General features: G+C 57.0%; 46 protein-coding genes, 1 other RNA gene and 1 pseudogene (1 of these 48 running past the window's edge). 28 read left to right on the top strand and 20 right to left on the bottom strand.

Going from position 1 to position 57,671, the window contains the following annotated elements:
• Positions 1 to 179: 179 nt before the first annotated feature.
• Positions 180 to 479 carry an HU family DNA-binding protein gene (locus VCA57_RS18630; protein WP_411186745.1) on the bottom strand — a complete coding sequence of 100 codons (300 nt, stop codon included), beginning with the start codon at positions 477 to 479 and terminating at the stop codon, positions 180 to 182.
• A gap of 113 nt (positions 480 to 592) precedes the next feature.
• On the opposite strand from VCA57_RS18630, the pseudogene VCA57_RS18635 reads away from it, so the two are divergent.
• The 3 genes and pseudogenes from VCA57_RS18635 to ffs form a co-directional block, all read left to right on the top strand.
• Positions 593 to 1,369: pseudogene (locus VCA57_RS18635) on the top strand (MCP four helix bundle domain-containing protein); the annotation flags it as partial.
• Between the two features lie 78 nt (positions 1,370 to 1,447).
• Positions 1,448 to 2,227 (top strand): methyl-accepting chemotaxis protein, encoded by a 780-nt coding sequence (locus VCA57_RS18640; protein WP_411186747.1) that lies wholly within the window; start codon positions 1,448 to 1,450, stop codon positions 2,225 to 2,227.
• A gap of 88 nt (positions 2,228 to 2,315) precedes the next feature.
• An RNA gene (gene ffs, locus VCA57_RS18645) (signal recognition particle sRNA small type) lies at positions 2,316 to 2,412 on the top strand.
• Positions 2,413 to 2,565: 153 nt separating this feature from the next.
• Here ffs and VCA57_RS18650 read toward each other — a convergent pair.
• The 12 genes from VCA57_RS18650 to VCA57_RS18705 all read right to left on the bottom strand — a co-directional run bounded on the left by VCA57_RS18650 (position 2,566) and on the right by VCA57_RS18705 (position 15,523).
• Positions 2,566 to 3,927, bottom strand: coding sequence for an amidase (locus VCA57_RS18650; protein ID WP_411186565.1), 1,362 nt, complete (start codon positions 3,925 to 3,927; stop codon positions 2,566 to 2,568).
• A 20-nt stretch (positions 3,928 to 3,947) separates the two neighbouring features.
• Complete coding sequence (locus tag VCA57_RS18655) at positions 3,948 to 4,631, bottom strand: DUF2848 domain-containing protein (RefSeq protein WP_411186566.1); 684 nt, start codon at positions 4,629 to 4,631, stop codon at positions 3,948 to 3,950.
• A gap of 58 nt (positions 4,632 to 4,689) precedes the next feature.
• On the bottom strand, positions 4,690 to 5,976 hold the full coding sequence (locus VCA57_RS18660) for a TRAP transporter large permease (RefSeq protein WP_411186567.1): 1,287 nt from the start codon (positions 5,974 to 5,976) through the stop codon (positions 4,690 to 4,692).
• Positions 5,973 to 6,590 (bottom strand): TRAP transporter small permease subunit, encoded by a 618-nt coding sequence (locus VCA57_RS18665; RefSeq protein ID WP_411186568.1) that lies wholly within the window; start codon positions 6,588 to 6,590, stop codon positions 5,973 to 5,975. Before VCA57_RS18665 ends, VCA57_RS18660 begins: the two co-directional genes overlap by 4 nt.
• 85 nt (positions 6,591 to 6,675) lie before the next feature.
• Complete coding sequence (locus VCA57_RS18670) at positions 6,676 to 7,728, bottom strand: TRAP transporter substrate-binding protein (protein ID WP_411186569.1); 1,053 nt, start codon at positions 7,726 to 7,728, stop codon at positions 6,676 to 6,678.
• 40 nt (positions 7,729 to 7,768) lie between these two features.
• Positions 7,769 to 8,560, bottom strand: a complete 792-nt coding sequence (locus VCA57_RS18675) for a putative hydro-lyase (RefSeq protein WP_411186570.1) — start codon at positions 8,558 to 8,560, stop codon at positions 7,769 to 7,771.
• An 81-nt stretch (positions 8,561 to 8,641) separates the two neighbouring features.
• Complete coding sequence (locus tag VCA57_RS18680; RefSeq protein ID WP_411186571.1) at positions 8,642 to 9,556, bottom strand: LysR family transcriptional regulator; 915 nt, start codon at positions 9,554 to 9,556, stop codon at positions 8,642 to 8,644.
• Positions 9,557 to 9,622: 66 nt separating this feature from the next.
• A complete protein-coding gene (locus tag VCA57_RS18685) occupies positions 9,623 to 10,567 on the bottom strand; it encodes a biotin-dependent carboxyltransferase family protein (RefSeq protein ID WP_411186572.1) in 945 nt (314 codons plus the stop codon).
• Positions 10,564 to 11,277: a 5-oxoprolinase subunit PxpB gene (gene pxpB / locus VCA57_RS18690; protein ID WP_411186573.1), complete on the bottom strand. Its 714-nt coding sequence runs from the start codon at positions 11,275 to 11,277 to the stop codon at positions 10,564 to 10,566. Before pxpB ends, VCA57_RS18685 begins: the two co-directional genes overlap by 4 nt.
• Entirely contained in the window at positions 11,274 to 12,026 is a 753-nt protein-coding gene (locus VCA57_RS18695) for a 5-oxoprolinase subunit PxpA (protein WP_411186574.1), read from the bottom strand. Before VCA57_RS18695 ends, pxpB begins: the two co-directional genes overlap by 4 nt.
• Positions 12,027 to 12,277: 251 nt before the next feature.
• Positions 12,278 to 14,161 carry a methyl-accepting chemotaxis protein gene (locus VCA57_RS18700; RefSeq protein ID WP_411186575.1) on the bottom strand — a complete coding sequence of 628 codons (1,884 nt, stop codon included), beginning with the start codon at positions 14,159 to 14,161 and terminating at the stop codon, positions 12,278 to 12,280.
• Between the two features lie 138 nt (positions 14,162 to 14,299).
• Positions 14,300 to 15,523, bottom strand: a complete 1,224-nt coding sequence (locus VCA57_RS18705; protein WP_411186576.1) for an OprD family porin — start codon at positions 15,521 to 15,523, stop codon at positions 14,300 to 14,302.
• A 277-nt stretch (positions 15,524 to 15,800) separates the two neighbouring features.
• Between VCA57_RS18705 and VCA57_RS18710 the strand changes: the two genes are divergently transcribed.
• The 5 genes from VCA57_RS18710 (at position 15,801) to VCA57_RS18730 (ending at position 25,100) form a co-directional block, all read left to right on the top strand.
• Positions 15,801 to 16,745 (top strand): LysR family transcriptional regulator, encoded by a 945-nt coding sequence (locus tag VCA57_RS18710; RefSeq protein WP_411186577.1) that lies wholly within the window; start codon positions 15,801 to 15,803, stop codon positions 16,743 to 16,745.
• A gap of 270 nt (positions 16,746 to 17,015) precedes the next feature.
• Positions 17,016 to 18,002: a TRAP transporter substrate-binding protein gene (locus VCA57_RS18715; protein WP_411186578.1), complete on the top strand. Its 987-nt coding sequence runs from the start codon at positions 17,016 to 17,018 to the stop codon at positions 18,000 to 18,002.
• A 68-nt stretch (positions 18,003 to 18,070) separates the two neighbouring features.
• Positions 18,071 to 18,577: a TRAP transporter small permease gene (locus VCA57_RS18720; protein ID WP_411186579.1), complete on the top strand. Its 507-nt coding sequence runs from the start codon at positions 18,071 to 18,073 to the stop codon at positions 18,575 to 18,577.
• A 58-nt stretch (positions 18,578 to 18,635) separates the two neighbouring features.
• Entirely contained in the window at positions 18,636 to 19,940 is a 1,305-nt protein-coding gene (locus VCA57_RS18725; RefSeq protein ID WP_411186580.1) for a TRAP transporter large permease, read from the top strand.
• Between the two features lie 303 nt (positions 19,941 to 20,243).
• Entirely contained in the window at positions 20,244 to 25,100 is a 4,857-nt protein-coding gene (locus VCA57_RS18730) for an NAD-glutamate dehydrogenase (RefSeq protein WP_411186581.1), read from the top strand.
• Between the two features lie 433 nt (positions 25,101 to 25,533).
• On the opposite strand, the gene oprI is transcribed toward VCA57_RS18730, so the two are convergent.
• Positions 25,534 to 25,785, bottom strand: a complete 252-nt coding sequence (oprI, locus tag VCA57_RS18735; RefSeq protein WP_090242095.1) for an outer membrane lipoprotei OprI — start codon at positions 25,783 to 25,785, stop codon at positions 25,534 to 25,536.
• Positions 25,786 to 26,300: 515 nt separating this feature from the next.
• Between oprI and VCA57_RS18740 the strand changes: the two genes are divergently transcribed.
• Complete coding sequence (locus VCA57_RS18740) at positions 26,301 to 26,582, top strand: GNAT family N-acetyltransferase (protein ID WP_411186582.1); 282 nt, start codon at positions 26,301 to 26,303, stop codon at positions 26,580 to 26,582.
• A gap of 66 nt (positions 26,583 to 26,648) precedes the next feature.
• Here the strand turns inward: VCA57_RS18740 and VCA57_RS18745 are convergent, their stop codons facing one another.
• On the bottom strand, positions 26,649 to 27,383 hold the full coding sequence (locus VCA57_RS18745) for a phosphoadenylyl-sulfate reductase (protein ID WP_411186583.1): 735 nt from the start codon (positions 27,381 to 27,383) through the stop codon (positions 26,649 to 26,651).
• 188 nt (positions 27,384 to 27,571) lie between these two features.
• On the opposite strand from VCA57_RS18745, the gene thrH reads away from it, so the two are divergent.
• Entirely contained in the window at positions 27,572 to 28,189 is a 618-nt protein-coding gene (thrH, locus tag VCA57_RS18750; protein ID WP_411186584.1) for a bifunctional phosphoserine phosphatase/homoserine phosphotransferase ThrH, read from the top strand.
• Positions 28,190 to 28,268: 79 nt separating this feature from the next.
• Here thrH and pabB read toward each other — a convergent pair whose 3' ends face one another.
• Positions 28,269 to 29,618 (bottom strand): aminodeoxychorismate synthase component I, encoded by a 1,350-nt coding sequence (gene pabB / locus VCA57_RS18755; RefSeq protein ID WP_411186585.1) that lies wholly within the window; start codon positions 29,616 to 29,618, stop codon positions 28,269 to 28,271.
• Positions 29,619 to 29,787: 169 nt separating this feature from the next.
• Between pabB and VCA57_RS18760 the strand changes: the two genes are divergently transcribed.
• The 7 genes from VCA57_RS18760 to VCA57_RS18790 all read left to right on the top strand — a co-directional run bounded on the left by VCA57_RS18760 (position 29,788) and on the right by VCA57_RS18790 (position 40,580).
• On the top strand, positions 29,788 to 32,502 hold the full coding sequence (locus VCA57_RS18760) for a LuxR C-terminal-related transcriptional regulator (protein ID WP_411186586.1): 2,715 nt from the start codon (positions 29,788 to 29,790) through the stop codon (positions 32,500 to 32,502).
• Positions 32,499 to 35,222 (top strand): LuxR C-terminal-related transcriptional regulator, encoded by a 2,724-nt coding sequence (locus VCA57_RS18765; RefSeq protein WP_411186587.1) that lies wholly within the window; start codon positions 32,499 to 32,501, stop codon positions 35,220 to 35,222. Before VCA57_RS18760 ends, VCA57_RS18765 begins: the two co-directional genes overlap by 4 nt.
• Positions 35,223 to 35,469: 247 nt before the next feature.
• The gene (locus tag VCA57_RS18770; RefSeq protein ID WP_411186588.1) at positions 35,470 to 35,919 is read left to right on the top strand and encodes a DUF6160 family protein; all 450 of its coding nucleotides are present in this window, start codon (positions 35,470 to 35,472) and stop codon (positions 35,917 to 35,919) included.
• A gap of 88 nt (positions 35,920 to 36,007) precedes the next feature.
• Positions 36,008 to 36,769, top strand: coding sequence for a C39 family peptidase (locus VCA57_RS18775; RefSeq protein WP_411186589.1), 762 nt, complete (start codon positions 36,008 to 36,010; stop codon positions 36,767 to 36,769).
• 38 nt (positions 36,770 to 36,807) lie between these two features.
• Positions 36,808 to 37,812 (top strand): transporter, encoded by a 1,005-nt coding sequence (locus VCA57_RS18780; protein ID WP_411186590.1) that lies wholly within the window; start codon positions 36,808 to 36,810, stop codon positions 37,810 to 37,812.
• Positions 37,813 to 37,829: 17 nt separating this feature from the next.
• Positions 37,830 to 39,422, top strand: coding sequence for an outer membrane protein transport protein (locus VCA57_RS18785; RefSeq protein ID WP_411186591.1), 1,593 nt, complete (start codon positions 37,830 to 37,832; stop codon positions 39,420 to 39,422).
• A gap of 9 nt (positions 39,423 to 39,431) precedes the next feature.
• Positions 39,432 to 40,580 carry a MalM family protein gene (locus VCA57_RS18790; protein ID WP_411186592.1) on the top strand — a complete coding sequence of 383 codons (1,149 nt, stop codon included), beginning with the start codon at positions 39,432 to 39,434 and terminating at the stop codon, positions 40,578 to 40,580.
• Between the two features lie 64 nt (positions 40,581 to 40,644).
• On the opposite strand, the gene VCA57_RS18795 is transcribed toward VCA57_RS18790, so the two are convergent.
• Genes VCA57_RS18795 through VCA57_RS18805 form a run of 3 tightly spaced genes read right to left on the bottom strand, consistent with a single transcriptional unit; the run spans position 40,645 to position 43,704 of the window.
• A complete protein-coding gene (locus VCA57_RS18795) occupies positions 40,645 to 41,631 on the bottom strand; it encodes an alpha-L-glutamate ligase-like protein (protein WP_411186593.1) in 987 nt (328 codons plus the stop codon).
• Between the two features lie 4 nt (positions 41,632 to 41,635).
• Entirely contained in the window at positions 41,636 to 43,162 is a 1,527-nt protein-coding gene (locus VCA57_RS18800) for an inactive transglutaminase family protein (protein WP_411186594.1), read from the bottom strand.
• Positions 43,163 to 43,167: 5 nt separating this feature from the next.
• The gene (locus VCA57_RS18805) at positions 43,168 to 43,704 is read right to left on the bottom strand and encodes an ATP-dependent zinc protease (protein WP_411186595.1); all 537 of its coding nucleotides are present in this window, start codon (positions 43,702 to 43,704) and stop codon (positions 43,168 to 43,170) included.
• A 303-nt stretch (positions 43,705 to 44,007) separates the two neighbouring features.
• On the opposite strand from VCA57_RS18805, the gene VCA57_RS18810 reads away from it, so the two are divergent.
• The 5 genes from VCA57_RS18810 to prpF all read left to right on the top strand — a co-directional run bounded on the left by VCA57_RS18810 (position 44,008) and on the right by prpF (position 50,771).
• Entirely contained in the window at positions 44,008 to 44,745 is a 738-nt protein-coding gene (locus tag VCA57_RS18810) for a GntR family transcriptional regulator (protein WP_411186596.1), read from the top strand.
• On the top strand, positions 44,742 to 45,638 hold the full coding sequence (prpB, locus tag VCA57_RS18815) for a methylisocitrate lyase (protein WP_411186597.1): 897 nt from the start codon (positions 44,742 to 44,744) through the stop codon (positions 45,636 to 45,638). The genes VCA57_RS18810 and prpB overlap by 4 nt, the downstream gene beginning before the upstream one ends.
• 45 nt (positions 45,639 to 45,683) lie before the next feature.
• The gene (gene prpC, locus VCA57_RS18820) at positions 45,684 to 46,844 is read left to right on the top strand and encodes a 2-methylcitrate synthase (RefSeq protein WP_411186598.1); all 1,161 of its coding nucleotides are present in this window, start codon (positions 45,684 to 45,686) and stop codon (positions 46,842 to 46,844) included.
• A 2-nt stretch (positions 46,845 to 46,846) separates the two neighbouring features.
• Entirely contained in the window at positions 46,847 to 49,471 is a 2,625-nt protein-coding gene (gene acnD, locus VCA57_RS18825) for a Fe/S-dependent 2-methylisocitrate dehydratase AcnD (RefSeq protein ID WP_411186599.1), read from the top strand.
• A 112-nt stretch (positions 49,472 to 49,583) separates the two neighbouring features.
• Positions 49,584 to 50,771 (top strand): 2-methylaconitate cis-trans isomerase PrpF, encoded by a 1,188-nt coding sequence (gene prpF, locus VCA57_RS18830; protein ID WP_411186600.1) that lies wholly within the window; start codon positions 49,584 to 49,586, stop codon positions 50,769 to 50,771.
• Between the two features lie 58 nt (positions 50,772 to 50,829).
• On the opposite strand, the gene VCA57_RS18835 is transcribed toward prpF, so the two are convergent.
• Positions 50,830 to 51,648, bottom strand: a complete 819-nt coding sequence (locus VCA57_RS18835; RefSeq protein ID WP_411186601.1) for a pyruvate, water dikinase regulatory protein — start codon at positions 51,646 to 51,648, stop codon at positions 50,830 to 50,832.
• A 179-nt stretch (positions 51,649 to 51,827) separates the two neighbouring features.
• Here VCA57_RS18835 and ppsA point away from each other — a divergent pair, with 179 nt between their 5' ends.
• The 6 genes from ppsA to VCA57_RS18865 all read left to right on the top strand — a co-directional run.
• Complete coding sequence (gene ppsA / locus VCA57_RS18840) at positions 51,828 to 54,203, top strand: phosphoenolpyruvate synthase (protein ID WP_411186602.1); 2,376 nt, start codon at positions 51,828 to 51,830, stop codon at positions 54,201 to 54,203.
• 140 nt (positions 54,204 to 54,343) lie between these two features.
• The gene (locus VCA57_RS18845; RefSeq protein WP_411186603.1) at positions 54,344 to 55,351 is read left to right on the top strand and encodes an alpha/beta fold hydrolase; all 1,008 of its coding nucleotides are present in this window, start codon (positions 54,344 to 54,346) and stop codon (positions 55,349 to 55,351) included.
• A gap of 147 nt (positions 55,352 to 55,498) precedes the next feature.
• Positions 55,499 to 55,987: a ribonuclease E activity regulator RraA gene (gene rraA, locus VCA57_RS18850; protein WP_411186604.1), complete on the top strand. Its 489-nt coding sequence runs from the start codon at positions 55,499 to 55,501 to the stop codon at positions 55,985 to 55,987.
• Positions 55,988 to 56,008: 21 nt separating this feature from the next.
• Entirely contained in the window at positions 56,009 to 57,004 is a 996-nt protein-coding gene (locus tag VCA57_RS18855) for a zinc transporter ZntB (RefSeq protein WP_411186605.1), read from the top strand.
• A 53-nt stretch (positions 57,005 to 57,057) separates the two neighbouring features.
• Positions 57,058 to 57,303 (top strand): CrfX protein, encoded by a 246-nt coding sequence (locus tag VCA57_RS18860; protein WP_411186606.1) that lies wholly within the window; start codon positions 57,058 to 57,060, stop codon positions 57,301 to 57,303.
• Between the two features lie 2 nt (positions 57,304 to 57,305).
• Positions 57,306 to 57,671, top strand: the 5' end (the start) of a protein-coding gene (locus VCA57_RS18865; RefSeq protein WP_411186607.1) for a mechanosensitive ion channel family protein. Its footprint extends 450 nt past the window's final position; the window shows 366 of its 816 coding nt (coding positions 1-366); it begins with the start codon at positions 57,306 to 57,308; its stop codon lies beyond the right edge, outside the window.

Raw genomic sequence — 57,671 nt, forward strand, 5'->3', positions numbered from 1 at the left:
CCCATGTGAGAGTAGGTCATCGTCAAGCACCTATACCAAAACCCCCGATCGTGAAAACGGTCGGGGGTTTTACTTTGTGCAGTAAAAATCCACAGTTCGCGCGCTGGCCTTGATAGGCAACTAAACGGCACGTGGCTATGAGGCGGGTACGCGTCTTGGGCGCGCACCCTACCTGTTATTTAGTTGAGTGCATCACTCAGTGCTTTTGCTGGCACGTACTTAACGACTTTCTTCGCTGCTATTTGCAGCGTTTCACCTGTCTGTGGGTTGCGCCCGGTGCGAGCTGGACGCTCAGTAACTTTGAGTTTTCCGATGCCGGGTAGGGTGATTTCATCACCATTTTCGAGGGCGTCCGAAACGATTTCACTTAATTGTTCAAGAGCGGCGCGTACTGTGCTCTTGGGGGTGTCGATAGCTTCCGCAATATCGTTGATCAACTGGTCTTTGGTCATTGCCACGGTGTTGCTCCTTTGGGTGATGATGCGTCTGTCTGGATGCTTGGTCGCAGTTATTAGTCGTAGTGACAAAAGTTTTTAGGTTGTGTCGGTGTGGTCTAGGCTCATGCTACTTGGCCATGAATAGGAGAGCCAGCATGCCTCGCGCCTTCGCTGATTTAGGGTTTCGTTGGAAAATTGCGTTACCTATTTTGTTGTTGGCTGTGCTCCTGGTCACGATGGGGGGATTGGGAATGCGTGGTATCGCCCAGGTGGCCGACTCCAGTACGAAATTAACTAACCGCTATTTGCCGGGTATTAGCCTTCTGCTGAATGCTGATCGTGATCTCTACCAAGCTTTTGTGGCCGAGCGTAGCCTGCTAGACGAGGCTGTAGGTGAGCGTGTGGAGGCGCTGACCTCTACACATGCGGAGAATATGCAACAGGCTTACGACCGGGTGCATAAATTTGCTGCAATGCAGCCGGGAAGTGAAGCGATGCAGCTGGTTGCTCAATTTGATGCTGGTTTTGAACGCTGGAAAAGTACTTCGCTGAGGGTGTTAGAGCTGTCGAAAAGTGATCCGCAGGCTGCCAGTTTACTTAGTTTTACTACTAGCGAAGAACAGTTTGATGCGATGCGTACAGCCATCGACAAGCTAGGTGAAATGGATGATCAGTCGGCTAATGCCGAAGGCCAGGCGGCGATCCAGTTGGGTAAAACGTTAAGTTGGCAGCAGGGGGTGATCGTTGCGGTTGGCTTAGGTGTTTGTCTTGTATTGGTAGTTGGTTTTCCCATCCTGGTTACTGGCCCGCTGCATCGTCTGCTTAATCGCATTGAAGCGATTGCGGATGGGGACGGCGATCTACGTGTGCGCTTGGATGTGCTATCTAATGATGAGCTAGGCAAGCTAAGCCATGCGTTTAACCGCTTTTTGGATAAGTTACAGCCGCTTATAAAGGAGGTGGGCCGCGTAACCGGAGAAGTCGAAAGTTCTGCACAGCGTCTGGCAGGTATGGCTGCGGCCAATGATCGACTGATTAGTAGTGAGCATGCTGCAGTAGATCAGGTCAGCACAGCTGCTACCGAAATGAGTTCTGCTGTGCATGAGGTGGCGCGTAATGCGCAGAATGCAGCTGATGCTGCGCGTAATGCTGAAGCCCAGTCCCGGGAAGGTGCTCAGGTAGTTGGGGCAACAATTAACTCGATTCGTCAGTTGGCGTTGGAGGTTGAGAGTGCCTCTACATCTATTCAGGCGCTTGAGCAGGAGGCAGCCAGTATTGGCGCAGTGCTTGCCGTGATCAGGGGTATAGCCGAGCAAACTAACTTGTTGGCACTGAATGCCGCTATTGAGGCTGCGCGAGCTGGGGAGCAGGGGCGAGGTTTCGCAGTCGTCGCAGATGAAGTTCGTGCCTTGGCGGCACGCACTCAGGAGTCGACCAAAGATATCCAGGTCATGATCGAACGGTTGCAGGCGGGGGTGCAGAATGCCGTTAAGGCAACCCACTCAGGTAGCAACAAGGCGCGGCAGAGTGTTGAGCAGGCAGCTGGAGTGGACCAGGCGCTTACTGATACCAGTGACTCGGTACAGCGCATTAACGATATGACTGCGCAGATAGCCACTGCTTGCGAGCAGCAGAGCAGCGTGACTGAAGAGATTGCGCGCAATATCAGTGATATTCGTGATCTTTCTAATGAAGCTGCGCAGACTTCTGAGCAAAGTGCGCAAGCCAGTCAACATCTCTCAGAGTTGTCGCAAGGTCTGACTCGGCTCGTGGGTCGGTTTCGCGTTTAATTAGCTAAGTGTTTGAAACAGTTGTAACTTCAATTCAAGCCGGTACAATGGCGCGGCTTGCTTATGGCAAGCTGCGTTATGGTGGCCCTGCCGGTCCCCTCGCAACGATTACCCGTGAACCTGGTCAGATCCGGAAGGAAGCAGCCACAGCGGGAACATTGTGTGCCGAGGTGTGGCTGGTGGGGTTGCCTCCAATATATAAATCCTTGATTTTAAAGGATTTATCAGTCAAAAATCTGAAGTATGACAGCGTTTAAGTACACCTAAGTGGTGCACTTTGCTGACAATCCTACCTTGTTAATTTTACTCATATCATCGTAGCCACTCAGCTGGCAGTGTCATCTGTGAGTCGCCACCAACTCTCTTGTTTCTTCGATAGCCATTCCAAGGGCCAGGATTTTTCGGTCTGCTCCACCTGCTGCTGCAAGCATCAGCCCCACTGGTGCATCACCAGGCGCGTGGCAGGGAAGTGACAAGGCGCAGCCGTCGAGGAAGTTAATAAAGGTCGGGTTACGCAATATCAAGCCATTGGCGCGGAAATAGGCTTGTTCGTCCTGTTGTAAGTCCTCAATCTTCGGTGCTATCAGCGGAACGGTCGGCATCAGCAGGGCGCTAAATTCGACGATGCGCTGTTCGACACTAGCAATCCAGTGGCGGCGCGCCTCGATTAAGTCGATGTAGTCGGCTGCGCTGATCTTCTCGCCTAATGCGATGCGTGAGACTACGCGTGGGTCGTAGGCTGCTGCGTTGCGCTGAATGTGCTTATGGTGCCAGGCCCAGGCCTCTGCGGCGCTAAATGTGCCGCGAGCGTTGATGTCAGTAAGTGCGTTGAATTCAGGAATGGCGATGCGGCGAATACGTGCGCCTGCGGCGCTTAGGCGTGCGCAAGCAGCGTCGAATGCTTCGGCCACCTTGTCGTCGAGGTCATCTAGCACCACGTCAGTGGGGATGGCAAAGACACTGTCGGCTAGGTTCGCGGGCCTTGGCAGTTCGGGCGGCTGGCCGGCGAGGACTGCGTCGAGAATGGCGCAGCAGCGTACAGAGGCTGCCAGTGGACCGATAGAGTCGAGTGAGGTCGACAGAGGCAGCGCTCCGTCCATGGGGACCCGCCGTGCCGTGGGTTTGAAACCGGTTAGGCCACACAGTGCTGAGGGAATGCGCACCGATCCGCCCGTGTCCGAGCCAATGGCGGCAATGGCCATGCCATCACTGACGGAAACTGCTGCGCCAGACGAGGAGCCTCCAGGAATGCGCCCGATAGCGCGGTCCCAGGGGTTGCGTGGAGTGCCATAGTGCGGATTGAGACCCAGGCCCGAGTAGGCGAACTCAGTCATGTTGGTGCGGCCGACAATGACCGCGCCAGCGGCCTGTAGGCGTGCCACGACGATGGCGTCGCTGTTGGCTGGAGCGGCATCGCGTAACAGCGTTGAGCCTGCAGTTGTGGCTTGTCCGGCAAGATCGAACAGGTCTTTGACTGAAATCGGCAGGCCGTCGAGCGGCGAGCGGCTGAGGCCCGCAGCGCGCAGTTGGTCACTCGCGTGGGCGCTGGCCAGGGCGCGTTCTGCGGTGAGCCGCGTGAACACCCGTGAGCCTTCGCCGGCAGGGTCGGTGGCACGCGCCAGCGCGGCTTGGACTAGCTCGACGGAGCTGGTTTTACCGCTGGCCAAGGCACTGGCTAGTTGTTCGATGGTCGGTAGCATAGTGGGTTCCTTGCTCGAGTTCAGGCCACTTCAGGGAGGATCGATAGGCTGTAACGATGGCGGATGCTGCGCTGGCGACGTGGGTCGTACAGTTCCATCTCAAACACCGGCGCTGGGCGGATGCCGCCGATCACCGCGACGGTGCCGCAGGTCATGGCGTAACCATCGTCGAGTGCTGGGCTTCCGCTATAGCCGTTAATCAAATCTGTGGCGCTGCGCAGGGTGGCCAGGCTGCCGTCTTGATAGAGCACCTCATGGCCGTTTTCAATGATACGTGAACGAACCTGCAGCTCGTCCCAATAGTCTGCGACCTCGTCCAGGCGCCAGGCGCTGCGCGCTACAGGCTTGACGCATAGCTGTTTGGACAAGGCTACGCTGTAGGCCTCCAGTTTGCGGTCGGTGTGATCGGATGCGATGCTCAGGTACTGCACGCCTGCCACCGAGAAGACAAATGCTTCAACCTCACCGGAAGACTCACTGCCGATCACTTGCAGGTTTTCGCTTTGGCTTAACTGGTTGCTGGCTACGCGGTAGTAGAGCGGCACTGCGCTAGGGCGGGGTACGCCGATGGCAGCCAACTCTTCGATATGGTGCTCGATGGCGTGGATGTCGCGGCCTGCCCAGCCTGCGACGATCAACTGTTTGATGTCGGCCTGCAGCGTCTCTGTGCCCGTCGGGGTTTCCAGGGAGAAATCGAGTTTCATGGTTATGCTTCCGTTAAGTGGGGGAGTGTGCCGCGAGATATTTCTCGCGGCGCGGGAGTCAATTGGCGAAGAGCGTGGGCAGCCACAGCGCCAGACCAGGGAACGCGGCGAGCAGCGCAACCATTAGGAACAGCGCGGCAACGAAGGGCAGGCTGCCGAGGATTACTGCCTGCATCGAGCCGCTCTTGCGCAGGCTCTGTACCACGAAGAGGTTGAGGCCTACTGGTGGGGTGATAAGCGCGGTTTCCACCAGTACGATAATCACGATGCCCAGCCAGATTGGGTCGAAGCCTAGGGCGATCATGATTGGCGCGACGATCGGAATGGTGGTGATCATCATGGACAGGGTCTCCATGAAGCAGCCCAGCACCACATAGAAAATCACCACAGCCAACAGCATCCACATCGGTGAAACACCCAGTCCGCTGATGGTCGTGGTGATTGCGCTGGTGAGGCCCGTGGCTGACATGATGAAGTTGAGGAACCCGGCAGCAATCACGATCAACATGATCATGGCGCTGGCGCGCATGCTGTTCTCCACGACTTCGGCGAGCATCTGCCGGTTGAGTTTGCCGAAGCACGCCGCCAGCAGCAGTGCACCTACTACGCCCAGTGCCGCGGCCTCGGTGGGCGTGGCTAGGCCGGCGTAGATTGAACCGACCACCAACAGGAATATGCCCAGTGGTGGCAGCAGATGGACCAGACTGGCGAAGCGGGCACTCCAGGTCGCGTGTACCCGTTGCCCGCCCCATTGGGGTTTGACCAGGCAGGCGATGCTAATCATCAGCATGAACATGGCGGCCATAAGCAGGCCGGGGATGATGCCGGCCAGATACAGCGATGGTACTGAGGAGTTGGTTAGTACGCCGTAGATCACTAGGTTGATTGAGGGCGGGATAAGAATACCCAGGGTGCCGCCGGCGGCGATGGAACCGAGGAACAAGGGCTCGTTGTAACCGAAGCGCTTGATCTGCGGCAGGGCTACGGTGCCTACGGTGGCGGCAGTGGCCACGCTGGAGCCGGAGGTCGCCGAGAACAGCGTTGAGGCACCGATGTTGGCGTGCATCAGGCCGCCGGGTAGCCACGACAGCCATAGGCTCATGGCGCCGTACATGCGCTCGGCAAAGCCGGCGCGCAGGAGAATTTCACCCAGCATGATGAACAGCGGTACTGCCACCAGCAAAAATTCGTTGCTTGAACTCCAGGCCAGTTCGCCCATGGCGCGCGTGAGCGGCAGCATGGAGTAGAGCGGGTCGAGAATCAGGCCGAGGACACCCAGTGCCGCGGCTACCGGAATGCTCAGGCCGATCAGCGTGAGCAGTATGATCAGGGCTACGGCGATCATGCGCTGGCCTCCCGAACAAGACGCTCGCCAGTGGCGGCTTCCTCTTGGGCTTCTTCCTGTGCTGACCTGACGCCACAGAGCTGCTTCAGGGTGGCGATATCACCGGTCACCAGGGCGACGCTGGCGCGAATCAGCATCAATGCCAGGACCATTGAGAACCAGGCCAGGCCGAGTACCCAAAGACTTTGTGGCACCCACAGCGGTGTTGCCAGCGGAGTATTGGCAGCCGAGTTGTTGAGCCAGGAGGTCATGGCCACGTCGTAGGCGTAGTAGGTGAGGTACACCGAAAAGACGCCCAGGCTGACCAGGGCAATCCAGTCGAGCAGGGCGCTCAGGCGTACTGGCAGATATTGATAGATCACGTCGACCCGCACGTTGGCACGTTCCAGGGCGGTGAATGCCAAGGCCCAGCTGATGCTGATAGCAAATGCATAGCTGGACAGTTCGTCAGCGCCGCCGACGGTGATGCTGAACAGCCTGCGCATGATCACGTCGTAGGTGATCAGCAGTACGCTGGCCAGAGTTAGCGCGCCGCCGCACCAGACGGCGGTGCGTGACAAGCGTCCCGCAGCCGCTAGCAAACGAGCTAGCGGAATCAGAGAGGAGGAGGTCATCAGGGTACTCCAAGAGGCGTTCGCCTCCGTTTATATGGATGCGCGTCTGCCTGGGCTGGCGCGCATGCAGCGGTACGTGTACGACTTACTTGCTGGCAGTCAGCCCGAGGGTTTGCCCAACGGTTTTGTTGAAGTCGCTGACGCAGGCAGCGGAACAGCGCTCGGCCCACTTGTTAAGCACCTGCTGGCGAATTTCCACGAGTTTTGCGCGGTCGGCATCGCTCGGCTGTACCAAAACCATCTTGCCTTTTACCGGATAGGGGCAAGTGTCGGCGCCACTGTTGCAGTCGTAGCCCTCTTGCGTCTGTCGTGCGGCCGCGTTCCAGATATCGTCAATCAAGGTATCTACGTTGCCCTGCAGGAATGTCTGTACCTTTGGGTCAAGCTTGTTCCAGGTTTTTTGATTGACTGCATGGATTTGCTGGTTCCAGTTGATCGGCAAGGCGTAGAGGTGGGTGGAAACCTCATACCACTTGGCCGAGTAGCCGGACAGCGAGCCCGTGATGGCGCAGTCCACCAGCTTGTTTTGCATAGCTGGCACCACTTCGCCAAAGGCCAGGGTGACGCTGACGCCGCCCAGGGCTTCGACGAAGTCGGCTTGAGTGCGGCTGCTGGTGCGAACCTTTTTACCCTTGATGTCTGCCAGGCTCTGCACTGGCGCGTTGCAGAACAACACCTGGCCAGGGTAGGTGGAAATGCCCAGCAGTTTGATATTGGCGTTGCCACTGTAATAGTCGCTATAGACGGGTTCAAACGCCTCGGTCACGCGACGTGCAGTCGTTACATCGGGGGCCAGGCCGGCAATGTCGATGGCTTCGTTAATCGGGTTGTCGCTGGCGAAGTAAGACAGTGTCGCGGTGCCGAACTCAACCACGCCCTGAGACATCAGGCGCAACAGCTCAGGCCCTTTCAGGCCCATCTCATTGAAGCCCTTGATCTCGGCGCTGACCTGGCCGTTGGAGCGTTCGGGAATGGCGGTGGTCCAGAACGGTTTTTCGTAATCGTTATAAGCAGTCAGGTTGCTCAGGCCGCCGACTATTCGGAGCTGAGTTTTCGGTAATTCTTCAGCAATGGCATTAACGCTGCTGAGCAGAATGGCGGTGGCTACGCTGGCCAATACGGCGGTTGTTGTTTTCATGGAGCAGTCCTCTGGAGTGGCTGGGATGGCTGTGTCGTAACTAGAAAACTGACTGGTGGGCGCTGAGAATGTCGGTCACCAGCATGTGCCCTGGGGCATGAGTGATGCAGAACGCCGGGCGGCTGGCCGCGATAACGGCTTGAGGCGTCACGCCGCAGGCCCAGAACACCGGGATCTCCCCGGTACGCAGTTCAACGGGGTCGCCATAATCTGGGCTGTCGAGGTTGTTAATGCCGATTTGCCGGGCGTCGCCCAGGTGTACGGGGGCACCGTGTACGCCAGGAAAGCGCGAGGTGATCTGGATGGCACGAATTGCATCGGCGGCTTTCATTGGGCGCATCGACACCACCATTGGCCCGCTGAAAGGGCCTGCCGGACTGGTTTGAATGTTGCTGCGGTACATCGGCACGTTGCAGCCGCTGCTGATGTGGCGAATGTCGATGCCATCGGCCAATAGCGCTTCTTCAAAAGAGAACGAACAACCAATGGCAAAGCTCACCAGGTCATCGCGCCAGAGGTGATGGATATCGCTCGGTTCTTCGTGCAACTCGCCGTCGCGCCAGACTCGATAGCGCGGTAGGTCGCTGCGCAGATCAAGGTCTTGCCCAAGGGTTTTGATATACGGGCTGCCGACATCGGCGACGCCGATCAGTGGGCATGCCCGAGGGTTGCGCAGGCAGAACAGCAGGAAGTCGGCGGCCAGTGTTTCAGGTAGGATCGCCAGGTTGGCCTGTACATATCCAGGTGCCAGGTTGGCGGTGGGTGCAAGGTGTTCGCCGCGACGAACTTGCAAGCGAACCTGCTGGCTGACAGGGGGGGCGATAGCAAACATCTGCACTCCGAAGCTGAAAGATGACGCTTTCATTTCATGGCACGGGGCGATGGCTGTCTAATCGGTAGTTCGCATTAGTGCTCATAAGCAATATGGATCAGCTGCGCCTTGGGCAGCATGGGCAATCTGTGCGGCCAGGCGCGCGATAGCCGCGGCGACATGGCTGTCAGTGCCGGCTAGCCAACTGGCGGTAAAACTCAGCTCGGGCAACTCGTCCGCGTCCACCTCAAGCAGGCGCAGCCGGCCTTCGGCCAACTCCTTGCCGAGAAATATCGGTGCGATAACGCTGGTGCCGATGCCATCCAGAGCCATGCGCACAGCCATGCTCAGTGAGGCTGAGCCGTACATGCGCGGTTTGCGCACGCCATGTTGGATAAGCATGTCGCGTACGACCTGATAAGGCTTGCTGCTGGATGGGTAGGTGATGATGGGCAGTGCCCCGACCTGTTCCAGGGACAAGGGCTCCTCGCCCAATTGCAGTTGGGTACTGGCAACCCAGGCCAGGGGATAGCGGCACAGCGCAAGGTTTTCCATGTTGGGTTCGGCCAGCGGCCCCATAAGAAACGCCAGGTCGATTTGGCGCGCCAACAGGTGCGAGCGCAGGACGGGCGTTGTTTCTACCTCAATCTCCAGAACCAGATCAGGGAAGGTGGTATGAATCCGCTCCAGCAAGGTCGGTAGCCACGTCTGCACGATGGTTTCGGCAACGCCGATGCACAGGCGCCCACTGATCACGTTTTGCTCGCGCGCCACCAGCAGCATGTCGTGCTTCATCTCCAGCATGCGCTCGGCGTGAGCCAAGAGCGCCTGGCCCTTGGTCGTCAGGCGCAGGCCGCGCTTGTCACGGTCGAACAGGCACGTGTCTAGCCCGCGCTCAAGCTGGGCAATGCGCTGTGATATTGCCGGTTGGCTGGTATGCAGCTTTTCGGCCGCGGCGCGAAAGCTGCCCAGGGTGGCGATCCAGTAGAACGTTTCGATACCACGCAGCTCAATCATGTCTGCCTCCTTTGGCGATTCAGGCCAGGTGTCATGGCGGCGGTCGCGGCAGCAGATGCGCTGTACTCAGTTGCCGATGTCGCGCCAGGTGGCAAGCAGCTGCTGATGCTGTACCTGAGCCAATTCCTGTACCTCGGGTCTTAGCCGTAGTGTTTCACCGGGAAGGCACTGCGCCAGCCGTGCGACGGCCAACGGTGTCAGAGCACCTAGGCGCGGGTAGCCGCCGATGGTCTGGCGATCATTGAGCAGAATGATCGGTTGGCCATCGGGCGGAACTTGCACTGCGCCTAGCGGGATGCCTTCGGAGACCATGGTGCTACGTCGGCATTGCAGGACTGGTCCGAGCAGACGAATGCCCATGCGGTCGGCACGGGTGTCCAGGGTCCAGTCGTTATTAAACGCATCAAACAGGCTCTGCCCACTGAAGTCGGCAATCTGCGCGCCCATCACCAGATCGAGCTGAGGTTTGGGCTCGTAGCGCGGGATCTGTATGGCGGGCACTTCGCGCAGGCTGGATACGCTGCCCGACCACGTCAATTGATCACCCTTGTTGATCGCGCCGCCAGTGCCCTGCAGTCCGCCGAGGCCTTCACGCAGGTTGCTTGCGCAACTACCCAGCACCTGCGCTGCGATAAATCCGCCGGGAGCGCTGAGGTAGGCGCGCGCACCGTTGCGCGGCTGAGCGAAACTCAGGCGCTGGCCGCTGCGCACCTGGAAACTGCGCCAGGGCTGCAGTGGCTCGTCATTCAGGCGAGCGCCCAGGTCGGCGCCGCTCAGGGCAAGAGTAGTGTCCTGTTCGCACTGCAGTTCGAGGTTACCCAGGGTGATTTCCAGCACGGCGGCGCCAGGTGCATTGCCCAATAGCCAGTTAGCCCAGCGCAGGGCGACCCAGTCCAGCGCGCCGCTTTGGGTGACGCCCAGGTGGCGTACGCCATAGCGGCCGGCGTCCTGTAGCTGGATAAATGGAGTGCTGCTCAGGACGTGTAGCCCTGCTGCAGTTGGCAGCGTCATGGGGTGATCTCCAGCGGGCTGTCATCACCGCCGAGGCGGATGAATTCGGCATGGTCGATGGGCTCGAAGCGCACCCGATCACCTGGTTGCAACAAGCTATAGCCCTCAATGGCGTGGTCAAACAGGCGTGTTGGGGTGCGCCCCAGCAGGTTCCAGCCGCCCGGCGAGACCGCGGGGTAGACCGCAGTTTGACGCTCGGCGATGCCGACGCTGCCCGCTGCGATGCGTTTGCGTGGGGTGCTCAGGCGCGGTGCGGCCAGTGCCGGTTCGACCAGCCCCATAAAGGCGAAACCAGGCGCAAAACCCAGGGCGAAAACCTGATATTGGTGAGCGCTGTGGCGACGAATGACCTCTGCTTCGCTGAGTTGGCTGCGCTGCGCGAGCAGTGTCAGTTCTGGGCCAACGCTGCGGTCATACCAGGTTGGCAGGCTGTGTAGGCGACCGCTGCGGGTGTCGGCAGGCTGCAGGCCGTCGAAGGCTTGATCAATGTACTGACGGACCTGGGCTGCGCTTACGCACGTCAGGTCGTAGTGCAGCAGCAAGGTGGTGTAGGAGGGAACCAGGTCGATCAGCGCAGCACCGAAGACGTCGCGTAGGCGGCTACTGGCGGCGAGCATCCAGGGCATATTGCTTTCGTCGATCTGCTCGAACAGGCGCAGGATCAAACTATCGATGCCGGCCACTTCCAGCCGGGGGCGTGGGGCATTCATGTTCGGGCCAAGGCATTGAAGGCTTCACGGATGCGCTTGACCGCTGCCACGGAGCTGGCGTTGTCGCCATGCACGCAGAGGGTGTGCGCGCGTAGGGGCAGGGCGCTGCCGTCGCTGGCGATAAGGGCTTCACCCTTGGCCAGGGTGATTGCCTGGTTAACGATGATCTCACTGTCGTGGTGCACGGCATCCGGCACGCTGCGGCTGACCAGGAATCCGGCAGCATCGTAAGCGCGGTCGGCAAAGGCCTCGAACCACAGCGTAATGCCGCATTCGTCGCCCATGGCTTGGGCTTGGCTGTTGTCGCGGGTGCTCATCAGCATCACCGGCAAGCTGGCGTCATAGCGGGCGACCGCACGCATGACCGCACGCAGAATGGCGGGCTTGCGCATCATGTCTTGATACAGGGCCCCGTGGGGTTTGACGTAGCTGACGCGGCTGCCTTCGGCGCGGCAGAACGCTTCCAGCGCGCCGATCTGATAAAGCAGCAGGTCTTCAACTTCCTGCGCCGAGCAGTCCATTGAGCGGCGGCCGAAGCCGACCAGATCCGGGTAGGCGGGGTGCGCGCCGATGCGCACACCATGCTTAATGGCCAGGGCTACAGTCTTGCGCATGGTGCTGGGGTCCGAAGCATGGAAGCCGCAGGCAATGTTGGCGCAATCGATGAAGGGCATGACCTCAGCATCTAGGCCCATGGTCCAGGCGCCAAAGCTTTCGCCAATGTCGCAGTTCAGTAGCAGGCTGTTCATGGGCTGGGTCCTCTGACTAACGCGCCGGTGAGCCGGCGGGATAACGAAGTGCTTGGTACGGGCAAGGCCGTGCGCTGAGCTGTGGCGTCATTTTTCAACGCCACTGCAGGGGCGTCCAACTAATTAAAATGCGCGCAGGGGATAGGAAAATTCGATGGTGCTCGGCGCCGTGCAGGCGCGGGGCTAGGGTCTGTTGCCGTTTCATCGCGAGCCGCGTAGCAGCGCTGAAATAGCAACAGCCCTAAGGGACTTCAGCCAAGTTGAAAACGCTGGGCGCTGCGGCTTAGCGCGTCGACCTGGGCCGACAGACCGTCGGTGTGTTGCCCCAGGGTGTGACGCAGGTCTTTGCTCTGGCCGGTGTGCAGGTTGATGGTGTCCATCTTGCCGGCGATCTCATCGGTGGTGGTTGAGACTTCCTCGATTGCCACCACCACCTGATTCATTTCTCCGGTTAGTCGCTGCATTGCCTGGGTGATGGCGTTAATAGCTGTGGCGACCTGCGCGGCGTGCTGTTCGCTGTCGGCGGCCAAGCTCATGCCATTGCCCATCAACTGACGCATGTGCTGGGTCTGTTGCTGGAACTGCTCGACAATGGCCGCGATATCGGTCGTAGCCGCTACGGTTTTTTGTGCCAGCGAGCGGACTTCGTCGGCTACTACCGAGAAGCCGCGTCCGGCGTCACCGGCCCGGGCTGCTTCGATGGCCGCGTTGAGCGCTAGTAGGTTGGTCTGGTCGGCCAGGCTATTGATCACATCGATGATGCCGCTGACGCGGGTGCTGGTCTGACCCAGTTGATCGACTTGGGCGTGGCTCGCCTGGATCAATTGTGCCAGTTTGCCCATGCGGTCCACGCTGGCCTGGATTACGGCACCACCATCTTGCGCGGCGGTATAGGCGCTTTGGGTGGCGGTACCCACCTCGGCGGTGCGCTGGGCCATGTCGTTGAGGGTCAGGCTGATCTGTTGCGATGCGGAGGCGGCCTGTTCCGTTTGTTCTTCCACCTGGGTGCTGTTGTCGCCCAGCGCGAGCATTGCATCGCCGAGGTGATGGTGTAGGTGGTTGAGCGCTTGGTTGGCCTGCACCACTTGGGCAACGATACCGCCAATGCCCTGGATCATACGGTTGGTCGCGGTGGCCAGCTGGTTGAATTCGTCGTTGGGGTTGGCTCCAACCTGCAGGGTGCCAGTGAGGTTGCCCGAGGCCACCTGGCTGAGTAACTGAGTCGCTTGTTGCAGACGGGCAACCAAGGTGCGGGATGCATTGAGCAAGGTCAGAGTGAGCAGGCCGGCGACGGTGCAAAAGCTCAATCCCATAATCCACAACGCAGAACGCTGAGCGTGCTGGGCAGCCTGATTGGCACGCATCAGTAAACCGCTTTCGAGGTCACTTGCTTGGTCGTCGACACTGGCCTGCAGCTGCTGGCCCAATTGCGCGAGTGCGCGGTTTGTTTCTTCGATGTGCCCAATGCTTTGCTGCGTTTCGGCAAAGGTTTGGGCGAAGGCGTTGACGTTCTGCCCGATGGGGGTTTCCTGCCAATCTAGGTCCGTGACCTTGACCTGTAGCTCGGCGATTGCTGCCAGGACGCTTTGGGCGAAGGTTGGGTCATAGGTCGAGAGGTAGTCGCGTTGGCTGCTCAGGGCACTGCTGATGGCTGGCTGGATGAGACCGATGGTGATGCTCTCGAGGTTTTTAGCAGTCTCGCCTAGCGCTTTGCGCTGACCGTCGAAGGGCGTCATGCCAAGGGTCTGGTTAAGACTCAGCCAGGCCCGTTGTTGGGCCACGTCTTGCGCCATAATCGCCTGAATTTTCTGCGCATGCTCGATCACTACGGGATCTTTTAGGTCTTTGGCTTGAGTAATAAGTTGTGCAGTAAGCTCTTCAAGCTTACTTAGGTTTTGCATGAAATCCGCTTGGTTGTTGGGGGTCAGTTGCTGGCGCTGTGCATGGGTGCGCCACCACTGATTCATCAGTACGGTACTGCTGCTGGCATAGTTGCCGGCGTTTTCTCGGGCTTGCAGTGATGCGCTCAAACGCTGGTTAGCCCAATATGACGCAGCGGCCATTAAGCTCAGGCTGACTAGCGTCAGGGCGATAAGAACACGGAATTTTTGTTGCCAGGACAGGAAAAAGCTCACGATAACGCCTCGCCATCTTCTTTGAGGATGATTCTCAGGAATCGGCAAGTTGTCATACAACTTGATTGCGTGTCCATGCTTTGTTTGCCGATCTTAGAATGCTGACGAGGCCTTTGCGGCCTCGTCGTGCGTGCGCCTTTACCAGAGCGCCAGGGTGTAGCTGAGAATTAGCCGGTTCTCATCGATGTCATTGCCGAAGTTGGACCTGACTGTGGCATTGCGCCATTTCAGCCCGAGGTTCTTCAGCGGGCCGCCTTGCACCACGTAGGCGATGTCCATGTTGCGCTCCCACTCCTTACCTTCGGAGCTGCGTGCGGCAACATCGACGTTGTCGCCGGAAATGTAGCGGGTCATGAAGGTCAAACCGGGGATGCCGATGCTGGCGAAGTTATAGTCATAGCGTGCTTGCCAAGAGCGCTCTTCGGTATTGGCGAAGTCATTGATCTGCACGAAGTTGACCAGGAACGGGTCGCTGCTGGCGATGTAGGGGAAGGGGTCGTCGCCGCTCATGCGCTGGTAACCGGCACCGAAGGCATGGCCGCCCAGGGTGTAGGTGAACATCGCACCAAACGCTTTGTTGTCGATGTTGCGGAAATTACCGTCTTCACGGCTTTGCGAATAACGCAGGTCGGTTTTCAGCGACTGTCCGTCACCAAGTGGCAGCATGTGTACCAGGGTGCCGTAGTACTGCTGGTAGATGTCTTCCAGGGTGCCGTAATGCAGGCCTGCCGTGAGCTCAGGGGTGAACTTGTAGTCACCGCCGCCAAACATGAACGAGTCGCTGGTGCCGCCAATGCGGTTAGCGGTCATGTCGGTGTAGTCGGTGGAGCTGTTGGCCTTGATGCGGTTGAACTTGCCGCCTTGCAGGGTCAGCTTGTCGATTTCCTGCACATTCAGCAGTGCGCCCTGAAAGGTTTGCGGCAGCAGGCGCGAGTCGTTGCTTGAAACGATCGGGCTACGCAATTGCAGAGCGCCGACCTTGAGTGTGCTATTGGAAATTTTCGCCTTGGCGGTAACTGCCAGCTTGCCATACTGATCCTGCGAACCGCCGGAGCCATCAGCTGGCAGCAGGCCGCTGCCGGCAGTGCCATCAGCAGAGTCTAGTTTCAGCCCCAGCATGCCCATGGCATCGACCCCAAAACCGACGGTGCCAGCGGTGTAGCCTGACTCCATTCGCAGGATGAAGCCTTGTGCCCACTCTGCCGATTTGTCACGGGCGTCGGTTTGGCGAAAATCGCGATTGAAATAGTAATTGCGCAGCTCAAGGCTGGCCTTGCTGTCGTCGATGAAGTCGGCCTGGGCGAGGCTCGGCAAGGCGCTGCCGGCCATCAGTAGGCCGACCAGTTGGGTGCGAGGTGTCATGCAGGTGTCTCCGGGTTGGGAGCGCGCAGCGGCGTTGACCAGCTGCTTGGCAGGGCGCGATTGGAAGTTCTTTTTTTAGGGTGTGTGTATCGCCGATACATTCTTGGAAGTGTGTTGCGGCAGCGTCCAACGAGAAAAAACAGGGGGGGGCAATAGGAAAATCTGATGCCCGCCAGAGCCTTGGCGCAGGCTTGCTGGCATGTAACCTGCTACGCCTGAGGGCACATGTCCTGCTGTCGGTAGGGCTCGATCACGGCTCAGCAGAAGGCGCGGCAGCATGAACCTCAGATTTCTCGAAACCTTCGTTTGGGTGGCTCGCCTGAAGAGTTTTCGCCTCACCGCAGAGAAGCTCTTCAGCACTCAAGCATCAATCTCCAGCCGTATTGCCGCGTTGGAAGATGAACTCGGCACTCGCCTATTTCTACGCGACTCAAAAGGCGTATCGCTTACGCCGGAAGGGCAGAAGGTGCTCGAGTATGCCGAGCGCATGCTCGACACCATGCAGGCGCTCAAGCAATCAATCAGTGACACCGGCAGTGTGCGTGGGCGCATTCGGGTCGGGGCCATGGATACGGTTATTCACACCTGGCTGAGTCCGTTGGTAACAAAAATCATGGAGCGCTACCCAGCCGTGGAAATCGAGCTGACTGCCGACACCGCGCGCAACCTTAGCGAGCAATTGCAGAAGGGTTACCTGGATATCATCTTCCAGACCGACATGGTGCATGACAGCAGTGTGCGCAATCTGGAAATGGCCAGTTTCCCGGTGCGCTGGATTGTTCCCACGGGTTCGTTGTATCACCGTCCCTATGCCGCCATTGGTGAACTGGCGCGCGAACGCATCATTACTTTTTCGAAGAACTCGCGCCCCCACCAGGACATTCTCAACCTGCTGCATGCCGGTAATGTCAGTGCGCCGCGCATCAGCTGCGTAAACTCCATCGCCGCCATGACCCGCTTGATTCGCGATGGTTTCGGGGTTGGCGCGTTGCCGCCGGCGTTGGTCAGCGATGAGCTCAAGCAGGGCTTGCTGACGATTCTTGATGATGTGCCTGAACCACCGCCGTTGCCGGTTGTGGCAACCTGGCGAACTGGGGTTGGCCTGGAGTTGAGTGAGGACATCATCGCTCTGGCGGGCGAGGTGCTGCAGGACTACGCCGAACAAATGGGCGGCGCGATGATGGCGCTAGTAGTCCCTGCCTGCGAGCAAAAAAGCGCCTGATTGGCGCTATGGCACCGCGTTTTTTCTGGGTGTTGTAGCCTAGCTATACGGACGTTTAAACCCATTACATACGGGCCAGGGGATGACGAAAGTTATGCTCTGCACTGGTGCGGTCGCCGTGTTTGCGCCTTATTTTGTCTCATAACGATTTTCGATCATGTGCCCCCGGTTTTTCTAGTTGGACAGCCCTCGGCGATGCACTGAGACTCGAAATTGTCTTCCCATGACGACGCCGTCAGCGCGTTCAGAATAATGATCAGGAGAACTTCCATGAAGAGTACCCCGTCGCGTTTCGCTCTATCGGCCATCGCTTGCGTATTGGGCCTCAGCAGCCTCTGTGCTCACGCTGCCGAGCGCTGGAACATGAGCGTCGAACAACCGGACGGCAATTTCATCACCACCGTGGCCAAGGACTTTGCTCAGGATGTGGAAAAAACCACAGCCGGTGACCTGCAAATTCGCATCCACGCCAACTCGGTGTTGTTTAAACGTCCTGAGGTAAAGCGTGCAGTGCAGACCGGCCAGGTACAGGTGGGTGATGTCCTGATGTCCGTGCTGGGTAATGAAGACCCGATCTTCGAGATCGACAGTGTGCCTTTCCTTGCCCGTAACTATGAGCAGGCTCAAGCGCTATGGGCAGCTAGCCGTCCGGCTGTTGAGGAACGCTTGGCCAAGCAAGGTATTAAGCTGCTGTACGCCATGCCTTGGTCGCCACAAAGTATCTTCAGCAAGATGCCGATCAGTAACATGAGCGACTTCAAGGGTATGAAGTTCCGTGCCTACAATCCGGCCACTTCGCGCATGGCCGAGCTGATGGGGGCAGTCCCTACGGTGATCCAGACCGGCGAGATTCCTCAAGCGTTCAGCACTGGCATGATCACTGGAATGCTTACTTCGCCAACCACTGGTGTTGACTCCCAGGCTTGGGATTTCTCCACTTATTACTATGACGTCAAGGCGTTCATTCCGAAGAACTTTGTGATCGTTAATGCCCGGGCCTTTGCCCGCCTGCCGGAAGCGACCCAGGCTGCTGTGCTCGCCGCTGCCGAACGTGCTGAACAGCGCGGCTGGGCCATCGCGCAAGAGAAGACCGGTGAACTGGTAAAGACCCTCGCCGACAATGGTATGCAGGTCGCTGAGCAGGCACCAGCTGCGGTCGAAAGCGGGTTTGAGGGCATTGGTAAAACCATGACCGAGGAATGGCTCAAGCGTGCCGGCGCCGACGGCCAGGCAATTCTCGACACCTACTCGCGCTGATCCTTGCAACCCACCGGCGCGCCCCTGCCGGTGGGTTGTTTCAATCGCCTGCCTGGGAGCCCCGCGTCATGGCGCCATTGCACAAGCTCTACACCCTGTCTGGGTGGTTGTCCGGTGTATTTCTCGTTCTTATCTGCTTACTGGTGGTGGCACAGATTGTCGCGCGCCAGTTTGGCAGCATGGTCCCCGCAGCAGATGAGTTCGCGGCTTATGCCATGGCTGCTTCCGGTTTTATGGCTTTGCCTTATGCCTTGCAGCGTGGCGCGCACATTCGTGTCGAGCTGCTTTACCGCTTGCTTCCTCCCGCCGGGCGGCGCGCGGCTGATGTGCTGAGCACTTTGGTTGGGCTGTTGATCGCTCTTTATCTGGCCTGGTACTGCACTCTGTTCGTGCTTGAGTCCTATGAATTCAGTGAAGTGTCATCGGGCTTGCTGCCCATTCCCATGTGGTTGCCGCAGCTGCCGATGGTGCTCGGTACGTTGATCCTATCGGTCGCGATGGCCGAGCGGCTGTGGCTAACCTGCCTCGGTCAGCGTTTTGAAAGCCCCGACACCAGCGCCGTGATGAGCGAGTGACCCCTATGCGGGGTAGCCTTTCCACGCGGCAGTTGCCGCCTGCATCAGTGAGTGAAAAGTGGACTACACAATAATTACCCTGACCCTGGTGGTGGCACTGCTGGTGCTGCTTGGTGGGGGCGTCTGGGTGGCGCTGTCGCTACTAGGCGTTGGCATCCTGGGCATGGAGCTGTTCGCCGGTGCGCCGGCAGGTTCGATTCTGGCTTCCACCAGTTGGACCTCAAGCGCCAGCTGGACGCTGACCGCCTTACCGCTGTTCATCTGGATGGGTGAAATTCTCTACCGGACGCGCCTGTCTGAAGACATGTTCAATGGCCTGGCGCCCTGGATGCGCGGCTTGCCCGGTCGCCTGCTGCACGTCAACGTGTTCGGCTGTGGCTTGTTCGCTGCAGTGAGCGGCTCCTCGGCCGCGACAGCAGCGACCATCGGCCGGATCTCCCTGCCGGAACTGAAGTCGCGCGGCTACCCAGAAGCCATCGCCATGGGGTCGTTGGCCGGTGCTGGCACCCTAGGGCTGCTGATTCCGCCGTCGATCATGATGATTGTTTATGGTGTGGCGGCGCAGGTGTCGATTTCCCGCCTGTTTATCGCCGGTATCCTGCCGGGGTTACTGCTGCTGGTGATTTTCTCGGGCTTTCTTATGCTCTGGGCGGCATTCAACCGCGATCAGTTGCCAGAGGAGGGCGAGGCGCTGCCGTTCATGGAGAAGCTGCGCCGCGCCAAACTGCTTATTCCAGTGCTGGGGCTGATTATTGCGGTCATCGGTTCTATCTATGCCGGTATCGCCACGGCCACTGAAGCTGCCGCCGTCGGTGTGGTGGGTGCGCTACTGATCGCTTTGTGCTCCGGTGCGCTGACTCGCGAAACCTTTATGGCCAGTCTGATGGGCGCGGTCTGCACCTCCTGCATGATCTTCTTCATCCTGCTCGGCGCTGCCTACCTGACTTCGGCCATGAGCTTTACCGGGCTGCCCTCGGCATTGGCCGACTGGATCATCGGTAAGCAGCTTTCACCCTATGTGCTATTGCTCGCCCTGACGCTGTTCTTTATCGCCCTGGGCTGCTTCCTGGACGGTATTTCGATCATTCTGCTGACCACTGCAGTGGTGTTGCCAGCGGTACAGGCGGCGGGTATCGACCTGTTGTGGTTTGGCATCTTCGTCATTTTGGTGGTCGAGATGGCGCAGATCACTCCGCCGGTAGGTTTCAACCTGTTCGTCATTCAGAACCTAACAGGGCACAACCTGTGGATGGTCGCCAAGGCCAGCTTTCCATTCTTCCTGCTGCTGGTCCTGGCAGCGGTGCTGATTACCGTTTTCCCGCAGATTGTCCTGGCATTGCCCGAAGCGATGCGCGGCAATTAAGACGCTGACGGCCGCCCGCAATGGGCGGCCAAGGACTGTTCACGTGGTGTGATGTTGGTAGCTCTTTGCACCATAGTTGTGCAGGGGTGAAACAATATGTCGCAGCCTCGCAAGCGCCAACCCGCCCGCAGTCGTTAAGCTCGCTGGGCAACTGTGACCAGCGGGTCGTACCTGTCGCCTGTCTCATGACGTTCTCGGTAATGTAATCGGCGTTTCATGGGCTAACGTTGAACTACAACGTAATGGCAGCGGTCATGACCTGCGACTGCCCTAGTCAAATCACAAGCCAAATGGAGCACACCCATGGCGTTCTTTACGGCGGCCAGCAAAGCCGATTTTCAGCACCACCTGCAAACGGCCCTGGCGCAGCACGTCAGTGAACAGGCATTGCCACAAGTAGCCCTGTTCGCCGAGCAATTCTTTGGCATCATCGCCCTTGAGGAGCTGACCCAACGTCGCCTCTCGGATCTAGTCGGCTGCACGTTGTCATCTTGGCGGCTGCTTGAGCGTTTTACGCCAGCCAAACCGGAAGTACGCGTATTCAATCCTGATTATGAAAAACACGGCTGGCAGTCCACCCATACCGCCGTGGAAATTCTGCACAGCGATATCCCGTTTCTGGTCGATTCGGTACGTATGGAGCTGAACCGTCGCGGTTATAGCATCCACACCCTGCAGAACAGCGTGTTTAGCGTGCGCCGTAACAAAAACGGCGAACTGCAGGAAATCTTGCCTAAAGGTGCTCAGGGCAAGGATGTACAGCAGGAAGCGTTGATGTTCCTGGAGATCGACCGCTGCTCAAACGCCGGCGAGTTGAAGGTTCTGGAAAAAGCCCTGCACGACGTATTCAGCGATGTACGCCTGAGCGTGGCGGACTTCCAACCGATGAAAGCCAAGGCCAAAGAACTGCTGGCCTGGTTGGATAAAGTCAAACCAAGCCAGGTCGGACTCAAGGTTGAAGGGGCTGAGCTGGAAGAGATCAAGGTGTTTATGAGCTGGCTGCTCAATGATCACTTCACCTTCCTTGGTTATGAAGAATTTACCGTCGTCGATAGCGCCGATGGCGGCAGCATTGTGTACGACGAGAAGACCTTGCTGGGCCTCTCCAAGCGCTTACGTACCGGCCTTAAGGCAGATGAGGTGCTTATCGAACCGGAGGCGGTGGCCTATCTGCGTGAGCCACAGTTGTTGTCCTTTGCCAAGGCCGCTGTGCCGAGCTGTGTGCACCGTCCTGCCTACCCAGATCTGGTGTCGATCCGCGAACTGGATGCCAAGGGTAAGGTCATCAAGGAATGCCGCTTCATGGGCCTTTACACCTCTGCGGTGTATGCCGAAAGCGTGTGGAATATTCCGTTTATCCGCCGCAAGGTGGCGGTGATCAAGCAGAGCTCCGGTTTTGAAAGCAGCGCGCATTTGGGCAAAGAATTGGCTCAGGTGCTCGAAGTGCTGCCGCGCGATGATCTGTTCCAGACGCCAGTGGACGAGCTGTTCAACACCACCATGGCGATCGTGCAGATTCAGGAGCGCAACAAAATTCGCGTATTTCTGCGCCGCGATCCCTATGGTCGTTTCTGCTACTGCCTGGTTTATGTGCCGCGTGACGTGTACTCCACCGAAACCCGCATGAAAATCCAGCAGGTGTTGATGGACCGTCTGCAGGCGACTGATTGCGAATTCTGGACGTTCTTCTCTGAGTCGGTGCTGGCGCGGGTGCAGTTTATCCTCAAGGTCGACCCGTCGAACCGCGTGCAGATTGATCCGCTACGCCTGGAAAAAGAGGTCATTCAGGCCTGTCGCTCCTGGAAGGATGATTACACCAGCCTGATCGTCGAAAGCCTCGGTGAGGCCCAGGGCACCGAAGTGCTGAGTGAGTTCCCGGAAGGTTTTCCAGCCGGTTATCGCGAGCGTTTTGCCCCGCATTCGGCGGTGGTGGACATGCAGCACTTGCTGAGCCTGAGCACTGAGCGTCAGTTGGTGATGAGCTTCTACCAGCCGCTGACTCAGGGCGAGCAACAGTTGCATTGCAAGCTGTACCACGCGGACACGCCGCTGCCGCTGTCGGATGTGCTGCCGATCCTGGAAAACCTCGGTTTACGCGTGCTTGGTGAGTTCCCTTACAAGCTGCGCCGAGCTGACGGCCGCGAGTTCTGGATTCACGATTTTGCCTTCACCTATGCCGAAGGTCTGGATGTCGACATCCAGCAACTCAATGACACCCTGCAAGGTGCCTTCGTCAATATCGTCGGCGCTGCGGCCGAAAACGACGGTTTCAACCGGCTGGTGCTGATGGCGGCCATGCCGTGGCGTGACGTGGCGCTGCTGCGTGCGTATGCACGTTACCTCAAGCAGATTCGCCTGGGCTTTGACCTCAGCTACATTGCCAGCACCTTGGTCAACCATGCCGACATTGCCAAAGAGTTAGTGCGCCTGTTCAAGACGCGCTTCTATCTCGCGCGCAAACTGACTGCCGATGATCTGGAAGACAAACAGCAGAAGCTGGAGCAGGCGATTCTTGCCGCGCTGGATAACGTCGCGGTGCTCAACGAAGACCGCATCCTGCGGCGCTACCTGGACCTGATTAAGGCCACCCTGCGTACCAACTTCTATCAAACCGATGCAGCTGGGCAAAACAAGTCCTACTTCAGTTTCAAGCTCAATCCACGGGCGATTCCAGACATTCCTCGGCCGACGCCGAAGTTCGAGATTTTCGTCTACTCGCCGCGTGTTGAAGGGGTGCACCTGCGCTTTGGCGACGTCGCCCGTGGCGGCCTGCGGTGGTCGGACCGCGAGGAAGACTACCGTACCGAAGTGCTGGGCCTGGTGAAGGCACAGCAGGTGAAGAACGCGGTCATCGTGCCGATGGGTGCCAAGGGCGGTTTTATCCCGCGGCGCATGCCACTGGGTGGCTCACGTGATGAGATTCTGGCTGAAGGTATTGCCTGCTACCGGATCTTTATCAGCGGCCTGCTGGATATCACCGACAACCTGAAAGACGGTGCCGTAGTGCCGCCGCAGAACGTGGTACGCCATGACGGCGATGACCCTTACCTGGTAGTCGCCGCGGACAAAGGCACGGCAACCTTCTCCGATATCGCCAACGGCATTGCTGCCGACTATGGCTTCTGGCTGGACGACGCCTTCGCCTCGGGCGGCTCGGCAGGTTACGACCACAAAGGCATGGGCATTACCGCTAGGGGTGGCTGGGTTTCGGTGCAGCGGCATTTCCGTGAGCGCGGCATCGATGTGCAGAAAGATGATGTGACGGTGATCGGCATCGGCGACATGGCGGGTGACGTATTCGGCAACGGCTTGCTGCTGTCGGAAAGCCTGCAACTGGTGGCGGCCTTTAACCATATGCACATCTTTATCGACCCTAACCCCGACGCCGCCAAGAGCTTTGTCGAGCGCCAACGTCTATTCGACTTGCCGCGCTCCAGTTGGTCCGACTATGACGCCAAGCTGATTTCGGCCGGTGGCGGGATCTTCCTGCGCAGCGCCAAAAGCATCTCTATCAGCCCGCAGATGAAAGAGCGTTTTGACATCAGCGCTGACAAGTTGGCTCCAACCGAACTGCTGAATGCCTTACTCAAGGCTCCGGTGGACCTGCTGTGGAACGGCGGCATCGGCACCTATGTGAAGTCCAGCAAGGAAAGCCACGCCGATGTCGGCGACAAGGCTAACGACCTGCTGCGTGTTGATGGCTGCGAACTGCGCGCCAAGGTGGTGGGCGAGGGCGGTAACCTCGGCATGACTCAACTGGGCCGCGTCGAGTACGGCCTCAATGGCGGCAAGAGCAACACCGACTTTATCGACAACGCCGGTGGGGTGGACTGCTCCGACCACGAGGTAAACATCAAGATCCTGCTCGGTGAAATCGTTGCTGCTGGCGATATGACCGGCAAGCAGCGTAACAAGCTGCTGGTGCAGATGACCGACGCTGTTGGTGGCCTGGTGCTGGGTAACAACTACAAACAGACCCAAGCGTTGTCCTTGGCTGAGCGCCGGGCGCGTGAGCGGGTCGGCGAATACAAGCGTCTGATGAGCGCCCTAGAAGCGGCCGGCAAATTGGATCGCGCCTTAGAGTTCCTGCCCGCCGATGATGAGCTCAATGAGCGTACCGCCAAAGGCCTGGGCTTAACGCGCCCAGAACTGTCGGTACTGATCTCCTATAGCAAGATCGACCTCAAGGAGTCACTACTCAAATCCCAGGTGCCGGACGATGAGTATCTGGCCCGTGAGATGGAGACCGCCTTCCCGCCGCTGTTGGCAGAAAAGTTCGGTGAGCCGATGCGTCGTCATCGTCTCAAGCGCGAAATCGTTAGTACGCAGATCGCCAACGATCTGGTTAACCACATGGGCATCACCTTCGTGCAGCGTTTGAAGGAGTCCACCGGTATGAGTGCGGCGAATGTCGCCGGCGCTTATGTGATCGTGCGTGATCTGTTCCGTCTGCCGCACTGGTGGCAGCAGATCGAAGCGCTGGACTATAAGGTGTCCGCCGACCTGCAGCTGCAGTTGATGGACGAGCTGATGCGCCTGGGCCGTCGTGCTACGCGCTGGTTCCTGCGTAATCGCCGTAATGATCTGGATGCCGCTCGCGATGTGGCGCACTTTGCGCCGCGTATCGAGGCGTTGGTTGGTCGTTTGGATGAGTTGCTTGAAGGGCCGGCCCGTGAACAGTGGTTGGCGCGCTTCCAGGCTTATGTCGAGGCCGGTGTGCCTGAAGAGCTGGCTCGTGTGGTGGCCGGTACCAGCCATCTGTACACCTTGTTGCCGATCATTGAGGCGTCGGATGTAACCGGGCAAGAGCCGGCTCGGGTCGCGGCAGCGTACTTTGCCATTGGCGGTTCGCTGGAGCTGTCCTGGTACTTGCAGCAGGTCACCAGCCTGCCGGTAGAGAACAACTGGCAGGCATTGGCCCGTGAAGCCTTCCGTGATGATCTGGACTGGCAGCAGCGCGCCATCACCGTATCGGTACTGCAGATGGCCGAAGGGCCGGATGACATCGAGGAACGTGTCGGCGTGTGGCTGGATCAGCACCGCCGCTTGGTGGATCGTTGGAAGGTCATGCTGGGCGAGCTACGCGCGGCTACCAACACCGATTACGCCATGTACGCTGTGGCTAACCGGGAGTTGATGGACCTGGCGCAAAGCGCCTAAGCCTAAACGTGCAGGCCTAGAAAGGCTATGTGCTCTATAACTGTTGCATGGGGCGGTCAGCCGCCTCTTGCATACAGACCGCTGGGCACATGCGGTTCACCTTTACGTGACATTTTCGTGGATAGTCTCGGCTTGTATGCGCTCTTTGGCATGTGTTTCTAGAAGCGGCGATTTCATCCGCTAGTTCACGCAGCCGATTGATCAATGAAGCGGCTTATGCAACCGAACTTAGCGCGTCACTTGTGGGGGGGTGTAGAGCTGATACCACCATCAGTCATTCTTGGATCATGGTCATGATTTTGCTGATTGGAAAGCACGATATATTCACTCAGAGTTTTCTGGATCCGATTAGGGGGCTAGCTTTGGTTTGAATTTCGGGCAATAAAAAAGCCGCCCCAGAAACTGGGGCGGCTTTTCCTAGCCTTGTGAGCTATTACTTGCGGCTGGCTTTTTCCAGCATACGCAGAGCGCGCTCATTGGCTTCGTCAGCAGTTTGCTGAGCCTTCTGAGCAGCAGCCATAGCGTCGTCAGCCTTGCGGTAGGCTTCGTCAGCACGGGCTTGAGCGCGAGCAGCTGCATCTTCAGTTGCAGTCAGGCGAGCTTCAGTTTCTTTGGACATGCTGCTGCAACCGGTAGCCAGAACTGCGGCCAATGCCAGAGCAGAGAATTTCAGAACGTTGTTCATCGTGTTCCCCTATGAGGTGGAGGTTTTCCATAAAAGCAATTTCCTAGTTATAGGAAATTGGCCGGCGTACATACTACCTGTAACCTGTAGTAAGTAAACGGAGGTAAGGCAAGGTGCAGAGGTTTTTTTCTGTGTATTGCCTACTTGGTAAGCTGTTTGCGATTTTTTGATTAAAAAATAATCAGTCTGCGAGGCGTGGTGATTTTTTTGTGCTGAACGTACGAGCGCCTTGTCGCTGTTGCCGTTGTTGAAAATGCTAGGAAAGTAACTTCGGTATTCTTTGCTGCATGGTCACTTAGAGTAGAGCTAATAGCTTTCTGGCAGAGGCGCCAACTGATCGTTATGGTGATCGGCGCGCATTGATGCATGATCTAAGTCATTGATTCACGTGACCTCGCAGGTTTTGGCCTGATAAGCTCGTGGAAATTACCTACATCATGATAGGTACGAGATGCTGATGACCCGGTTGCTGTAGAAGCAAAAAGCGGGTTGCGTGGGTTAATAGAGGAGTTGCGATGAGCGAGGCATTGTCCATTCACCATGACCTGGTAGGTCATCAATTCGAGACCACTGTGGATGGTGATCGGGCGTACCTGGCTTATATGGATCTGGGCAAGCAGACTCTGGATATCTATCGGACTTTTGTACCCAACTCTTTGCGCGGGCGCGGTATTGCTGCCGCCTTGACCGAGCATGCGCTGCAGTATGCCGAGCGCTTGGGTTACACCGTGATTCCATCGTGCTCTTATGTTGAGCGTTACATGGTTCGTCACCAGCGACCGGTGGATAAGACCTGAGCGGAATCGGTAAAACCAAAAGGCCAGTCATCGACTGGCCTTTTGGTTTTACGCAATGCGTTTTAATCAGATCTTGGCAATCAGGTTGCCAGCATGCAGGCCACACTCTTTTTGAGTGGCTTCTTCCCACCACCAGCGTCCTTCGCGTTCGTGCTGGTTGGGCAATACCGGGCGGGTGCAAGGTTCACAGCCGATGCTGATAAAGCCGCGTTCATGCAGGCTGTTATAGGGCAGCTCGAGCATGCGGATATAGGTCCAGACATCTTCACTGCTCATTTGTGCCAAGGGGTTGAATTTGTACAGTGGGTTCTCAGCTGTAGAGAAGGCCGCGTCGAGTTCGACTACTGCAACCTGGCTGCGGGTGCCAGGGCTCTGATCGCGGCGCTGACCGGTGGCCCAGGCTTTTACTGTGGCGAGCTTGCGACGCAGTGGGGCGGTTTTGCGGATGCCACAGCATTCGCCGTGACCATCCTTGTAGAAGCTGAACAGGCCTTTGTCTTTGACGAAGGGCTCTAGTGAGGCGGCCTCGGGCGAAAGAATGTCAATGCTGATGCCGTAGTGCTCACGCACCTGATCGATAAAACGATAGGTCTCTGGGTGCAAGCGGCCGGTGTCGAGGCTGAAAACTTTGACGTTTTTGTTGAGCTTCCAGGCCATATCGACCAGCACCACATCTTCCGCGCCGCTGAAGGACAGCCATAGCTCATCGCCAAAATGCTCGAACGCGAGTTTGAGAATGTCCTGCGGTGACTTGTTTGCATAGCTCGCCGCCAGTTCGGCGGCGTCGAAGGGGTGGCTCATCAGGCTAAATTCCTAGTTATGGTGACGCTGGGCGTCTTGTGTGGCGATGGTAGCAAACGCTGGTTATGCGGCTAAATAACCAAGTGCCTTGTAGACCTCTCATTTGAATATAAGGCTCTGCATTGCAGAGCCTTGGGGGAGCCGCTAGAGTGCCGCCTTCTCAAATAAATCCAAGTTAGGAGTGTCCTGTGGAAATCGCTTGTCTCGACCTGGAAGGCGTATTGGTCCCGGAAATCTGGATCGCCTTTGCGGAAAAAACCGGCATCGAATCGCTAAAAGCGACCACCCGGGACATTCCTGACTATGACGTGCTGATGAAGCAACGTCTGCGCATTCTCGACGAGCACGGCTTGAAGCTGTCTGATATTCAGGAAGTGATCGCTACGCTCAAGCCGTTGGAGGGCGCGGTGGAATTCGTCGATTGGCTGCGTGAGCGCTTTCAGGTGGTGATTCTCTCGGATACCTTTTACGAGTTTTCCCAGCCGTTGATGCGTCAGTTGGGTTTCCCCACGTTGCTGTGTCACAAGCTGATTACTGATGAGACGGACCGGGTGGTGGATTACCAACTGCGTCAGAAAGATCCCAAGCGTCAGTCGGTACTGGCTTTTAAAAGCCTCTACTACAGGGTAATTGCTGCGGGTGATTCGTATAACGACACCACCATGCTTAGCGAAGCCCATGCGGGCATCCTGTTCCATGCGCCAGACAATGTGATTCGTGAGTTCCCGCAGTTCCCGGCCGTGCACACCTATGAAGACCTCAAACGTGAGTTCCTCAAAGCGTCTAATCGCCAGCTGAGCTTGTAATCATCCAGGCATGAAAAGCCCGCACTCGCGGGCTTTTTTCTGTGCAGTGCATCGACTACCGCTTGCTGCAGGCGTTGTGTCAGTCACAGAACTGCTCAAGTGTTTCAAGCAGCACTTTGACCTTGGTGATGGACTCTTGGTATTCGGCTTGGCCATTGGAGTCCGCGACGATGCCGCCGCCGCCCCAGCAACTGATCTGCCCGTCTTTGGCTAACAGGCTGCGGATGGCAATTGAGCTGTCCATCTCGCCGCGTACATCCAGGTACAGCAGCGAGCCGCAATACAATGCTCGGCGGGTTGGCTCCAACTCGTCGATGATCTGCATGGCGCGAATTTTCGGTGCGCCAGTAATAGAGCCGCCAGGGAAGCTTCCAGCGATTAGGTCCAGAGCATCTTTGTCGGCCGCCAGCTCACCGGTAACGGCACTGACCAGGTGATGCACGTTGGGGTAGCTTTCCAGGGCAAAGAGCTCTGGCACGCTTACTGAGCCGACCGTACAGCTGCGGCCGAGATCATTGCGTAGCAGGTCGACAATCATCAAGTTTTCCGCGCGATCCTTGGGGCTGTCCAGTAAAGCAGCGGCCTGGGCCAGATCCTGCTTTGGATCGCCATGGCGTGGGCGGGTGCCCTTGATCGGGCGGGTCTCCACTTGACCTTCACTGATACGCAAGAAACGCTCCGGCGAGAGGCTCATGATTGCGCCGCCGTCCGCTAGCGCCTGATAACCCGCGAAGGGTGTCGGGCAGGCGGCGCGCAGTGCCTGGTAGGCGGTCCACGGCGAACCCTGATAGCTCGCCCGAAAACGCTGGGCGAAATTCACTTGATAGCAGTCACCAGCCTGGATATAGGCCTGAATCCGCGCGAAGCATTGCTGGTACTCGGCTTCAGTGATGTCTGAGGTAAAACGTTTCAGCAGTTTGAATGGCTGCACTGCAGGTACTGTCAGCGTGCTGAACAGCGTGCTCAAGCGTTGGCGTTCGGCAACCTCAAGGTGCGGGTGAAATACCAACTGAGTGCGCTGCTGCTGATGATCGGTAATCAGTGCCCAGGCGTATAGGCCAAAGCGAGCGTCCGTTAGGTCGAGGTCATCGGCTGCGTGGGTAGGGAGCTGCTCTAGCCGGCGGCCGAAGTCATAACTTAGGTAGCCAATCAGCCCACCGATAAACGGCAGCGGATTATCTTCAGGCGCTTTGGCCTCACCTAAGCCGCTGAGGCTCTGGCGCAAGCGTTGCAGGAATGCGTTGGCCGTTTCGTCAGGCATCGGTGCCAGCTCTGCCAATGGCCAAGCGCTGATAAGGTCATAGCGTCCACGCTGCGCGGTCGGCCGACCTGCGTCCAGCAGAACGGCGCCAGGGGCATGCATGACGCTACTGAAGTAGCGCGAGGGGTCTGCGTAGTAGGGCAGCGCCTGTACAAAACAAGTAGACATATGACACTTTCAAGGTGCGCGGATGCCGATTGTAGAGCGTCGCCAACATTCATCCTAGGGCTGAGGCATGGGTTTGCTTGGGATGTTTGGGCTGATTAGTATGGGTGGGTACCCGGATGTTAGATGTAACGCATAAAACAATAATTACTACTTCTACGGGGTCAAGGCTATGGATGACGTAATCGGGCCTGTTGCCGGAAGCCTTCTACGCGCAAAACGGGTGCTGCCCCAAGTTTCGGCGGATTATCTGGCCAGGCCGCAGCTTGAGTCTGCTTTTAGCGCCAACCCCCATGCCCGCGTGCTGCTTTTGGCTGCCCCCGCTGGTTTTGGTAAAACCAGTGCTTTGATCGCCTTGGCTCATGCTCGCGAGCAAAGCGGCCAGGTTGTTGTGTGGCTGTCGCTCGGTGCCAGCGACGATGAGCCTTCACGTTTTCTGTTGCAACTGATCGAAGCGTTGGCCAACGTGCTACCGGGCTTTGGCAATGAAGCTTTAGCCTATTTGCAGAACACCATGCGAGTGCCTGTCTCCGCTGTAATGGAGAGCCTGTTGGTGGAACTGTCGCAGCTGCAAACCTCCGTATTGCTGGTGCTCGATGACCTGCACCTGATTCAGGACTCCGAGCTGCTTGGTGCACTCAATCGTTTGATCAAATTTGCCCCCGGAGGATTTACCCTGGCGATTGGCAGCCGTTCGCAGCCGGCGCTTAATTTGGCCACCCTTCGCGCCAAGGGGCTGTTGGTGGAGATCGGCGAGCAGGAGTTGCGCTTGAGCAAGGCGGAAGCTCGCGATTATTTGCAGCGGTGCGGTTTGCAACTTGGTGCTGTGGCATTTTCCTCGTTGTATCACCAAACCGAAGGCTGGATGGTTGGTGTGCACCTGGCCAGCTTATGGTTACGTCATCAGCCTCAGGCTGCTGCAAAAATTGCTGATATGGGTACCGATCAGGCAGCGGTGGGGCGTTATTTGTTGCGCAGCGTGTTTGAGCAGTTGCCAGCGGATAAGCAGGACCTGCTACTTGCGCTAGGGGTTGCTCAGCAACTCAGTGGTGACTTGGCCAATACCCTGAGCGGGCGACATGATGGCCAGCAGCTGCTGGAGGAACTGGAAGCCATGCAGATGTTCCTCTTGCCGCTGGACCGTGAGCGTCAGTGGTACCGCTTTCATAACCTGTTTGCTGAGTTTCTGCGTGCTCGTCTGAAAGAGCGCGACCCCGAGCGCTTCAAGCAACTGCATTTCAATGCGAGTCTGTGGTTCACCAACCACCATATGCAAAACTTGGCAATCGAGCATGCATGTTTGGCTGAAGACCCGGAAATGCTCGCGGCACTGGTGGATGGCTGCGGCCTGGAATTGATTAACCGTGGTCAGCTCAACCTGATCTATAAATGGCGTCAGCATGTGCCAGACGAGATTGTTGAACGCTTTCCTATGCTGGTGCTGGCTGATGTCTGGAACCGTGCGGCTGAGCTTGGCCTGGTGGAAGCCAATCGGATGCTCGAAGAGTTGCTTGAGCGCTGGGGCGAGGCGAAAGCTGGCGGGCCGCTGAGTGACAAGCTGTTGGCTACTTTAGCGATCAAGTCGGTTATCGCGCTGCAAAAGGATGACCTACAGACCTGTATCGCTTTGGCGCGTCGGGTCGAGGTGCAGCTGGGGCAGCATACGGCTTTTCTTGAAGTGGCGATGCTTATCGTTGGTGCCTTAGCCAATGTGATGATCGGTCAGCCTGATCAGGCCAAGCGCTTGCTGGCCCTGGCTCAGCAGCGCAACCACTTTCTGGAGGGGCGCTATCTAGGCATGCAGCTGGCGAACGTTGAGGTGATGTTGAGCCTCGAGCAAGGGCAGATCCGTCAGGCTGAGCTGTTGTTTGCTGAGTTGCGCGCGCGCGTTATTCCCTGGTTTTCCGACAGATCTCGAGCTCTGGCGCTACCCACCATTACCGAGGCCCTAATCGCCTACAGCCAGGGCCGCCTTGACGGTATCGAGGAGCGTTTGCGCTGGGCGCTGGCCACGGTCGATGTGATCAACCCGATTGATTTCTATGCCCAGGGCATGCTGTGCATGGCTCATGTGCAGCGCATGCAGGACAACCCCAAGGATGCCTATGCCAGCTTGGTGCTGATGCAAAACCTGGCGGCGCGCAACCAGTCCTGGCGGTTCTATGCCCAGGCGGTGGCCGATGAAGTGGTACAGATTCTTCAGGAGCCAGCGGCGGATCGGCTTAAACGCGCCGAACAGCGCCTGAAAACGGTCGACTGGAATAAGCTCGCGGAGCAATACCAGCACATGCGCTTCAACCCTGTGCTGTGGGTGCGCGGCCTGACGCGTATTCGTTTGCAGCAAGCGCGCGGGCACTACAGTGAAGCCCTGCATGAAATTACCCAGTTGCGCGGCATGTTGTTGGATAACTGGCATGGCTTGCAGCGTTTGCGGCTCGACCTGCTGGCCGCGCTTAGTTACCAGCGCCTTGGTTATCAGGAGCGTGCGCAAAGCTTGTTAGTGCAGTGCCTGATCGGTGCTGAGCGCGAAGGCGTGCGCAGTATCTTTATCGAGGAGGGCGAGGCCATTCGTCTGCTGCTTCAGCAATTGGAAGCTGCTGAGCGCCAGCCTGCGTTGCAGGGGTTTATCCGCAGTTTGTTGGCTATTTGGCCTGGCAGCAGTGCCAGGCAATCGCTTGAAGTGCTTGAAGAGGGGCTTACCGAGCGTGAGCGCGAAGTAATCTGTTTGGCTGCCAAAGGTATGTCGAATGATGAAATTGGCCAACAGCTGGCACTGGCACTGGGTACGGTTAAATGGCATCTGCATAACATTTACGAAAAACTCAAGGTGCGTAACCGCACACAAGCTATCCGGCGTGCCCGAGAATTGAGTCTTCTAGACCTATGAATAGCCAATTATCTCCCCGTCAGGGAACGTTGCCGTTGTTGCGTACCAAGCTTTTTCCTGCTGACTCCAGTGGTCGCCCTTTGTTGGCGCGCGCCGCTTTGCTGGATCGCTTGTTCAGTGCTCGCCAGCAGCGCCTGATCCTCCTCAGTGCACCTGCTGGCTTCGGCAAAAGTACGGTGCTCAGTCAGTTCCGCCTGCGCTTGCTAGAAAACGCGGCGAGTGTTGCCTGGTTGTCCTGCGATGAAGCCGATAGTGAGCCACAGCGTTTGCTGCATTACTTGATTGCAGCCATTGAGGCTCAGTTACCGGGCTTTGGCGCGACGACCTCACGTCTGCTGAGTGATGATCTAAGCGTTCCCAATGAGGCGCTGTTGGATTCATTTGTCGATGATCTGAGGAAAGTGCAGGGCGATCTTTACCTGATATTCGATGACTTCCACCGTGTGCAGCATGTCGACCTGGTGCCATTGCTCAATAACTTCCTCAAGCTACTTCCGGGCAATGTACGAGTTATTGCCAGCACGCGTTATCAGCCACGCTTGTTGGGCGAGACGCCAGTTAGTGTGCCTTGGGCGTTATGGGTCAATGCGGATGAGCTGCGCCTCACCCGTAGTGAAACGGAAGCCTATTTCCATGAGCTTAAGCAACTGCAATTGAGCTCCGCCGAACTGGACTTGCTGCACCGGCGTACCGAAGGTTGGGTGACGGCTCTGCATCTTGTGGCTCTGGCGCTGGCTCGGCATCCTGAGCGAAGTGTTTTCCTTGCGAAGCTGTCTGGTACCGAGCGCAATATTGCCGATTACCTGTCTGAGGATGTACTGGATCATTTGCCTAAGGAGCAGCAGCAGTTTCTTGATCAGACATCGGTGCTCGATGAGTTCAATGCAGAACTGTGTAATGCCCTGACGGGTCGCAGCGATGGCGCGCAGATGCTACAGCGATTGCAGGCAGCGCAGCTGTTCATCATCGGCTTGGACGAGCAGGGCGAGTGGTTTCGCTATCACCACCTATTTGCTGAGTTTCTGCAGAGTCGATTAAGCCGGGCTGGTGACCCCACGCATTTACTGCATGCAGCGGCGCGCTGGTGTGAAAGCCATGAATTGGCGGACAAATCAATCAAGTACGCCCTGCGCGCACGTGATTACGGTTTTGCCGCCGAGCTGCTGGAGCGTCAGGGGGCGAGCCTGGTTGCCAGCAACCAGGTTTACGGCATTCTTGCTGTGATCAAGGAGATGCCGGCCGAAGTCATACGTGAACACCCCGTGTTTCAGATTTTCTATGCCTGGCAGTTGGCATTCGAGCAGAAGTACGCTGAGGCTGAAGCGTTAATTGAGGAAGTCAGCACGCACCTGATGCAGGGGCGCGGTAAGCCCATGCACTTTGGTCTGGCTATGTTGCTGGCGATGGCCCAGGTGCTCAAGGCGCTGGTGCTGTTGTACCAGGACAAGCTGGAGGCGGCGCTGAAAGTTGCGCGCCATTGGCTGGCCTTGGTGCCGGATAACCAGCCTATCTTCCGTGCCAGCCTGTCCTGCATTCAGGCGGCGGCCTACGCGCTATTGGATGAGTTTGGCGAGGCCGCCAAGTCGATTGCTGTGGCTCGTGACAACCTGCAGCAGGCCAATAGCGAATACTTACATGTAATGGTTAGCCTGATTGAGTCACTGATCTGTAAGGAAATGGGACAGCCCGAGCGTGGTCGCCTATTGGCGGAAACTGCACGGGCGCGGGTCGAACAGGTATTCGGTCGGCGTAGCCGGGTCGGTGGGCCGCTGGCGCTGGCTTATGCCGACTTGCTCTACGAGCAGGACCGACATGCAGCGATTCTTGCTGAGTTGCCGCTTGCCTCGACTTGGCGTGATGTAGCTACGCCAGTTGAATTGATTAGCCGCGGCAAGTTGGTTATGGCCAAGGCGCGTTTTTTTGCCGGGGAAGGCGAGTCGGCGCTGTCTGAGCTGGATGAGTGGCTGGGCGGGTTGCATGGCCCTGGTTATGAGCGGGTTTATGCCCTCGGCATGAGTTGTAAGGTGCAATTTTTGTTGTGGTTGCGCCGCCCGAACGAGGCTGAACGTACCTGTCTACAACTGCAGCTGCATTTATCTGTTCTACCCACGGGGCGCTATGCCGGTGCTGAAGCTGTATTGGCGCTCTCTGAAGCACGTTTGGCGCTGAGTGAGCGGCGTGCTGACAAGGCGCAAGCGATGCTTGAGGCCAGCCTGGCCAAACAGACGGCGGAACACTTGCGTGATCGGCGCTTGCGCTTGGCCTTGTTACTTTCTGTGGCGTATTGGCGCAAAGGTAACAGCGAGAAGGCCTTTGTCCTGTTTAAACAGACCTTAGAGGACGCCTGGAGTAGTGGCTATCGGCGCATGTTCCTCGACGATGCACTGTGGTTGTTGCCGCTTTGGGATGCCTGGTACAAGGCCGAGCCGAAGCGTGCCGGCGTCTGGCAGGGACTGGCTGAACAACTGCGCGAACAATGCCGTCGGTTGTCGATAGACTTGGAAACATTTGATGAAAATCAAGATGTTAGCCATCGTGAGCGGGAGATTTTACGATTTGTTGCGGCGGGTTTGTCCAATCGTGATATCGCCCAAGCGGTGCATTTGTCAGAGGCCACCATCAAATGGCACTTGCACAACTTGTTCGCCAAGCTGGGTGTGCGTAGTCGTACTCAGGCAGTGTTGAAGGGTAAGAGTTTGGGCTTGTTGAGCGAAGTTTGATGCCGGGCGATGTTTTAGCGGGAGGAGCGCTAGCGCTCCATCCCTTGGATGGGCTGGCAGCTAGGGGCAGTAGCAGTAACTTAAGTGCCAGGACGAGAAGCATGTAGCTTCACGATTCCAAGCCTGACGCGAATAGGGAAGCAGTGTCAGACCTGGTGAGTGGCGTGAGCCGCTGTAGCTGAGACGGACAGGAGTCCAGAGCAGCCTGCCGGGGACAACCCATAAGTGAACTGTGGAGAAAATAACAATGAAAACCCTCAAGCAACTGGCTCTGGCCGCCGCCGTTCTGGCTGTTCCTTTCATGGCTCAGGCCGAACTCAAGGCCATGGATGACTCTGCTCTGGCGACCGTAACCGGTCAGGACGGTATCAGTATTTCCGGTAGCTTCAACGGCAGCATCGGCAAAATCAGCTACACCGATACTGATACCGGTGGCGGCTCCCTGAATCTGGAAAACATTACCTTCACTGGTTTCAATATCGCCGATGATGCTCCGGTCAAAGTTGACGTAGTGACCACTGCGATCGGTCCTACTGGTTCGACTGTTGATACTCAGCAATTGCAAATTAGCCTGCCGGCTATCACTGGCGAGTTGGAAGTTGGGGCCATTCGTATGGGCTCTGGCGCAAGCATCGGCGCCCTGGCAATCTCTGATCTGAACATGGCTGGTACTACGGTCAAAGTCTGGGGCCACTAAGTTCGCATAGTTGTTCCATGTGTTGAAGAGTCTTACCGGTTTCGGCCGGTAAGGCTTTTCTCTTGGTGGACTGGAGTGCAGTGGGCGAATGATCGAGATTCTGCTAGGTAGTCTGATCGGCGTGTGGGGCTTCACCGAAGCGGTGGATACCAAGCCGCCTGCACCGGGTACGGTGCATTTCAATCAGTACTTGCTGCCGAACGGCCCAGCGAGCGAGAGCGTAACGGTTGAGCCGCTAAGCCAGTTGCAGTTTCGTAACGTGATTCGCCAGGCCTATGACTACAGCTGCGGTTCTGCTGCATTGACCTCTTTACTTGACTATTTTCTCGGTCGCAACTTGCAAGAACGCCAGGTGATGGAGGGCTTATTGCGCTTTGGTGAGGCCGACAAGATTGTTGAGCGGCGTGGGTTTTCTTTGCTCGATATGAAGCGCTTCGTTACTGCGCTGGGTTACAAAAGCGGTGGTTTTCGTGCGGTGTTCGCCGACCTTGACGGGCTTGAGCATCCGGCCATCGTGCCTATTGAGTACGCCGGGTTCAAACACTTCGTGGTGGTGCGTGATGTCTATAACGACCATGTATTTGTTGCTGATCCAGCGCTGGGCAATATCAGCTTTACCCGCACGCGCTTTGAGGAAATCTGGGACCAAAACGTGGTCTTCGTAATTTTCCCCAATGGTAACGAGCCGCCCAATGCCCTTGCCTTGAGCGAGAAGGATTTACGCACTATTGATGATCGTACCGTCAGCCTGTTGGCGTTTCGTGAGTTTCCACAAATGACTAAATTCACCGATAACCAGGCCACGGAACTGGGTTCGGGGGGCGATATTCGCTATATCCGACGCAAGTAAGAATGCCCGGCATAACAATAATATTAGGGGGCTGTGCCATGAGAGTGTCGTGTTGTGTATGGCTGGCCATACTGGCAGGTGCTGCCAGTGCAGAGGTTTATGCCGATCCGGCTTCAGTCGATCAGGCCCGTGATGCCCTGAGTAAGCAGGACGACGATGCTGACAGTGCTAAGGCACTGGCGGAAGTTTTTCAAGCCGCAGAGAAAAGCTACACCCTGTTAAAAAAGGGTGAGCGAACGCTGACCTATGGTTTCGACTACTCCCTGTTGCGCGACACGATTATTGAAACGGTGCGTACCGGTAATAATGTGTTCAGTGTGGTCGGGCAGAGTGAGGCGCAGCATACCTTTACCAGCTCGTTCACCTTCGACTATGGCGTGTGGGACAACCTGACGTTCAGCGTGCGTCTGCCTATGGTCGCCAAATACGATACCGAGCGTGATCTGAATGCCTACAGCTTGGGTGATATATCCGCCAGTCTGCGTTGGCAGCCATGGACGTCTGTTCGCGGCAAACCCGTTACAACCCTCTACGCAACCCTGGGGCTACCAACAGGTAACAGTCCTTACGACATCAACTCGCAGAGTGATCTGTCTACCGGCAGCGGCACATACAGCTTGGGTGGTGGGGCGAACTTCTCATATGTGATTGACCCCGTGGTGTTGTTCGGTTCGCTTGGTTACACCTACAACCTGCCTATCACCGGTATTGGTCAGGTACGTGGTGGTCGCATCCTTGAGAAAGTTGACCCTGGCTCGTCATTCTCTTTGAGCATGGGCTTTGCCTACGCCTTGTCTTATGACGTATCGCTGGCGACTTCCTACCAGATGTCGCATTCGTTGAAACCTACCTTCACGTTCGCTGATGGTGAGGCTGAAGGGCGTGGTCAAACTAGCGCCGTTATGAACTTCTCGTTGGGTTTACGCACCTCGCCGGATTACATCGTTAACGTCAATGCCGGCTTCGGCATGACCGAGGACTCGCCGGATGTGCTCTTGGGCATCTCCATGCCTTTGGATATCAAAGGCCTGAAGGCCCAATAGACGCGAGCGTGTAATCAATGAATATGCGTATTTCGCTGCTTGCGCAGGCGTTATGTGGGGCCGCTACGCTCTTCGCAGGGCTGGCTCAGGCGCAACTGTCACAAAACCTGACTATTGGCAGCCCAAAGGCTATGGCTCTGGGTAATGCGGTGACCGCAGACTTTGTCGGGATCGACTCCGTGCATTACAACCCGGCAGCCCTGACCAAGCTCAAGGGGCGGCAAACTACGGTGAAATTCATCGCTGGGATGATGGATATCCGGGCCGATTTTGATGCGCCTTCCGATTACGGCAGTAACTTTCTCGGCTTGAAGAATGACCCGGTAGCCAATTCGTCCAGTCGGGCTGGGGCCGCTATGATGTACCTACCTGGGGTTGGGGGAGCCACTGAATTGCCCTTACTGTTTGCCCCGTTGGCTGGATTGTCGATAAACCCTCCGGGCTCAAAGCTGACCTTTGCAACCAATATGTACACGCCACAAGCGCTTGGGTTCTCGCGTGGCGATGACGATCCAGGGCGTTATCAGGGCAAAGAATTGGTGATTCAGCGGCTGACCTATTTCTCCCCCTCGGTGGCCTACCAGGTTAATGATGAGCTTTCGGTTGGCCTGTCTGTCGGTTTCTCACATCAGGCCATGGCGCTTAACCAGGATTTCCGGGCACCGGGAATTCTCACCGGATTTGTTGGGGTCGCTCAGGATGCGTTGTGCGAGGTTGATGGTAATCCGTTCGAGGTTTTTCTGAATATCTGTGGTGGTGAGCTTGGGCCATTCACTGATATTGCCAATATCGACGTCGACATGCAGCAAACGCTTTCTCCGACCTGGAACGTCGGTTTTCTCTGGGAGCCTTATGACTGGTTTGCGCTTGGGGCGGTCTATCAGAGCGAAGCCAAGATGCGCCTGAAAGGTAAGTATGTGGTTGAGTACTCCAAAGACTGGCAAGGCTTTTGGCAGGGACTGGATGGCTCGTTTATTGGGGCAGTCTTCAACTCCATCACCCCAGATGGCTTGTTCCAGAAGGAGCGCGGTAATGTGTCATTGAACATGACCTATCCCGCGCACTTCGCGACAGGTATCAAGCTGAAACCGTATGACCGGTTACAGATTAATCTGGACGTAAAGTGGACCGACTATGCCGCTTGGGACAAGTTTGAGCTGGAGTTTGATCGTCAGTTGGATGTGTTGACCATCGCCAGCTTGTTCTCGCCGGAAAACGCCACGTCGACCAGTATTATCCTTGATCGAGGTTATAAGTCGGTGTGGAGTTGGGCGATCGGTGTTGAATATCAGGTTAATGATCGCTTGAGCCTGCGGATGGGCTACGAGCCGCGGCCTTCGGCCATCCCAGGTAACAAAGCTGATGTCTTGGCACCTTTGGGCGACGCCAAGCTTTACGGGCTTGGCTTGGGTTATCAGTGGGATAAGGACACGGTGATTGATCTTGGCTTCAATTACCTGGTTAGCAAGCAGAACATCCCCGCGCGCAGCAGTTGTAATATCAACTGCTCGGATATCGACAGCATGGTGTACAACCCTTATGCCGATCTTGATGTGAAAACCAGTGTTAAAGCTTATGTTATGGCCTTGACCTATCGCACTACTTTTTAGGTTTTTGCTATGCGCGCGCTATGGCTACTCTTCGGGCTATTGGTAACCATGCAGGCCATTGCCGCTGGTCGTTATCTGACGTGGGTTGATGACGAGGGGCGGGTGCACAATACCTTCGTTGGTGAAAATTATGCCGTTCACCAGCGTGCTGCAGCGAGCAATATCCAGCGCAGCGATCAGGCGCGTTTACACGACGAGACATCCTCCGTCTGGCCAGGCAGCAAGAGCAATGGTGAGAGCAAGCGGCGTTATTTCACCTGGGTTGATGCCAGTGGCAATCTGCAGAATAGTTTTTACGCCGGTCAGCAAGTTCAGGCTGGTGGTAATGAAGTTCTGCTAGGAACGGGCGAGCGCTCCAGCGCCTATATCAACTCGGATGTGCTCGAGGGGCGTGATTTTGCCAAGAGTGGGCAGGATGGTCGCTATTTCACGTGGGTCGATGAGCAGGGGCGCATGCGCAATTCCACAGTGCCTGCCAAAGGTGGTCAGCCGCCGGCACCAGCCTTGCAAAGTGTCCCGCTAACCCAGGGCCGGGAAATTACCTTTGAGGGTAAGCAGCAGGCGCTACCAGGCCTGGACGGACAACCGACAGCCGCCATGCAGGCTTTGCTTGCCGGAACAGAGGCGAAGGCTAGTGGGCGTTATCAGGAGTTGGTCGAGCGTTGCTGTGGCCAACTGAACGAAGATGATTTCACCCCACTGAGTGCTGATGAACCGCGCTACGAGGAGCTAAATCGCTTTTCCCCCAGTCTCGATTTCCCAATGGGCAAAAGCTATTACGCTGCCTTGAAGTTGCCGCGTTCGAAATATGATTTCGGTTTGCGCGTTCGCAGTTTTGCCAATAAAAAAGTGGCCTACCCCTCTTTGCTGTTCCTTGATCAAGACAAGCAGCCAACACGTTTGGTCAGTGACGCGGTGTATCAACTGCATGCTGAAACCTGGTACAGCTACGCTTTTATTGAAGGCACTGTGCCGGTCAGAGCAGCAGTTGGTGAGCGCTACGTGCTGTTGTTGACCACCGATGAGGATCGCAGCCTGAATACTCTGGATAACAAACCGTACAAGCGGCCCTTGCAGGCGCTGGCGCTGGACGAAGCCGGCATGCAGAGCCATGCGCATAGCGACGAAGGGGCGTTTGAACTGGCAATTGTGCGCTGAAGTAGCTAATCGGCAGCCCTAAAAAAGCCCGGTACTTTCCGGGCTTTTTTAGGGCTTTCAATTGTCAGAGTTGGGCGGCCGAGATGTGCCCAAATAACTCTTGGGAGAAGCGCATGCGTTCTTCCGCCGTTTCTACGATGCCTTTTTGGCTCAGTTCAGCTATGCGCGCTTCAACGGCGTGAGCGCGATGGGTCAGGCCGCAGTCGTTGGCAATCTGAATGTTCAGGCCGGGGCGGGCGTTAAGTTCGAGAATCAGTGGGCCTTTGTCTTGGTCCAAGACCATGTCCACACCGATATAACCCAGGCCGCACAGCTCATAGCAGCCAGCGGCTAGCTTCATGAACCCATCCCAGTTAGGCAGTTGTACGCCGTCTACCGCGTTGGTGGTATCCGGGTGCTTGCTGATCTTGTTGTTCAGCCAGGTGCCGCGCAGGGTTATGCCGGTGGCCAGATCAACACCTACGCCGATGGCGCCCTGGTGCAGGTTGGCTTTGCCGCCGGACTGACGGGTTGGCAGGCGCAGCATGGCCATCACTGGGTAGCCCATCAACACGATGATGCGGATATCCGGCACGCCTTCGTAACTGATGCTTTTGAATATCTGGTCCGGCGTTACCCGGTATTCGATCAGCGCACGATCACGGTGACCGCCCAGGGAATAGAGCCCTGTGAGAATACTGGAGATCTGGTGCTCGATCTCTTCATGGCTGATGATCTTGCCCGAGACAGTTCTGTACTTGTCTTCGAAGCGATCAGCGATTACCAGAATGCCGTCACCGCCAGCGCCTTGCGCTGGCTTGACCACGAAGTCTGGCCTGTCACCGATGATCTCACGCAGCTTGTCGATGCCTTTCTCGGTATCGATTACGCCATACATCTCGGGCACATCAATGCCCGCTTCGATGGCGCGCAGCTTGGTGATGATCTTGTCATCGACGATCGGGTACAGGTGCCGTTTGTTGTACTTCAGCACGTAGTCCGCGTTGCGTCGGTTGATGCCCATGATGCCTTTGGCTTCAAGGGCTTTCCACGTCTTGATCAGACCGAACATGGCATTAGTCCTTGAGGAAGGCTTTGAAGCGGAACAGTTCGGTCAGGCGGTAGCCACGGTAGCGACCCATCGCCAACATAAAGCCGACCATGATCATCAGCACTGCAGGGAAGGTGAAGATGAAGTAGTTCAGCTCCTTCACGCTCATCAGCAAATGCGCCAGGGTGGCGGCGAACAGCGTGCCTATGGCGACCTTAAAGGCATGGCCACCACCACGTTCTTCCCAGGTGATGGACAGGCGCTCGATGGTCATGGTCAGAATCACCATTGGGAACAGCGCTACCGATAGGCCGCGCTCAAGCCCAAGTTTGTGGCTGAACAGGCTGATTGCGGCGATTAGCACGACAACGAAGGTCAGTACCACTGACAGGCGCGGCAGCATTTGCAGTTTCAAGTGTTCAAGGTAGGAGCGCAGCGATAGGCCCAGCGCGGTGATGATGGTGAAGAACATGATGCCGTAACCCAGCTGCATTTCGCGGAAGGCTAGGGCGATCAGTACCGGGGTGAATGTGCCGAGTGTCTGTAGGCCGCCAAGGTTGCGCAGGATCAGGATCACCAATACGCCGATCGGGATCATGACCATGATCATAAAGGTCTGCTGGGTTTGCAGCGGCAGGCCGTACAGGCTGTATTCGAGGAACCCAGCGTCGGTATTTTCGTCAGTCAGCTTGGCCAGGCGGATGGCGTTCATTTCGCTGTTGTTCAGGCTGAAGTTGACCTGTGCCTGTTTACCGCCTTCCAAGTTGACTAGGTTGTCGTCGCCGACCCACCAAACGAGGCGATCAACTGGCAAACCCTGCTCACCGCTTTCCGGATTGAAATACAGCCATTTTTCACCGTTGAAGCTGCGTAGCCACAGCTCAGGGCTTTGTTGGGTCTCGGCTGTTAGGCGAATGGTGTGTACGCGCTCCATCGGCACGTGGGCGATAGACAGCAGCAGTTCGATGATTTTGGCTTTGTTCGCGGTATCTGCATCTCCGCCCAGCAGCAGTTTGACGTTGTCATCGTTGCTGTTGTTGACGCGTTTGATGGTTTCGCTGATGAAGGTTTCAACGTCTGCCGAGTGCTGGCGGATCGGTGCCAGCAGCGCTTCGGCGGCAATCTTCTCAGCACCCTCGACCGGGATGCTGTCACGGAAGATTGGGCCCTTGACCTTGCTTTGTTCACCGCTGTAACGCTTGGTTAGTACGAGGCGGTAATACAGCGTTTGTTTGCCGCTGGCGCGACGAGCCGACCAGGTCACTTTGCGGTTGCCGTCGGCGCGATTGATGCTCACGCCGTAGTTATTCGAGATAAAGCTCTCATTGAGGCTGACGTAATCCTGTGCCAGTGGCGGCACGAACATTTGCAGCTTTACCGGCTCGCGTGGGTTGGCCTGAAACTCGACTTTGGCATCGATGTTCCACAGGTCGTCAGTCTCATCTTCAGTCATCGGGATGCCGAGAATGAAGATTTGATAAGCCGTAATCAGAATGCCCAGGCTCACGAGGACTGTGATCAGGACTTTCAGATGAAGGGTAAGAGAGCGCATGGGAATTACTCGCCAGAATTTACGTCAGGGGCACAAGCAGGTTTGCCTGCTGCGTATTTAAGACTCGGGTCGACTAGGGCGGAAAAGCGTTTGAGTGCTTCGGAGCCTATCAACAACGGGTATTGGAATGCACTGCGGTCGGTCAAGTTCACTTCAATCGTGCGCAAAGCATGACCCATGCACACGTCCATTTCGATCACAGGCCGTGCGGTGTAGGTTTTTTCTTCTTCTGGATCATAGTCGCCTGCACGCCTTTTGATCTTGCTGATGCGTGCCAGGGGGCGTTCGATTGGATTGTTGTGCGCGTCATCAATGGCTAGATAGAAGCGCACCCACGTTTCGCCATCGCGCTTGAAGCGTTCAATGTCACGGGCGCTGAGCGAGGCGGTCTTGGCTCCGGTGTCGAGCTTGGCGGCCAGTTTCAGATCCAGGTTGAACAAACGGACGTATTCATTAAGCCCATAGACTGTCTTGTCCTCAGCGAGTGTCAGGCTGGGGGCAAGGAGCAGGCATAGCAAAAGAAGGGTGGGCTTTAGTGTCATAAGTCCTGGTGGCATGGCGTGAATAGAGGTAGGGAACGTTCATTGGCATGCGCGGTGTGTTGGCGTGCCAGTTTCTGGAGTCTAGCAGGCCGTCTGAAGTTCCATCAGAAACACAAAACGGCCGGCATTCTAACATGGGCTTTTTCAGTCCGGACAGGCGCTTATAGGCGTTTGTGCAAGTAAGGTCACGCCAGCCTGTGACTAAAGTAGCGATGAAATGTGTCAACACTTTTATCTGTTTGTTGACTGTTTTTCCTCAAGGGCGTAGCTTTTAACACAGTTAATTATCACAGTGTCGACAATATGTTAGATGCCATTGAGCCGGTTGAAACGTTTCAGGAGGATTCGGAAACCCTTTCCGAGCAGGTGTTTCGGCGCATTCAAGCCGCTATCGTCAAGGGGGAGATTGCTCCTGGTAGCAAGATTTCCGAGCCTGAGCTGGCGCGTACCTACGGCATCAGCCGTGGCCCCTTGCGCGAGGCGATCCACCGCCTGGAAGGGCAGAAGCTGCTGGTGCGGGTGCCGCATATCGGCGCGCGGGTGGTGTCGCTCAACCATGCCGAATTGATTGAGTTGTATGAGATTCGCGAGTCTCTGGAGGGTATGGCCTGTCGTCTAGCGGCTGAGCGTATGACTCAGGCTGAGATCGACGAGTTACGCCAGGTACTTGATCTGCATGAGCAGGATGCGGCGTTCAAAGCCGGCGTTGGCTACTACCAGCAGGAAGGTGATTTCGACTTCCACTATCGAATCATCCAAGGCAGTGGCAATAAAACCCTGACGCAAATGCTCTGCGGCGAGCTGTATCAGCTGGTGCGCATGTATCGCCTGCAGTTTTCCGCCACGCCCAATCGTCCGCGCCAGGCATTTGCCGAACATCACCGCATTCTTGATGCCATTGCTGACCGAGACGGTGAGCTGGCCGAGTTGTTGATGCGCCGTCACATCGGTGCCTCAAAGCGCAATATCGAGCGCCACTTCTCCATGAGCATGGGGCAGAGCGTACCAACCAAGACAGCCAGAACCCGAGGTGAGTCATGAGTCAGCTTTCTATTCCGCGTAGTCCCGGCCAGCGCTTTCGCGATGCTATCGCTGAAGAGCATCCGCTGCAGGTGATTGGTGCGATCAATGCCAACCATGCCTTGCTGGCTAAACGCGCGGGTTTCAAGGCTATCTATCTCTCTGGTGGCGGCGTGGCGGCTGGTTCTCTCGGCTTGCCGGATCTGGGTATCAACACCCTGGATGACGTGCTCACCGATGTGCGGCGCATTACTGATGTATGCGACTTGCCGCTGTTAGTGGATATCGACACGGGCTTTGGCCCTTCGGCCTTCAATATCGAACGCACCGTTAAGAGTCTGATCAAGGCCGGCGCTGCGGCTGCGCATATTGAGGATCAGGTCGGGGCCAAGCGTTGTGGTCATCGTCCGGGCAAAGAGATTGTCAGCACTGAGGAAATGGCTGACCGGGTCAAGGCCGCTGCTGATGCTAAGACTGATGCGAACTTCTTCCTGATCGCGCGCACCGATGCCATTCAGGCCGAGGGTGTGGATGCCGCTATCGAGCGCTGCTTGCGTTATGTCGAGGCAGGTGCTGACGGTATCTTCGCCGAGGCCGCCTACGATCTGCCGACTTACAAGCGTTTTGTTGATGCGTTGAATGTACCGGTGCTGGCCAATATCACCGAGTTCGGTGCCACGCCGCTATTCACCCGCGACGAGCTGGCTTCGGTCGGGGTCGCCATTCAGCTTTACCCGCTGTCGGCGTTCCGGGCTGCTAATAAGGCAGCAGAAAGTGTTTACACCGCCATTCGCCAGCAGGGCCATCAGAAAGACGTGATTGAGCTGATGCAGACGCGCACCGAACTTTACGACCGCATTGGCTACCACGCCTTTGAAGAAAAACTTGATGCGTTGTTTGCCGCCAAGAAGTGATAGACAAAACAAGAACAGGCATTGACCGGACTTGAGGAGATAACCATGAGTGCAACCCCGGAAACCACCCCAGGCTTCAAACCGAAGAAATCCGTAGCCCTCTCTGGCACCGCCGCTGGTAATACCGCGCTGTGCACGGTGGGGCGCAGTGGTAACGACCTGCATTACCGTGGCTATGACATCCTTGATGTCGCCACCACTTGCGAGTTTGAGGAAATTGCCCATCTGTTGGTGCACGGTAAGCTGCCTAATGGCGCTGAGCTGGCGGGTTACAAAGCCAAGTTGAAAGCGCTGCGCGGCTTGCCCGCTGCACTGAAGACCGCCCTGGAGCAATTGCCGCCGTCCGCCCATCCGATGGATGTGATGCGCACGGGCGTCTCGGTGCTGGGTTGCCTCTCGCCGGAGAAAGATGACCATAACCATCCTGGTGCGCGTGATATCGCCGACAAGCTGATGGCTTCGCTCGGTTCGATGCTGCTGTATTGGTATCACTTCAGCCACAACGGTAAACGTATCGACGTGGAAACCGATGACGACTCCATCGGCGGGCACTTTCTCCACTTGCTGCATGGCGAGACGCCGCGTGAGTCCTGGGTGCGTGCCATGCACACCTCGCTGATTCTTTACGCGGAGCATGAGTTCAACGCGTCAACCTTCACCTCGCGCGTGGTCGCCGGTACGGGCTCGGATGTGTTCAGTTGCATCGCCGGTGGTATCGGTGCGTTGCGCGGGCCTAAGCATGGCGGTGCCAACGAAGTGGCCTTCGAGATCCAGAAACGCTACGACAATCCGGATGAGGCTGAGGCTGACATCCGTGCCCGCGTCGAGAAGAAGGAAGTGGTTATCGGTTTTGGTCACCCGGTCTACACCGTGGCGGACCCACGCAACAACGTGATCAAAGAAGTGGCGCGCGAGCTGTCTACCGAGCAGGGCAATATGAAGATGTACGACATCGCCGAGCGTCTGGAATCGACCATGTGGGAAATCAAGAAGATGTTCCCCAACCTCGACTGGTTCAGTGCCGTCAGCTACCACATGATGGGCATTCCCACCGCCATGTTCACCCCGCTGTTCGTCATTGCCCGCACCTCTGGTTGGTCCAGTCACGTGATTGAGCAGCGTATCGACGGCAAGATTATTCGCCCGAGCGCCAACTATGTCGGCCCTGAAGACCTGACGTTTGTGCCGCTCAAGGAGCGTCCATAGCCATGACCATTACTCTCAACAGCCAGCACCGCAAGCCGTTGCCCGGCACCGCGCTGGACTACTTTGACACCCGCGAGGCGGTCGATGCTATTTGCCCTGGTGCCTACGCCAAGCTGCCCTATACCTCGCGCGTGCTGGCTGAGCAGTTGGTGCGTCGTTGTGATCCGTCAATCTTGACCGACTCGCTAAATCAACTGATTGAGCGCAAGCGTGACCTCGATTTCCCTTGGTACCCGGCCCGGGTGGTCTGCCATGACATTCTTGGTCAAACCGCGCTGGTTGACCTGGCTGGTTTGCGTGATGCCATCGCCGAGCAGGGGGGGGATCCGGCCAAGGTCAACCCGGTGGTGCCGACTCAGTTGATCGTCGATCACTCGCTGGCGGTGGAAGCGCCGGGCTTCGACCCGGATGCCTTCGATAAGAACCGCGCCATCGAGGACCGTCGCAACGAAGATCGTTTCCACTTTATCGAGTGGACCAAAACAGCCTTCAAAAACGTCGACGTGATCCCTGCCGGCAACGGCATCATGCACCAGATCAATCTGGAGAAAATGAGCCCGGTGATTCAATCCCGTAGCGGTATTGCCTTCCCGGATACCTGCGTCGGTACGGATAGCCACACCCCGCACGTTGATGCCCTGGGGGTAATCGCGGTGGGCGTCGGTGGTCTGGAAGCGGAAACCGTCATGCTTGGCCGCGCCTCGATGATGCGCCTGCCCGATATCGTCGGCGTTGAGCTGACCGGCAAGCGTCAGCCTGGTATTACGGCTACGGATATCGTCCTCGCCTTAACCGAATTTCTGCGTGCTGAGCGCGTAGTCGGTGCCTGGGTTGAGTTCTACGGCGAGGGTGCCAACAGCCTGACCATTGGCGACCGTGCAACCATTTCCAATATGTGCCCGGAATACGGTGCCACCGCCTCGATGTTCTACATCGACCAGCAAACCATCGACTACCTCAAACTCACCGGCCGCGAGCCGGAGCAAGTGGCGTTGGTTGAGCATTACGCCAAGACCACCGGCCTGTGGGCCGATGCACTGGTCACCGCCGAATACGAGCGGGTACTGAGCTTCGATCTGTCGTCTGTGGTACGCAACATGGCCGGCCCAAGTAACCCACATCGTCGCCTGCCAACCTCGGCGCTGCATGAACGTGGCATTTCTGACGAAGCCAAGCTTGCTTCCGGCAAGCTCGAAGAGGCCGAAGGCTTAATGCCTGATGGCGCGGTGATCATCGCGGCCATCACCAGTTGCACCAATACCTCCAACCCGCGCAACGTAGTGGCCGCTGGCTTGCTGGCGAAGAAGGCCAACGCGCTCGGCTTGCTGCGTAAGCCTTGGGTTAAAACCTCATTCGCGCCGGGCTCGAAAGTGGCCAAGCTGTATCTGGAGGACGCCGGTCTGCTGTCCGAGCTGGAGCAACTCGGTTTCGGCATTGTTGGCTACGCCTGCACCACCTGTAATGGCATGTCCGGCGCGCTGGATCCGGTGATTCAGCAGGAAATCATCGACCGCGATCTGTATGCCACCGCCGTACTGTCCGGAAATCGCAACTTTGACGGGCGCATCCACCCATACGCCAAGCAGGCTTTTCTGGCTTCGCCGCCGCTGGTGGTGGCTTACGCCATCGCCGGTACAGTGCGTTTCGATATTGAACAGGACGTACTCGGCCATGACCAGCAGGGCAACCCGGTTACTCTGAAAGACCTGTGGCCAAGCGATGAAGAGATCGACGCCATCGTTGCTGCCAGCGTCAAGCCAGAGCAGTTCCGTCAGGTTTACATCCCGATGTTTGATCTGGGGGCCGTACAGGAGGCCGAAAGCCCGCTGTATGACTGGCGTCCGATGAGCACCTATATCCGTCGCCCGCCGTACTGGGAAGGTGCGCTGGCTGGTGAACGTTCGCTCACCGGCATGCTGCCGCTGGCGGTGCTGCCGGATAACATCACCACGGATCACCTGTCGCCCTCTAACGCCATCCTGCTGAACTCGGCGGCGGGCGAGTACCTGCACAAAATGGGCTTGCCGGAAGAGGACTTCAATTCCTACGCCACCCACCGCGGTGACCACTTGACGGCGCAGCGTGCCACGTTCGCCAACCCACAGCTGGTCAACGAAATGGCCGTGGTTAATGGTCAGGTGCAGAAGGGCTCGCTGGCCCGTGTTGAGCCTGAAGGCCAGGTCATGCGTATGTGGGAAGCGATTGAAACCTACATGCAGCGCAAGCAGAACCTGATCATCATTGCTGGCGCTGACTATGGCCAGGGTAGCTCGCGTGACTGGGCCGCCAAGGGGCCACGCTTGGCCGGTGTTGAGGTGATTGCTGCCGAAGGCTTCGAGCGCATCCACCGCACCAACCTGATTGGTATGGGCGTGCTGCCACTGGAGTTCAAACCAGGCACCACGCGTTTGACCTTGGGCATCGATGGCACTGAGAGCTATGACGTGATCGGTGATCGCACACCGCGTGCCACCCTCACGCTGGTGATCAATCGTCGTAATGGCGAACGCGTCGAAGTACCGATGACCTGTCGCTTGGACAGTAACGAAGAAGTGCTGATTTACGAGGCGGGCGGTGTGCTGCAGCGTTTTGCTCAGGACTTCTTGGAAGCGACGAGCGCGGTTTAAGCGCAGCGTTGTGGGAGGGCTTTAGCCGCGAGCTTTTTAAAGCTAAAGGGCATCGCGGGTAAAGCCCCTCCCACATGTGCTGTTCCCAGATAATTTGGAGTAGGTCTCACCCATGTCCCACGCACCCCAGATCAAAATCCCCGCCACCTACATGCGTGGCGGTACCAGCAAAGGCGTGTTCTTCCGTCTACAGGACCTGCCGCCGAGTTGCCAGGTGCCGGGGGGGGCGCGCGACAAGCTGTTTATGCGGGTGATTGGCAGCCCTGATCCTTACGCCGCACAAATTGACGGTATGGGCGGCGCTACATCCTCGACCTCGAAATGCGTGATTTTGTCTAAAAGCAGCCAGGTGGATCACGATGTTGACTACCTGTACGGTCAGGTCTCCATTGACAAGGCTTTTGTCGACTGGAGCGGTAATTGCGGCAATCTTTCCACCGGTGCCGGCGCATTTGCGCTGCATGCCGGGTTGGTTGATCCGTCGCGCATTCCGCAAAACGGCGTGTGTGTCGTGCGTATCTGGCAGGCCAATATCCAGAAAACCATCATCGCCCATGTGCCGGTCAGCAATGGCCAGGTGCAGGAAACCGGCGATTTTGAGCTGGATGGAGTGACCTTTCCTGCGGCCGAGATCGTGCTGGAGTTCCTCGATCCGTCTGATGACGGCGAGGAGGGCGGCTCGATGTTTCCCACCGGTAATCTGGTCGATGATTTGCACGTGCCGGGTGTTGGCACTTTCCCGGCGACCATGATCACTGCGGGTATTCCGACAATTTTCGTTAATGCCGAAGACATTGGTTATAGCGGCAGTGAGCTGCGCGAGCAGATCAACGGTGACCCTGAACAGCTAGCGCGCTTCGAGAAGATCCGTGTCGCCGGTGCATTGCGTATGGGCTTGATCAACACGGCAGAAGAAGCAGCTACCCGTCAGCACACACCGAAGATCGCTTTTGTGGCAAAGCCCAAGGATTACCTGTCATCCAGTGGTAAGACGGTGCTGGCCGCTGATGTCGATCTACTGGTGCGAGCATTGTCCATGGGCAAGCTGCACCACGCGATGATGGGCACCTGCGCCGTAGCCATTGGCACTGCCGCGGCGATTCCGGGCACACTGGTTAACCTGGCGGCTGGCGGCAGTGCGCGTGAGGCGGTGCGCTTTGGCCATCCATCCGGCACTTTGCGGGTCGGTGCCCAGGCTGCTCTGGTTGACGGTCAGTGGACGGTCACCAAGGCAATCATGTCGCGTAGTGCGCGGATTCTGATGGAAGGTTGGGTGCGGGTGCCGGGGGATTCGTTTTAGGGGGAGAAAAGGCACGAGGACTCGTGCCTTTTCTTTCTATATCAAGTAGCTGGACGCTTTATTTGAAGCGCCGTTCAACGCCTTTTTCCACCAGAATCTTGGCGGAAATCTCTTCCACCGAAAAATGCGTGGAGTTGATGAAGTTGATGTTCTCGCGACGGAACAGGTTTTCCACTTCGCGCACTTCAAATTCACATTGGGCGTAACTGGCGTAGCGGCTGTTGGGTTTGCGTTCGTTGCGAATGGCAGTGAGGCGGTCCGGGTCGATGGTCAGGCCGAACAGCTTGTCCTTGTACTGCTTCAATGAGGGCGACAATTGCAGGCGCTCCATGTCGTCTTCAGTCAGCGGGTAGTTGGCGGCGCGTATGCCATATTGCATGGCCATATACAGGCAGGTCGGGGTTTTACCGCAGCGTGATACACCGACCAGGATCAAATCGGCTTTGTCGTAATAGTGAGTGCGCGCGCCGTCGTCGTTGTCCAGGGCGAAGTTGACCGCCTCGATACGCTCCATGTAGTTGGAGTTGTGGCCGATGGAGTGTGATTTGCCTACTGAGTAGGAGGAGTGCGACGTTAGTTCCTGTTCCAGTGGGGCGAGAAAGGTCGAGAAAATATCGATCATGAAACCTTCGGATTCAGCCAGGATATCGCGGATATCCTGGTTGACGATGGTGTCGAAAATGATCGGCCGAGAGCCGTCTCGCTCGGCGGCACTATTGATTTGTTGTACTATGGCGCGCGCTTTTTCCACACTGTCGACGTAAGGCCGTGTGAACTTGGCGAAGTCGATGGTTTCAAACTGTGCCAACAGGCTTTGGCCCAGGGTTTCGGCGGTGATACCCGTGCCGTCGGAGATGAAGAAAGCAGTTCGTTTCATTTGCACCGTGGGCCTTAAGCTGAGGACGAATCTTGGCTATCATAGGCCCGCCTTTGCAGGGGCCTACTGGGCCGCATTGTTACTTATTTTCCAGGGCCAGGCCACAATCGTGCGGGCATGCTTGCCGCAGAATTCCCCAGCCCCTTGAGCTTTTCCAACACCTTAGTGGAGAGATCACCTTGGTAGAGTACGTAGTTTCCCTCGACAAGCTCGGCAATCACGATGTTGAGCACGTAGGGGGCAAGAACGCCTCCCTTGGCGAGATGATCAGCAACCTGGCTGGCGCTGGTGTATCGGTGCCCGGTGGTTTCGCCACTACAGCTCAGGCCTATCGCGACTTTCTCGAACAGAGCGGACTGAACGCACAGATTCATGCGGCCCTCGACGCTCTCGATGTGGATGACGTCAATACCCTGGCCAAGACTGGTGCACAGATTCGCCAATGGGTGATGGATGCTCCGTTCCCTGCCGAGTTGGATAAGCAGATTCGCGTGGCTTTTGCCGAAATGGCTGGCGATAACGACAACATGGCGGTTGCCGTACGCTCCTCGGCTACCGCTGAAGACCTGCCGGACGCTTCGTTTGCTGGTCAGCAAGAAACCTTTCTGAATATTCGCGGCGTCGACAACGTGATCCGCGCTGCCAAAGAAGTGTTTGCCTCGCTGTTCAATGATCGCGCCATTGCTTACCGCGTGCATCAAGGCTTTGACCACAAACTGGTCGCCTTGTCCGCAGGCGTGCAGCGCATGGTCCGCTCGGAAACCGGCACTGCTGGGGTGATGTTCACTCTAGATACTGAGTCGGGTTTCCGTGACGTGGTGTTTATCACCGGCGCTTATGGCCTTGGTGAGACCGTCGTGCAGGGCGCGGTAAACCCTGATGAGTTCTATGTACACAAGCAGACGCTGGAGGCGGGTCGCCCGGCCATTCTGCGTCGCAATCTGGGCAGTAAAGCCATCAAAATGATCTATGGCGACGAAGCCAAGGCCGGTAAATCGGTCAAGGTGGTCGATGTGGATCGCGCTGAACGTGCGCGTTTTTGCCTGACTGACGCTGAAGTGAGCGAGCTGGCCAAGCAAGCCATGATCATTGAGAAGCACTATGGTCGTCCGATGGACATCGAATGGGCCAAAGATGGCGATGACGGCAAGCTGTACATCGTTCAAGCTCGCCCTGAAACCGTGAAAAGCCGCTCTAACATTAATGTTATGGAGCGTTATCTGCTCAAGGAAACCGGCACCGTGCTGGTTGAGGGTCGCGCTATCGGTCAGAAGATCGGTGCGGGTCGCGTCCGGGTGATTCACGACGTTTCGGAGATGGACAAGGTCCAGCCAGGCGACGTGTTGGTTTCCGACATGACTGACCCGGATTGGGAACCCGTGATGAAGCGCGCCAGCGCCATCGTCACCAACCGTGGTGGGCGCACCTGTCACGCAGCGATCATCGCGCGTGAGCTGGGCATCCCCGCTGTGGTTGGTTGTGGCAACGCCACCCAGGTATTGAAAGACGGCATGGGTGTGACCGTATCCTGCGCCGAGGGTGATACCGGCTTTATTTTCGACGGTGAGTTGGGCTTCGACATTCGCAAGAACTCGGTCGATGCCATGCCAGACCTGCCGTTCAAAATCATGATGAACGTTGGTAACCCGGATCGCGCCTTCGACTTCGCTCAATTGCCGAACGAAGGTGTTGGTCTGGCGCGTCTGGAGTTCATCATTAACCGTATGATCGGTGTGCACCCTAAAGCGCTGCTGAACTTTGCCGGCCTACCGCCAGAGATTAAGGACAGCGTCGAGAAGCGCATTGCCGGTTACGACGATCCGGTCAATTTCTATGTCGAGAAGCTAGTCGAGGGCATCAGCACTCTGGCGGCGGCATTCTGGCCGAAGAAGGTCATCGTGCGTCTGTCGGACTTCAAGTCCAACGAATACGCCAACCTGATCGGCGGCAAGCTCTACGAGCCGGAAGAAGAGAACCCGATGCTGGGTTTCCGTGGTGCTTCGCGTTATATCAGCGAATCGTTCCGTGATTGCTTCGAGCTGGAGTGCCGCGCGCTGAAAAAAGTGCGCAACGAGATGGGTCTGACCAACGTTGAGATCATGGTGCCGTTCGTGCGCACCCTCGGCGAAGCCAGTCAGGTTGTCGATCTGCTGGCTGCCAATGGTCTGGCCCGTGGTCAGGATGGCCTGAAGGTCATCATGATGTGCGAACTGCCGTCCAACGCGATTTTGGCTGAAGAGTTTCTCGAATTCTTTGATGGTTTTTCTATCGGCTCCAACGACCTGACTCAGCTTACCCTGGGCCTGGATCGTGACTCCGGCATCGTCGCGCACCTGTTCGATGAGCGTAATCCGGCGGTGAAAAAGCTGCTGAGCAACGCCATCCAGGCCTGTAACAAGGCCGGCAAGTACATCGGTATCTGCGGTCAGGGCCCGTCTGATCATCCAGACCTGGCGCGCTGGTTGATGGAGCAGGGCATCGAAAGCGTGTCGCTGAACCCTGATTCGGTTCTCGATACTTGGTTCTTCCTGGCCGAAGGTCAGCAGCCAACCTGATAGCCGCGCCACAAACAATTTAAGGGCGGGTTGATCCTGCCCTTTTTTGTGGCTTGCCATTTATGGTTAGCACCTTACAGGTCGTCGCTAAACGACGAAAAAATTGCGCCCGGCAATGTGTTGTAGCAGAGCGAAGATAGATGCAAAGCAGCAGTGAGCTTTTCCCCGTCGCGTTGATCAGCGCGGAACTCCGTGGTGACCTGAGCGAGGATGTCTATCGACTAAAGCCTGGGAACAGCCCGGACAGCAGTGTCGAATTGGCTCTTACGCGGCTCGGGCTTGCTGGCCACGAGCAAGAGCGTGGTGTGCCGGTGATCCTTATACCGGGCAGCTTTTCCAATCGGCGCTTCTGGTATTCACCCAAGTGCATTGGTTTGGGGCCTTATTTGGCGCGCGCTGGCTTCGATGTGTGGATCGCAGAGATGCGTGGACATGGTCTGTCGCCGCGTAACCGTGATTATCAGCGCAATACGGTCAGTGACTATGTCCGTTATGACTTGCCGGCAATAGCCGAGTTTGTGTATGAGCAAAATCCGCAAAAGGCGCATTGGCTAGGTCATTCGCTGGGCGGCATTATCCTTGCTGGCGCCCTCGGTGGGCGCTATCTGGATGAGGCTAAAATCGCCTCCAGCGTACTATTTGGCAGCCAGATCAGTCGTACCTACTGGCCCTTGAAGGTCCCGCCGGTGGAGTGGGTGGGGCGTTTTTTACTCAAGCGCTTTTCATCTTTGTCCGGCTCTAGGCTCAAGCGTGGCCCTGAGGATGAGCCCATTAGTCTGGCGGTTGAAAACCTACGCTGGCATGGCTTGTTCGGCCGTTTTGGCGACGTTGACCGTGATTGGTGGAGTGGTTTGACGGCGGTTCGTGTGCCAGTTATGGCCGTGGCGGCGCTGGGCGATACGCAAGATCCGGCTTGGGCTTGTGAGAAACTGCTGAAACAGTTCGGCTCAACCCTGAGTGAGTTCCTCTGTTTAGGTAAGCAGCATGGTTTCAGTGATGATTTTGGCCATGTTGAAATGCTTGTCAGTAAAGAAGCGCAGCGTGAAGTCTGGCCATTGGTTGAGCAGTGGCTACGCAAGAGTCCGCGGGTTGCTGCAGAGCTTGAACGTGCTGAGCTAGAGCGTAACAAGGCCGTTGCTACTGAGTAGTCTGCAGGTACTATCGAGCTCTAAATGCTGCGCTTGACCTGCATTTGTGCGACCCGTTGTCAGTAGTATGTATCGGTCAGTGGCTTATGATGCGAACCGGAACGACTCGATCTATCAGTAGACTTACGACATCAAAGGAGTTTTGCCATGCACTACATTACCCCCGACCTGTGTGACGCCTACCCTGAGTTGGTTCAAGTAGTTGAGCCAATGTTCAGCAATTTTGGTGGTCGCGACTCCTTCGGCGGCGAGATCGTCACCATTAAGTGCTTTGAGGACAACTCGTTGGTCAAGGAGCAAGTCGAGCAGCCTGGTAAAGGCAAGGTGATGGTGGTCGACGGCGGGGCATCCATGCGCCGTGCACTACTGGGTGACATGTTGGCTGAGAAGGCCGCGAAGAACGGTTGGGAAGGTATTGTCGTATACGGCTGTGTGCGCGACGTCGATGTTCTTGCGCAGACCGATCTGGGTATCCAGGCTTTGGCCAGTCATCCGATGAAAACTGATAAGCGTGGCATTGGCGATCTTAACGTCGCTGTGACATTCGGCGGCGTGACCTTCCGTCCGGGTGACTTCATTTATGCGGACAACAATGGCGTGATCATCTCGCCGTCCGCCCTGCAGATGCCGGAGTAAGTCGCTTTGCAGGAAACCGTCATGCGTGAGGAAGACAACGCTCAGTGGGGGCTGGTACACGCTTTCGTGCTCGATGGTCGGGGTGGTGCGCGCAGCATTACGCGGCAAGAGTTGCCTGACTTGTCACTGTGCGAGCAGGAAAGTTTGTGGCTGCACTGGGATCGTGGTCATCCGTATACGCATACCTGGTTGCGCACTGAGAGTGGCTTAAGCGAGTTCGCCTGCAATCTGTTGTTGGAAGAAAATACCCGGCCGCGATTGTTGGCGTTACCCGAGCAGGAGTTATTGCTTTTTCTGCGCGGTTTAAACCTCAATCCAGGGGCTGAGCCCGAGGATATGGTTTCGGTGCGGATCTTTGCTGATGCGCAGCGTGCTATTTCCCTGCGTCTGCGGCCGCTGCGTGCGACTGAGGCGCTGATCGAAGACTTGTTGGCTGGGCGTGGTCCGAAAACCTCAGCTGAACTGATTTTGCGCCTAGCGCATTACCTGACGGATAAGGTTGAGTGGTTGATTGGTGATCTGTCCGAGCAGATCGATGAGCAGGAAGAGCTGGCTGACGCGGAAGATTCGGGCACTCTGGATCATGCCGAACTGCTGCAGATGCGCAGGCGCGCAGCCAGCCTGCGGCGCTTTCTCGCTCCACAGCGCGATATCTACGGTCAGCTGACGGCCAGTAATCAGGCCTGGTTTGCAGGCACTGATAGCAGCTATTGGAATGAACTCAACAACCGTCTGACGCGTTACCTCGAAGAGCTTGAGCTCAGCCGTGAGCGCGTAAGTTTGCTGCTTGAGGCCGAAAACCGCGGTATGGACGAGCGAATGAACCGTACCATGTACCGTTTTGGCATCATTACTGGGATTTTTCTGCCGATGAGTTTTATCACCGGCTTGTTAGGCATTAACGTTGGCGGCATTCCAGGCTCCGAAAGTCCGCACGGCTTTCTGTTGGCGTGTTCGTTGATGGCTGCCGTAGCCGTTGGGCAATGGCTGTTGTTTCGCCGTTTACGCTGGATCTGATGTGACTTGCACTGTCTCACCCCGTCTAAACGTCACATCCTGTGAGGTGCGCCATGCACGATCCGTTTGAAGAATCATTGCGTGACTTGCTCAAGTCACCCGCCTCAAATCATGACGATGATGCGTGCTTGCATCGCGTACTGAAAACCGCCAACCGGCAGGTCGGGGTCGGCGACCTATTCGCTCTTATGGGGCATTGGTTGAGTGCGCTAATGATTGCTTTGAATAACGGTTCTGCACATGTTGCGCCCGTTTCGCGACACACGACCTCTGACTCTCATCCTGATAAGGCTGATTAAGCATGGAATTTACTCAAGTTCTGGTGGACGCGATGGCCAGCGTCTGGGGGCCTATCGCCGCATTTATCCCGCGCCTGTTTGGGGCGATGGTGGTTGTGCTGCTGGGTTTTGTGGTCGCCAAGTTCCTCGATACGCTGCTCTCCAAACTGCTCGCGAAGATTGGTTTGGATCGCCTTATGGCAGGCACCGGCCTGACCAAAATCCTCAGTCGTGCTGGGATTCAGGTGCCGGTATCGACCTTGATTGGCAAGATCGTCTATTGGTTTGTACTCCTGATATTTTTGGTTACGGCTGCCGAGTCTCTGGGCTTAGAGCGGGTATCTGCCACGCTTGATGTGTTGGCTCTGTACCTGCCTAAAGTCTTTGGT

The sequence above is a fragment of the Pseudomonas sp. genome (assembly GCF_046581935.1).
Taxonomy (GTDB): Bacteria; Pseudomonadota; Gammaproteobacteria; order Pseudomonadales; family Pseudomonadaceae; genus Aquipseudomonas.

Bases quoted from the DNA above. Each gene is read 5' to 3' on its own strand.
- VCA57_RS18665 (WP_411186568.1), bottom strand. From the start codon at position 6,590: ATGACCTCCTCCTCTCTGATTCCGCTAGCTCGTTTGCTAGCGGCTGCG.
- VCA57_RS18710 (WP_411186577.1), top strand. From the start codon at position 15,801: ATGAACCTCAGATTTCTCGAAACCTTCGTTTGGGTGGCTCGCCTGAAG.
- VCA57_RS18705 (WP_411186576.1), bottom strand. From the start codon at position 15,523: ATGACACCTCGCACCCAACTGGTCGGCCTACTGATGGCCGGCAGCGCC.
- VCA57_RS18640 (WP_411186747.1), top strand. From the start codon at position 1,448: ATGGCTGCGGCCAATGATCGACTGATTAGTAGTGAGCATGCTGCAGTA.
- pxpB (WP_411186573.1), bottom strand. From the start codon at position 11,277: ATGAATGCCCCACGCCCCCGGCTGGAAGTGGCCGGCATCGATAGTTTG.
- VCA57_RS18760 (WP_411186586.1), top strand. From the start codon at position 29,788: ATGGATGACGTAATCGGGCCTGTTGCCGGAAGCCTTCTACGCGCAAAA.
- acnD (WP_411186599.1), top strand. From the start codon at position 46,847: ATGACCATTACTCTCAACAGCCAGCACCGCAAGCCGTTGCCCGGCACC.
- VCA57_RS18765 (WP_411186587.1), top strand. From the start codon at position 32,499: ATGAATAGCCAATTATCTCCCCGTCAGGGAACGTTGCCGTTGTTGCGT.
- VCA57_RS18650 (WP_411186565.1), bottom strand. From the start codon at position 3,927: ATGCTACCGACCATCGAACAACTAGCCAGTGCCTTGGCCAGCGGTAAA.
- prpC (WP_411186598.1), top strand. From the start codon at position 45,684: ATGAGTGCAACCCCGGAAACCACCCCAGGCTTCAAACCGAAGAAATCC.
- VCA57_RS18855 (WP_411186605.1), top strand. From the start codon at position 56,009: ATGCGTGAGGAAGACAACGCTCAGTGGGGGCTGGTACACGCTTTCGTG.
- VCA57_RS18780 (WP_411186590.1), top strand. From the start codon at position 36,808: ATGAGAGTGTCGTGTTGTGTATGGCTGGCCATACTGGCAGGTGCTGCC.
- VCA57_RS18795 (WP_411186593.1), bottom strand. From the start codon at position 41,631: ATGTTCGGTCTGATCAAGACGTGGAAAGCCCTTGAAGCCAAAGGCATC.
- VCA57_RS18680 (WP_411186571.1), bottom strand. From the start codon at position 9,556: ATGATTGAGCTGCGTGGTATCGAAACGTTCTACTGGATCGCCACCCTG.
- VCA57_RS18845 (WP_411186603.1), top strand. From the start codon at position 54,344: ATGCAAAGCAGCAGTGAGCTTTTCCCCGTCGCGTTGATCAGCGCGGAA.
- VCA57_RS18785 (WP_411186591.1), top strand. From the start codon at position 37,830: ATGAATATGCGTATTTCGCTGCTTGCGCAGGCGTTATGTGGGGCCGCT.
- VCA57_RS18805 (WP_411186595.1), bottom strand. From the start codon at position 43,704: ATGACACTAAAGCCCACCCTTCTTTTGCTATGCCTGCTCCTTGCCCCC.
- VCA57_RS18770 (WP_411186588.1), top strand. From the start codon at position 35,470: ATGAAAACCCTCAAGCAACTGGCTCTGGCCGCCGCCGTTCTGGCTGTT.
- VCA57_RS18660 (WP_411186567.1), bottom strand. From the start codon at position 5,976: ATGATCGCCGTAGCCCTGATCATACTGCTCACGCTGATCGGCCTGAGC.
- VCA57_RS18775 (WP_411186589.1), top strand. From the start codon at position 36,008: ATGATCGAGATTCTGCTAGGTAGTCTGATCGGCGTGTGGGGCTTCACC.
- VCA57_RS18730 (WP_411186581.1), top strand. From the start codon at position 20,244: ATGGCGTTCTTTACGGCGGCCAGCAAAGCCGATTTTCAGCACCACCTG.
- VCA57_RS18695 (WP_411186574.1), bottom strand. From the start codon at position 12,026: ATGAACAGCCTGCTACTGAACTGCGACATTGGCGAAAGCTTTGGCGCC.
- VCA57_RS18675 (WP_411186570.1), bottom strand. From the start codon at position 8,560: ATGTTTGCTATCGCCCCCCCTGTCAGCCAGCAGGTTCGCTTGCAAGTT.
- VCA57_RS18720 (WP_411186579.1), top strand. From the start codon at position 18,071: ATGGCGCCATTGCACAAGCTCTACACCCTGTCTGGGTGGTTGTCCGGT.
- pabB (WP_411186585.1), bottom strand. From the start codon at position 29,618: ATGTCTACTTGTTTTGTACAGGCGCTGCCCTACTACGCAGACCCCTCG.
- VCA57_RS18670 (WP_411186569.1), bottom strand. From the start codon at position 7,728: ATGAAAACAACAACCGCCGTATTGGCCAGCGTAGCCACCGCCATTCTG.
- VCA57_RS18835 (WP_411186601.1), bottom strand. From the start codon at position 51,648: ATGAAACGAACTGCTTTCTTCATCTCCGACGGCACGGGTATCACCGCC.
- rraA (WP_411186604.1), top strand. From the start codon at position 55,499: ATGCACTACATTACCCCCGACCTGTGTGACGCCTACCCTGAGTTGGTT.
- prpF (WP_411186600.1), top strand. From the start codon at position 49,584: ATGTCCCACGCACCCCAGATCAAAATCCCCGCCACCTACATGCGTGGC.
- VCA57_RS18810 (WP_411186596.1), top strand. From the start codon at position 44,008: ATGTTAGATGCCATTGAGCCGGTTGAAACGTTTCAGGAGGATTCGGAA.
- oprI (WP_090242095.1), bottom strand. From the start codon at position 25,785: ATGAACAACGTTCTGAAATTCTCTGCTCTGGCATTGGCCGCAGTTCTG.
- VCA57_RS18740 (WP_411186582.1), top strand. From the start codon at position 26,301: ATGAGCGAGGCATTGTCCATTCACCATGACCTGGTAGGTCATCAATTC.
- VCA57_RS18745 (WP_411186583.1), bottom strand. From the start codon at position 27,383: ATGAGCCACCCCTTCGACGCCGCCGAACTGGCGGCGAGCTATGCAAAC.
- VCA57_RS18790 (WP_411186592.1), top strand. From the start codon at position 39,432: ATGCGCGCGCTATGGCTACTCTTCGGGCTATTGGTAACCATGCAGGCC.
- VCA57_RS18860 (WP_411186606.1), top strand. From the start codon at position 57,058: ATGCACGATCCGTTTGAAGAATCATTGCGTGACTTGCTCAAGTCACCC.
- VCA57_RS18655 (WP_411186566.1), bottom strand. From the start codon at position 4,631: ATGAAACTCGATTTCTCCCTGGAAACCCCGACGGGCACAGAGACGCTG.
- VCA57_RS18800 (WP_411186594.1), bottom strand. From the start codon at position 43,162: ATGCGCTCTCTTACCCTTCATCTGAAAGTCCTGATCACAGTCCTCGTG.
- VCA57_RS18685 (WP_411186572.1), bottom strand. From the start codon at position 10,567: ATGACGCTGCCAACTGCAGCAGGGCTACACGTCCTGAGCAGCACTCCA.
- prpB (WP_411186597.1), top strand. From the start codon at position 44,742: ATGAGTCAGCTTTCTATTCCGCGTAGTCCCGGCCAGCGCTTTCGCGAT.
- VCA57_RS18715 (WP_411186578.1), top strand. From the start codon at position 17,016: ATGAAGAGTACCCCGTCGCGTTTCGCTCTATCGGCCATCGCTTGCGTA.